At 33.5% G+C, this 57,671-nt stretch carries 54 protein-coding genes and 2 tRNA genes (2 of these 56 running past the window's edge); 30 read left to right on the forward strand and 26 right to left on the reverse strand.

Features of this window, described 5'->3' with window-relative positions; translation table 11 throughout:
• From DNU06_RS04800 to DNU06_RS04835, 8 genes are all read left to right on the forward strand, one after another.
• Positions 1-1,171, forward strand: the 3' portion of a protein-coding gene (locus DNU06_RS04800) for a POTRA domain-containing protein (RefSeq protein WP_111062092.1). Its footprint begins 86 nt before the window's first position; the window shows 1,171 of its 1,257 coding nt (coding positions 87-1,257); its start codon lies off the left edge, out of view; it ends in the stop codon at positions 1,169-1,171.
• 337 nt (positions 1,172-1,508) lie between these two features.
• Positions 1,509-1,895, forward strand: coding sequence for a Co2+/Mg2+ efflux protein ApaG (gene apaG / locus DNU06_RS04805; RefSeq protein ID WP_111062093.1), 387 nt, complete (start codon positions 1,509-1,511; stop codon positions 1,893-1,895).
• A gap of 88 nt (positions 1,896-1,983) precedes the next feature.
• Entirely contained in the window at positions 1,984-3,609 is a 1,626-nt protein-coding gene (gene pruA, locus DNU06_RS04810) for an L-glutamate gamma-semialdehyde dehydrogenase (protein ID WP_111062094.1), read from the forward strand.
• A gap of 106 nt (positions 3,610-3,715) precedes the next feature.
• The gene (locus DNU06_RS04815) at positions 3,716-4,531 is read left to right on the forward strand and encodes a 1-acyl-sn-glycerol-3-phosphate acyltransferase (protein WP_146239152.1); all 816 of its coding nucleotides are present in this window, start codon (positions 3,716-3,718) and stop codon (positions 4,529-4,531) included.
• A complete protein-coding gene (locus tag DNU06_RS04820) occupies positions 4,524-5,444 on the forward strand; it encodes a GNAT family N-acetyltransferase (RefSeq protein ID WP_111062096.1) in 921 nt (306 codons plus the stop codon). Before DNU06_RS04815 ends, DNU06_RS04820 begins: the two co-directional genes overlap by 8 nt.
• 84 nt (positions 5,445-5,528) lie before the next feature.
• Positions 5,529-6,587 (forward strand): hypothetical protein, encoded by a 1,059-nt coding sequence (locus DNU06_RS04825; RefSeq protein WP_111062097.1) that lies wholly within the window; start codon positions 5,529-5,531, stop codon positions 6,585-6,587.
• Between the two features lie 4 nt (positions 6,588-6,591).
• Positions 6,592-7,146: a sugar transferase gene (locus DNU06_RS04830; RefSeq protein WP_111062098.1), complete on the forward strand. Its 555-nt coding sequence runs from the start codon at positions 6,592-6,594 to the stop codon at positions 7,144-7,146.
• A 199-nt stretch (positions 7,147-7,345) separates the two neighbouring features.
• Complete coding sequence (locus DNU06_RS04835; RefSeq protein ID WP_111062099.1) at positions 7,346-7,651, forward strand: rhodanese-like domain-containing protein; 306 nt, start codon at positions 7,346-7,348, stop codon at positions 7,649-7,651.
• On the opposite strand, the gene DNU06_RS04840 is transcribed toward DNU06_RS04835, so the two are convergent.
• The gene (locus DNU06_RS04840) at positions 7,620-8,165 is read right to left on the reverse strand and encodes a shikimate kinase (protein WP_111062100.1); all 546 of its coding nucleotides are present in this window, start codon (positions 8,163-8,165) and stop codon (positions 7,620-7,622) included. The genes DNU06_RS04835 and DNU06_RS04840 overlap by 32 nt on opposite strands.
• A gap of 130 nt (positions 8,166-8,295) precedes the next feature.
• Here DNU06_RS04840 and DNU06_RS04845 point away from each other — a divergent pair.
• The 15 genes from DNU06_RS04845 to DNU06_RS04915 all read left to right on the forward strand — a co-directional run bounded on the left by DNU06_RS04845 (position 8,296) and on the right by DNU06_RS04915 (position 24,529).
• Positions 8,296-8,368 (forward strand) — tRNA-Lys (locus tag DNU06_RS04845).
• A 471-nt stretch (positions 8,369-8,839) separates the two neighbouring features.
• Positions 8,840-8,912, forward strand: a tRNA-Lys gene (locus DNU06_RS04850).
• Positions 8,913-9,220: 308 nt separating this feature from the next.
• Entirely contained in the window at positions 9,221-11,362 is a 2,142-nt protein-coding gene (locus DNU06_RS04855; RefSeq protein ID WP_158526818.1) for a transglycosylase domain-containing protein, read from the forward strand.
• A gap of 193 nt (positions 11,363-11,555) precedes the next feature.
• Positions 11,556-12,446: an alpha/beta hydrolase fold domain-containing protein gene (locus DNU06_RS04860; RefSeq protein ID WP_111062102.1), complete on the forward strand. Its 891-nt coding sequence runs from the start codon at positions 11,556-11,558 to the stop codon at positions 12,444-12,446.
• Between the two features lie 84 nt (positions 12,447-12,530).
• Entirely contained in the window at positions 12,531-13,586 is a 1,056-nt protein-coding gene (locus DNU06_RS04865) for an endonuclease/exonuclease/phosphatase family protein (RefSeq protein ID WP_146239153.1), read from the forward strand.
• A gap of 130 nt (positions 13,587-13,716) precedes the next feature.
• Positions 13,717-15,771 carry a PAS domain S-box protein gene (locus DNU06_RS04870; protein WP_111062104.1) on the forward strand — a complete coding sequence of 685 codons (2,055 nt, stop codon included), beginning with the start codon at positions 13,717-13,719 and terminating at the stop codon, positions 15,769-15,771.
• Positions 15,772-15,969: 198 nt separating this feature from the next.
• Positions 15,970-17,646, forward strand: a complete 1,677-nt coding sequence (locus tag DNU06_RS04875) for a SpoIIE family protein phosphatase (RefSeq protein ID WP_111062105.1) — start codon at positions 15,970-15,972, stop codon at positions 17,644-17,646.
• Positions 17,647-17,785: 139 nt separating this feature from the next.
• Entirely contained in the window at positions 17,786-18,283 is a 498-nt protein-coding gene (locus DNU06_RS04880) for a DUF2975 domain-containing protein (RefSeq protein ID WP_111062106.1), read from the forward strand.
• 3 nt (positions 18,284-18,286) lie between these two features.
• Positions 18,287-18,502, forward strand: a complete 216-nt coding sequence (locus DNU06_RS04885) for a helix-turn-helix domain-containing protein (RefSeq protein ID WP_111062107.1) — start codon at positions 18,287-18,289, stop codon at positions 18,500-18,502.
• Between the two features lie 208 nt (positions 18,503-18,710).
• Positions 18,711-19,565 carry an SPFH domain-containing protein gene (locus tag DNU06_RS04890; RefSeq protein WP_111062108.1) on the forward strand — a complete coding sequence of 285 codons (855 nt, stop codon included), beginning with the start codon at positions 18,711-18,713 and terminating at the stop codon, positions 19,563-19,565.
• A gap of 3 nt (positions 19,566-19,568) precedes the next feature.
• Entirely contained in the window at positions 19,569-19,757 is a 189-nt protein-coding gene (locus DNU06_RS04895) for an Arc family DNA binding domain-containing protein (RefSeq protein ID WP_111062109.1), read from the forward strand.
• A 78-nt stretch (positions 19,758-19,835) separates the two neighbouring features.
• The gene (locus tag DNU06_RS04900) at positions 19,836-20,999 is read left to right on the forward strand and encodes an endonuclease/exonuclease/phosphatase family protein (protein WP_111062110.1); all 1,164 of its coding nucleotides are present in this window, start codon (positions 19,836-19,838) and stop codon (positions 20,997-20,999) included.
• A 189-nt stretch (positions 21,000-21,188) separates the two neighbouring features.
• Entirely contained in the window at positions 21,189-22,154 is a 966-nt protein-coding gene (locus DNU06_RS04905; protein WP_111062111.1) for an alpha/beta hydrolase, read from the forward strand.
• A 537-nt stretch (positions 22,155-22,691) separates the two neighbouring features.
• Positions 22,692-23,789, forward strand: coding sequence for an Rv1355c family protein (locus DNU06_RS04910; protein ID WP_111062112.1), 1,098 nt, complete (start codon positions 22,692-22,694; stop codon positions 23,787-23,789).
• 26 nt (positions 23,790-23,815) lie between these two features.
• Complete coding sequence (locus DNU06_RS04915; protein ID WP_111062113.1) at positions 23,816-24,529, forward strand: hypothetical protein; 714 nt, start codon at positions 23,816-23,818, stop codon at positions 24,527-24,529.
• A gap of 88 nt (positions 24,530-24,617) precedes the next feature.
• Here the strand turns inward: DNU06_RS04915 and DNU06_RS04920 are convergent, their stop codons facing one another.
• The 7 genes from DNU06_RS04920 to DNU06_RS04950 all read right to left on the reverse strand — a co-directional run bounded on the left by DNU06_RS04920 (position 24,618) and on the right by DNU06_RS04950 (position 30,979).
• Positions 24,618-25,307 carry a response regulator transcription factor gene (locus tag DNU06_RS04920; RefSeq protein WP_111062114.1) on the reverse strand — a complete coding sequence of 230 codons (690 nt, stop codon included), beginning with the start codon at positions 25,305-25,307 and terminating at the stop codon, positions 24,618-24,620.
• A complete protein-coding gene (locus DNU06_RS04925; RefSeq protein WP_111062115.1) occupies positions 25,291-26,874 on the reverse strand; it encodes a sensor histidine kinase in 1,584 nt (527 codons plus the stop codon). Before DNU06_RS04925 ends, DNU06_RS04920 begins: the two co-directional genes overlap by 17 nt.
• Positions 26,875-26,981: 107 nt before the next feature.
• Positions 26,982-27,890 carry a hypothetical protein gene (locus DNU06_RS04930; protein ID WP_111062116.1) on the reverse strand — a complete coding sequence of 303 codons (909 nt, stop codon included), beginning with the start codon at positions 27,888-27,890 and terminating at the stop codon, positions 26,982-26,984.
• A 3-nt stretch (positions 27,891-27,893) separates the two neighbouring features.
• The gene (locus DNU06_RS04935; protein WP_111062117.1) at positions 27,894-28,787 is read right to left on the reverse strand and encodes an ABC transporter ATP-binding protein; all 894 of its coding nucleotides are present in this window, start codon (positions 28,785-28,787) and stop codon (positions 27,894-27,896) included.
• A 99-nt stretch (positions 28,788-28,886) separates the two neighbouring features.
• On the reverse strand, positions 28,887-29,087 hold the full coding sequence (locus DNU06_RS04940; protein ID WP_111062118.1) for a membrane or secreted protein: 201 nt from the start codon (positions 29,085-29,087) through the stop codon (positions 28,887-28,889).
• A gap of 45 nt (positions 29,088-29,132) precedes the next feature.
• Complete coding sequence (locus tag DNU06_RS04945) at positions 29,133-29,867, reverse strand: GIN domain-containing protein (protein ID WP_111062119.1); 735 nt, start codon at positions 29,865-29,867, stop codon at positions 29,133-29,135.
• Positions 29,861-30,979: an acyloxyacyl hydrolase gene (locus DNU06_RS04950; protein WP_158526819.1), complete on the reverse strand. Its 1,119-nt coding sequence runs from the start codon at positions 30,977-30,979 to the stop codon at positions 29,861-29,863. The genes DNU06_RS04945 and DNU06_RS04950 overlap by 7 nt, the downstream gene beginning before the upstream one ends.
• A 65-nt stretch (positions 30,980-31,044) precedes the next feature.
• Here DNU06_RS04950 and mazG point away from each other — a divergent pair, with 65 nt between their 5' ends.
• From mazG to DNU06_RS04965, 3 genes are all read left to right on the forward strand, one after another.
• Positions 31,045-31,824 (forward strand): nucleoside triphosphate pyrophosphohydrolase, encoded by a 780-nt coding sequence (mazG, locus tag DNU06_RS04955; protein WP_111062121.1) that lies wholly within the window; start codon positions 31,045-31,047, stop codon positions 31,822-31,824.
• A gap of 61 nt (positions 31,825-31,885) precedes the next feature.
• Positions 31,886-32,473 carry an RNA polymerase sigma factor gene (locus tag DNU06_RS04960; RefSeq protein WP_111062122.1) on the forward strand — a complete coding sequence of 196 codons (588 nt, stop codon included), beginning with the start codon at positions 31,886-31,888 and terminating at the stop codon, positions 32,471-32,473.
• The gene (locus DNU06_RS04965) at positions 32,457-33,542 is read left to right on the forward strand and encodes a tetratricopeptide repeat protein (protein WP_111062123.1); all 1,086 of its coding nucleotides are present in this window, start codon (positions 32,457-32,459) and stop codon (positions 33,540-33,542) included. The genes DNU06_RS04960 and DNU06_RS04965 overlap by 17 nt, the downstream gene beginning before the upstream one ends.
• A gap of 10 nt (positions 33,543-33,552) precedes the next feature.
• Here the strand turns inward: DNU06_RS04965 and DNU06_RS04970 are convergent, their stop codons facing one another.
• The 11 genes from DNU06_RS04970 to DNU06_RS05020 all read right to left on the reverse strand — a co-directional run bounded on the left by DNU06_RS04970 (position 33,553) and on the right by DNU06_RS05020 (position 47,160).
• A complete protein-coding gene (locus DNU06_RS04970) occupies positions 33,553-34,095 on the reverse strand; it encodes a redoxin domain-containing protein (RefSeq protein ID WP_111062124.1) in 543 nt (180 codons plus the stop codon).
• Positions 34,096-34,137: 42 nt separating this feature from the next.
• A complete protein-coding gene (locus tag DNU06_RS04975) occupies positions 34,138-34,596 on the reverse strand; it encodes a TlpA family protein disulfide reductase (protein ID WP_111062125.1) in 459 nt (152 codons plus the stop codon).
• Positions 34,597-34,941: 345 nt separating this feature from the next.
• Positions 34,942-36,711 (reverse strand): T9SS type A sorting domain-containing protein, encoded by a 1,770-nt coding sequence (locus DNU06_RS04980; RefSeq protein WP_111062126.1) that lies wholly within the window; start codon positions 36,709-36,711, stop codon positions 34,942-34,944.
• Between the two features lie 471 nt (positions 36,712-37,182).
• Positions 37,183-38,433: a sensor histidine kinase gene (locus DNU06_RS04985; RefSeq protein WP_111062127.1), complete on the reverse strand. Its 1,251-nt coding sequence runs from the start codon at positions 38,431-38,433 to the stop codon at positions 37,183-37,185.
• Entirely contained in the window at positions 38,430-39,125 is a 696-nt protein-coding gene (locus DNU06_RS04990) for a response regulator transcription factor (protein WP_111062128.1), read from the reverse strand. Before DNU06_RS04990 ends, DNU06_RS04985 begins: the two co-directional genes overlap by 4 nt.
• 116 nt (positions 39,126-39,241) lie before the next feature.
• On the reverse strand, positions 39,242-42,721 hold the full coding sequence (locus DNU06_RS04995) for an efflux RND transporter permease subunit (protein ID WP_111062129.1): 3,480 nt from the start codon (positions 42,719-42,721) through the stop codon (positions 39,242-39,244).
• 12 nt (positions 42,722-42,733) lie between these two features.
• The gene (locus DNU06_RS05000) at positions 42,734-43,873 is read right to left on the reverse strand and encodes an efflux RND transporter periplasmic adaptor subunit (protein WP_111062130.1); all 1,140 of its coding nucleotides are present in this window, start codon (positions 43,871-43,873) and stop codon (positions 42,734-42,736) included.
• A 26-nt stretch (positions 43,874-43,899) separates the two neighbouring features.
• Positions 43,900-45,240 (reverse strand): TolC family protein, encoded by a 1,341-nt coding sequence (locus tag DNU06_RS05005; RefSeq protein ID WP_111062131.1) that lies wholly within the window; start codon positions 45,238-45,240, stop codon positions 43,900-43,902.
• Between the two features lie 2 nt (positions 45,241-45,242).
• A complete protein-coding gene (locus DNU06_RS05010) occupies positions 45,243-45,863 on the reverse strand; it encodes a TetR/AcrR family transcriptional regulator (protein ID WP_111062132.1) in 621 nt (206 codons plus the stop codon).
• A gap of 120 nt (positions 45,864-45,983) precedes the next feature.
• Positions 45,984-46,478 (reverse strand): 6,7-dimethyl-8-ribityllumazine synthase, encoded by a 495-nt coding sequence (ribH, locus tag DNU06_RS05015; protein ID WP_111062133.1) that lies wholly within the window; start codon positions 46,476-46,478, stop codon positions 45,984-45,986.
• A 4-nt stretch (positions 46,479-46,482) separates the two neighbouring features.
• Positions 46,483-47,160, reverse strand: a complete 678-nt coding sequence (locus tag DNU06_RS05020) for a tetratricopeptide repeat protein (protein WP_111062134.1) — start codon at positions 47,158-47,160, stop codon at positions 46,483-46,485.
• An 87-nt stretch (positions 47,161-47,247) separates the two neighbouring features.
• On the opposite strand from DNU06_RS05020, the gene DNU06_RS05025 reads away from it, so the two are divergent.
• From DNU06_RS05025 to bioA, 3 genes are read left to right on the forward strand one after another with little or no spacing between them, the layout of a single operon-like run.
• Positions 47,248-48,618, forward strand: coding sequence for a glycosyltransferase family 87 protein (locus DNU06_RS05025; protein WP_111062135.1), 1,371 nt, complete (start codon positions 47,248-47,250; stop codon positions 48,616-48,618).
• Between the two features lie 53 nt (positions 48,619-48,671).
• Positions 48,672-49,388: a bacillithiol biosynthesis deacetylase BshB1 gene (bshB1, locus tag DNU06_RS05030; protein ID WP_111062136.1), complete on the forward strand. Its 717-nt coding sequence runs from the start codon at positions 48,672-48,674 to the stop codon at positions 49,386-49,388.
• A complete protein-coding gene (gene bioA, locus DNU06_RS05035; protein WP_111062137.1) occupies positions 49,388-50,665 on the forward strand; it encodes an adenosylmethionine--8-amino-7-oxononanoate transaminase in 1,278 nt (425 codons plus the stop codon). Before bshB1 ends, bioA begins: the two co-directional genes overlap by 1 nt.
• Here bioA and DNU06_RS05040 read toward each other — a convergent pair.
• The 3 genes from DNU06_RS05040 to DNU06_RS05050 are packed head-to-tail and all read right to left on the reverse strand — an operon-like array spanning position 50,662 to position 51,944.
• Positions 50,662-51,030, reverse strand: a complete 369-nt coding sequence (locus tag DNU06_RS05040; RefSeq protein ID WP_111062138.1) for a hypothetical protein — start codon at positions 51,028-51,030, stop codon at positions 50,662-50,664. The genes bioA and DNU06_RS05040 overlap by 4 nt on opposite strands.
• 3 nt (positions 51,031-51,033) lie before the next feature.
• Positions 51,034-51,597 carry an RNA polymerase sigma factor gene (locus DNU06_RS05045; protein ID WP_233502964.1) on the reverse strand — a complete coding sequence of 188 codons (564 nt, stop codon included), beginning with the start codon at positions 51,595-51,597 and terminating at the stop codon, positions 51,034-51,036.
• A 2-nt stretch (positions 51,598-51,599) separates the two neighbouring features.
• Positions 51,600-51,944, reverse strand: coding sequence for a DUF6249 domain-containing protein (locus tag DNU06_RS05050; RefSeq protein WP_111062140.1), 345 nt, complete (start codon positions 51,942-51,944; stop codon positions 51,600-51,602).
• Between the two features lie 219 nt (positions 51,945-52,163).
• Between DNU06_RS05050 and DNU06_RS05055 the strand changes: the two genes are divergently transcribed.
• Entirely contained in the window at positions 52,164-53,183 is a 1,020-nt protein-coding gene (locus tag DNU06_RS05055; protein ID WP_146239154.1) for a hypothetical protein, read from the forward strand.
• 53 nt (positions 53,184-53,236) lie between these two features.
• Here the strand turns inward: DNU06_RS05055 and DNU06_RS05060 are convergent, their stop codons facing one another.
• The 4 genes from DNU06_RS05060 to DNU06_RS17795 all read right to left on the reverse strand — a co-directional run.
• The gene (locus tag DNU06_RS05060) at positions 53,237-54,004 is read right to left on the reverse strand and encodes a hypothetical protein (protein WP_111062142.1); all 768 of its coding nucleotides are present in this window, start codon (positions 54,002-54,004) and stop codon (positions 53,237-53,239) included.
• An 82-nt stretch (positions 54,005-54,086) separates the two neighbouring features.
• On the reverse strand, positions 54,087-56,234 hold the full coding sequence (gene scpA / locus DNU06_RS05065; protein ID WP_394342425.1) for a methylmalonyl-CoA mutase: 2,148 nt from the start codon (positions 56,232-56,234) through the stop codon (positions 54,087-54,089).
• Positions 56,218-57,579: a methylmalonyl-CoA mutase family protein gene (locus DNU06_RS05070; protein WP_111062143.1), complete on the reverse strand. Its 1,362-nt coding sequence runs from the start codon at positions 57,577-57,579 to the stop codon at positions 56,218-56,220. The genes scpA and DNU06_RS05070 overlap by 17 nt, the downstream gene beginning before the upstream one ends.
• 20 nt (positions 57,580-57,599) lie before the next feature.
• Positions 57,600-57,671 carry the final stretch of a hypothetical protein gene (locus DNU06_RS17795; RefSeq protein ID WP_158526820.1) on the reverse strand. It continues 90 nt past the right edge of the window, so only the last 72 of its 162 coding nucleotides appear in the window; its start codon lies off the right edge, out of view; it ends in the stop codon at positions 57,600-57,602.

Raw genomic sequence — 57,671 nt, forward strand, 5'->3', positions numbered from 1 at the left:
AACAAAGACAAAACCTTTTTTTTTACACACACACATTCAATGCAAAGCGGGAATGCCAATAGACTCCGTAATCATTGAAAAGGATGTCCAGCAGTTACGTAATCTAAATTTATTTTTTAAGGTGGAAAGTAAGCTGACCTTGCTAGAAGATTCTAGTAAAAATTATCGCCTTACTTTTATCATTGAGGAAGCAAACTACATATTTCCAATACTCCTTATTGGCGGGTTTAAAGATATATTCAAACTAGAAGCTGGTTTAAATAATATCAATTATAAAGGAGAAGGAAAAACCATTGGTGCTTGGTACCAATATTACGACCGGCATTCCTTTTCTTTTTACCACAATACCCCCAAATATTTACATTCAAATTTTGGCCATAACATAGTCTTTAGTAAATATAGTACCATAGAGCCTTTGTATTTTAAAGCAAAAAAATCATTCTTTAATTATGACAATTATGCATTGTGGCTCAATGCAAAATATTGGCTTAATAAAAACTACCATGTCGACCTAGGTTTTACGCCTATGTATGAAAAGTACCGGCAATTAGATTCAGTGGAAATTCCACTTGTACAGCGTGATTTTACTTTTTTTAAATTCAGAATTAATAGCGGTATCCATTTCAAAAAAATTAATTACTTATATGAAAGAATTTCCGGCATCAAAAGCACCTTATATACCGAAACTATTCAAACAAAAAACGAGCCAATGGCATCCTTTTTTTTAGTCAAATTAAGTACCGTACAGCATTTTCTTATCCATAAAAAGGGTAATTTATCGTACCGACATGTGTTTGGCTTGTCTACCAATAAAGTAAGTCCTTTTACCCCTTTTGTATTAGATGGTTTTTTAAACATTAGAGGCATTGGAAACAGAATAGAACGTGGAACAGGTATCCATTTTATTAACCTTGAATATAAGCATACTATTTACCAAAATAAAATCTTAATTTTACAAAGTAATGTATTTCTAGATGCCGGTACCTTAAGAGCTGCTGGTGAAAAAATAGCCATGCTATTTTCATTAAAAGAAACAAAAGCACAAGTTGGTTTTGGCTTGCGATTACACACTAAAAAATACTATAAAACTATTTTTAGGTTGGATTACGGAATTGGCATTCACAAAATGGGATCTAATGGTTTTTCATTTGGAATGGGACAGTTTTTCTAACCTATCGCTTCGCCTTTTATGGGCTTTAAAAAATAATTTTATCGAAAAAAGAATGATTACTCACTTTAGGGCATTGTTTTTGCAACATAATTATTTTTAATTATTGCGTTAGCGTATAACGCCTGAAACAATAAAAAAAAGGCCAAAACAATACCATTGAAAAAAATAATAAAGAGGAATTAGCATACATTTAGCCCTGTAAATTCTTCATTTTCAATACTAATTTAGCCTTGTATAAAAAAAAATAAGCGAGGTAAACCCAACCAAACGTTGAGTTTAAGCGTTTTATAAAAAAAGATATTTTTTGTTTTAGAATAATTTTATATATTTGTTTAGCATGATCACTGGATTAACATATGGCGTAAAAATTAGTGTAGAGAGTATTTTCAGAAAAGACTTGTCTAACATTGAAAATAATATTTACTTTTTCAATTACAGAATTGTAATTGAAAACACCAACATGTTTGACATCCAATTAATCAAAAGACATTGGCATATATTTGACTCTTTGAATCCTGTAAAAATTATTGACGGAGATGGTGTGGTTGGTGAACAACCAATTATTAAACCAGGGCAAAAGCATGTGTATGTAAGTGGTTGTGATTTATTCAGTGAAATTGGTTACATGAAAGGAAATTATACTTTTTTAAGGGTAGATACCAATGAGACTTTTAAAGTAGCTATTCCAAGATTTGAATTAATTGCCAAGCCTAAGTTAAACTAACTTAATCCTTAAGTTTAGTACCCCAATATCATTTTATATTCCCATTATTTTTAGTTACTTTTGTGTACTTTAAAATTTAAGATACACTATGTCTAACGCAATTTATACACCGCCTACACCAGTTAACGAACCGGTAAAAGGCTATTCAAAAGACAGTTCAGAAAGAAAGGAACTTTTAGCAACTTATAACAACATGTTAAACCAAACCATTAATGTACCTATGTATATTGGTGATCAATTAGTTGAGACAAACAATAAAGTTAAAATGTCGCCCCCACACGATCACCAACATATTTTAGGTGAATTTAATATGGGGACAAAGCAACATGTAAATGATGCCATTGATGCAGCTTTAGCAGCAAGAGAAAAATGGGCAAGTTTGGCATGGGAACAAAGAGCAGCAATTTTTTTAAGAGCAGCTGATTTATTAGCAGGGCCTTTTAGAGCAAAGATGAACGCGGCTACCATGTTAGCACAATCTAAAAATGTAATGCAAGCCGAAATTGATGCAGCATGCGAATTAATTGACTTTTTTAGGTTCAATGTGGCTTATATGCACCAAATATATAAAGACCAACCAGGATCTAACCCTAGTATGTGGAACAGATTAGAATATAGACCTTTAGAAGGGTTTGTGTTTGCAATTAGTCCTTTTAACTTTACTTCTATTTGTGCAAATTTATGTGCAGCACCAGCAATGATGGGAAATGTTGTAGTATGGAAGCCGGCAGAATCTCAAGTATACTCTGCAAAAGTAATCATGGAATTATTTAAAGAAGCTGGCTTACCAGATGGTGTAATCAATATGGTTACTGTAGATGGACCTGATGCAGGAGATGTTGTTTTTAAACACCCTGATTTTGCAGCTTTACATTTTACAGGTTCTACAGGTGTATTCCAACATTTATGGAAAGAAATTGGGACTAATTTATCTACTTATAAAACATACCCAAGAATTGTAGGTGAAACTGGTGGTAAAGATTTTATCATTGCGCATAAATCTGCAAATGTAGCAGATGTAGCAACTGGCATTTCAAGAGGTGCTTTTGAATTCCAAGGACAAAAATGTTCTGCAGCTTCAAGAGCTTACATTCCTTCTAATAAGTCGGAAGCTATTTTAGCCTTGGTAAAAGAACAAGTATCTTCCTTTAAAATGGGATCTCCTGGTGACACTAGTAACTTTGTGAATGCTGTAATTGATGAGCGTGCTTTTGATAAAATTGCAGGATTTATTGATTACGTAAAAGAAAGTAAAGATGCTACTTTTTTAATTGGAGGTGGTTATGATAAATCTAAAGGTTACTTTATTGAACCTACGGTTATCGTAACAGAAGATCCAAAATTCAAAACCATGTGTGAAGAAATTTTTGGACCAGTAATGACCATTTATGTATATCCAGAAAATGACTACGAAAAAACATTGAAGTTATTAGATGAGACTTCAGAATACGCATTAACAGGAGCAATTTTTGCAGTAGAAAGATATGCTATTGATACCGCTTTTAAAATGTTAGAAAATGCAGCTGGAAACTTCTACATTAACGACAAACCGACAGGTGCAGTTGTGGGACAACAACCATTTGGAGGTGCTCGTAAATCAGGAACTAATGATAAAGCAGGATCATATATGAATCTATTAAGATTTGTTTCTGCAAGAACTATTAAGGAAACTTTTGTACCAGCAACGGACTATAAGTATGAATTTTTAGGATAATTAAACTTAATTTTAATCCCTGTAATTAAATTTACAGGGATTTTTTTTGTCTTTAATTTTTTATAAACCCATTCTTAATTACGAATATTTTTTAACTTTAATTCATATGTCAGATAAATTTATTGACCTAGATAAAATTATTAACGATCGTAATCCTCGTTTAAAAAAATGGCTCCCTAATTTTTTATTAAATTATCTCAAAAAAATTCTGCATCAAAAGGAAATCAACGAAATTATTAACGCGACCGAAAACTTAGATGGATTTGAGTTTTGCACCTACGTATTGCAGCAATTTAACATTAAAATAGATGTCCATGGATTGGAAAATATTCCCCGTAGTGGTGGTCAAATATTTGCCGCAAACCATCCTTTAGGCGGTATGGATGCATTAGCCATAGTACAAGAAATGCAGCCCATTAGGACCGATTTTAAATTTGTGGTAAATGATGTACTATTAAATTTAAAACCATTGCAAAATTTATTCATAGGCGTAAATAAATTGGGGTCAAACTCAAAAGAAAGTATTACAGCTTTTAATCAAGAATTTGAAAAAGAGCAAGGTATTTTTGTTTTCCCTGCCGGCTTAGTCAGTCGGAAAAAAAAGAACAAAGTCAAAGATTTAGTCTGGAAAAAAACATTTATTAGTCGCTCTAGAAAATTTAAAAAAGACGTAATTCCGGTATTTTTAGATGGTGAACTGTCTGACTTTTTCTACAATTTAGCTAACTTTAGGGAGAGAATAGGATTAAAAACCAATATAGAAATGTTGTATTTGGTAAACGAACTATTCAAACAAAAAAATAAAACATATCCATTATATTTTGGGAAATCCATTCCTTTTCATACATTCGATAAAAGTAAAACCGACCTAGAATGGGCTGCGTACGTTAAAAATAAAGTTTACACCTTAAAAAATGAATAAAGACCTCAGTTATATCATTCCGCCAATTGAAAAATCTTTGCTCAAAGCAGAATTGACAAGAGATAAATTTGTAAGAAACACAAATAAACTCGATAATGAAATTTATATCATTACCCATTTAAATGCACCTAATGTAATGCAAGAAATAGGCAGACTTAGGGAGCTTACTTTTGCAAGTGCAGGTGGAGGTACAGGAAAACCTGTAGATATTGACGATTACGACTTGGGGGAACTTCCTTACGAACAACTGATTGTATGGGCACCAGAAGAAGAAGAAATTGTAGGCGGGTACCGCTTTATGAATTGTGCAAAACTCGTTAAATCTGGTAACATTGATTTATCTACCCTACATTATTTTAATTTTTCACCGCAATTTATTGCGGATTACCTCCCATATACCGTCGAATTAGGTCGGTCTTGGATACAACCCAACTTTCAGCCTGCAAATTCAAGAAAAGGATTATTTTCCCTAGATAACTTATGGGATGGACTAGGCGCAATTGTAGTAGAAAACCCAAAGATTAGATACTATTTTGGAAAAGTAACCATGTATCAGTCTTATCCTGCATTGGCAAAATCCATGATTTTATCTTTTATGCACTATTATTTTCCGGACAATGACAAATTAGTATGGCCAAAGCAAACCTTAGATATCGATATAAAAAACCGAAGAATTTTAAGTCTAATCGAGGGGAAACCATTTAATGTTGGCTATAAATTACTCCAGGCAGAAATTAGAGCTTGTGATGCCAAAATACCACCTCTCATCAACAACTATATGGGACTATCTGCCACCATGAAAACTTTTGGAACAGCAGTCAATAATGATTTTGGTGCCGTGGATGAAACAGCAATTTTAGTAACGATTGATGATATTTTTGATAAAAAGAAGGAACGTCACCTCGATTATTAATAATATGACAAAAGGAGGGGATTACTTATTATATGGTTTATCATCTTCCAATTGAATGTTTATATTTGTACAAAACACGCATCAATGTTGAAAAACTTATTTATTATAGCCTTATTTATGGTCGCTGCTAGTAGTTGTGACAATAAATTAAGTTTAAATGCTGACTATACTACTACCCCTATTATTTTTGGATTATTAGATCCAAATGATACCATTCATTACATAAAAATTACCAAAACATTTTTAGGAGATGGCAATAATTACGACTTTGCTAAAGTGCCAGATTCAAGCTATTTTAAACAAGTGGACGCTAAAATAATTGAATTGAACAATGGTGTTAAAACTGGTAGAGAATGGAGTTTATACGATACAACTATTCTAAACAAAGAAGAAGGTGTCTTTTATTATCCAAGCCAAAAAGTATACATTTTTCATGAGGCGAACTTAGTGGAAGATTATGATTACAAATTGGAAGCAATTTTTAATGAAGGCGCGTATAGTGCGGACGCAACCACTTCGCTGGTAGATGGTTTTGAATACAATAGCAATTTTTTAAATCAAAGTAAAATTACCTTTGCGAATGGTAGTGGTAGTTATTCAAACTTATTTATTCGTTATAGTGAGGCATATAATGCAACTGGCTATCAGACGAGGTTATACATTAATTACAGAGAGTTCTATAGCGATAATACCTCTGCTGTAAAACAATTGGTTTGGTCGGCGACTTCCAATAATGGTAAATCAGAAAGTGACGTTAACCCTGCTTCTCCAGACGCCTCCGCACAAGTCTCCTTTTCGGGAGAAGGTTTTTATCAATTTATGGCGGCAAGTATTCAAGAAAATGAAAATGTTACCAGTCGCCAAATGATTGACATAGGAGTTGTGACAGAAGTAGGACATGTAGATTTAATGAAATACATTTCTGTCGGAGAACCAAATTCTAGCTTATCGCAAACGACCTCTTTATTTACTAACATTAACAATGGTTTAGGCCTTTTCTCAAGTAGGGTATTAGAAAGTAGAACAAATATGCCTTTATTACCAGGCTCTATCGAAGAACTTTGTACCGGAACCTATACAAATCAATTAAAATTTTGCTCCACAGATCCTAGTCATACTAGTAAATTTTTCTATTGTTATTAATTGAATGTTGAAGTGGTTTTTGAATAGTTTTTTTGCATTTACCATACTCATCCTACTTTCTCCATTTCTGGTTGTCATCACCTTGCTTTTATGGCTAAGTTTAAAAGAATCGCCCTTTTTTATACAAGAGCGAATTGGCATACATAAAACTTCTTTTAAGATATTCAAATTTAAAACCATGTTGAATCAACAAGTAGTTTTATTTGGTGGTGGATTGAGAAAAACTGGCATAGATGAAATCCCCCAACTCATCAACATCATAAAAGGAGATATGGTGTTTGTGGGGCCCCGACCTTTAACTTATTCAGACATCATGAGACTGAATTGGGATGGTAATTATTATCGCTTTAGATGGCAAGTAAAGCCAGGATTAACGGGTCTAGCACAACTCTCGCCTCTTTTTCATAAAAAAGCATCTTTGTTTTGGGACAAGTATTATATTAAGCATCAAAGTGTAAAATTAAATTTTAAAATAATTATTGCCAGTACATTCATTCCTTTCATTGGAAAGAAAAATAGCCAACAATTAATGCATAAAAATAGGAATCGTAGAAGCTAATACTGTGCTATACATAAAAAGATAAGACGACCTTGAATCATGTCGCATTAACTATTTTACTTTCATCTTAAAACCAAAACATCTTTGGTCAAACTGGGGTAAAGAAACGACAGCAAACCTAAGTTGAAAAAATGCAATGGTGAGAAATATTACATTTCAACTTACATTAAAGCCTTAACTTTACAAAAAAAAACAAACCATGGGATTATTATCAAGCCTTTTTGGCAACAAAGAAAAAAAACAAGATTTAATTATTGACATGATTCAAAGAGGTGGAATTATCATTGATGTAAGAACACCACAAGAATATAAATCTGGTCATGTAAAAGGATCTAAAAACATACCTGGTGACAGAATTGACAAAGAGATTAATGCAATTAAAAAAATGAACAAACCAGTAATTTTATGTTGTGCTTCAGGAGCAAGAAGTGGCATGGCGACAAGTAAATTAAAAAATGCTGGAATTGAAGCCGTTAATGGTGGATCTTGGCGTTCTTTAAATTAATTTGATCTTCAATCATTTTTACCAAAAGGTCTAATTTAACCGCTTTCATATTACTTGCTTCAAAAGTAATATCAGCACCTCTGTAAAAAGGAAGCCTTTGAGCCATACTTTTACTAATGAATGTAGCCAAGGCTTCTTTATTGTTTAGGTATGGCTTTAATAAGGGACGGGGTGTTTTAGCCTCCCATAATCTATTGGTAATATTCCCTATCGAGAGCACCAAATGAATAGAAATCCCCTTTTCTTGGATAAGGGCCATGTTATCCATAAAACAAGGTGTACCTCCTCCGAGTGCAATAACTGCATTTTGATCTTCTACTTTTTCTAACCAAACGTGTTCTAAGGTTCTAAACCCTGCTTCTCCTTGTTGACTAAATATTTCGGGTATAGATAATTGACTATCTAATTCTATGGCCTGATCGGAGTCTATAAAATGCATGTTTAATCGCTTGGCTAGCTTTTTCCCGAGACTAGATTTCCCGGTTCCCATAAAGCCAATTAAAAAAATATTCATGCCCAAATATAAGGATTAATCCAACTTTTATTTAGGTCCCCAAAAAAAACATAAATTAATTCAAATATAATTTTGCCTTTAACAAATAAGTATATATATTTGCACCCGCAAACGGAAACGATTGCTGGAAGATCTGGTAGCTCAGTTGGTAGAGCATCTCCCTTTTAAGGAGAGGGTCCTGGGTTCGAGCCCCAGCCAGGTCACAAAAACAAAACATCAATTTAACGATTGATGTTTTTTTTTGCAATAAACTATTTAAGGAATAGCTATCGGGAATGTCTTGCGCGAATTGCATTGAAACCAATAGCAATCGAAGGATTTTACAAATTACCTTTACCAACCTTCAGTAAGCAAGACTGGTAAGGAGAGAGTTTTATGTCCTAACTTTACTTCGGGAAAAGGAATAAATATTCAAAGCCATTTAACAATTACTTCACACAATATTTTACAAGCCTATTCTTCCTTTTTTTTATTGCCTAAAACATAAATTATTTCGACCGCATGAACGCCCCCATATGGAACTGCATTAGCCTGTTACCAACAAGTGAAAACATGCAGTATTTAGAATGACAACCTCCCCTCATGATTTTTTTTTGCATAAAGTTCAAGTCTGACTTTGTCATTAATAAAAAAGTATATATATTTGCACCCGCAAACGGAAACGATTGCTGGAAGATCTGGTAGCTCAGTTGGTAGAGCATCTCCCTTTTAAGGAGAGGGTCCTGGGTTCGAGCCCCAGCCAGGTCACAAATAAAAAACGAAACATCAATTTAACGATTGATGTTTTTTTTTGCCCTAAAATTTATAGGTGGCGAGCGCCAGATAGCTATAATAAATTTCCTGAAGGAGCTTTAAAAACCAAGACAACGTACATTCCCCTTTAACATTTCGCCTGCCCTAGCAATCCACCTCCTTTCAACAAATCACTTCCCATTTAAAATAATTGAACTATTTTAATGTTTAACTTTACCTGACTTTATAAAAAGGACATTCAATACATGTTAAAACTAAAAGCGAGATACCTCAAATTCAAGAAAAGAAAATTCCTATTTCGCATGTTCAAATATTTAACAATTCTAGTCGTTCTGGGAATCGGTATGCTCGTAGCATTATTTGCATTGGTCTACTTTAACTTTTTTGGTCCCCTACCCAACAAGGCACAATTATCGGGCATTATTAACGAAGAAGCGGCATTAGTTTATTCTGAAGATGATGTCATTATCGGAAAGATTTTCGCTGAAAATAGGACCAATGTCAAGTTATCGCAACTTCCACAACATTTAAAAGAGGCGCTAATTGCAACTGAGGACAAAAGGTTTTACGAGCACATTGGTTATGACAGTCGCAGTTATTTAAGGGTATTATTTAAGAGTATTTTACTAGGCGACAAATCAGGTGGTGGTGGTAGTACCATTACCCAGCAATTGATCAAAAATCTTTTTGGAAGAAATTATAATGGCGTTTTAAGTTTACCTATCCATAAAATCAAGGAAGTAATCACGGCAAAACGATTAGAAGAAATTTACGCAAAAGATGAGATTTTACTATTATACTTTAATTCGGTCCCTTTTGGTGAAAACATATATGGTATAGAGTCAGCCGCTAATCGTTTTTTTAATAAGTCGGTAAATGAATTAAAAATAGAAGAGGCAGCTGTATTAGTGGGCATGTTGAAAGCAAACACAAAATACAACCCTAGAATGCATCCAAAAAATGCATTGCAGCGAAGAAATACAGTACTTCAACTCATGAATAATCAAACTTACTTAAGTGACAAGGCCAATGACAGTCTACAAAAACTGCCATTAATATTAGATTATGAAAACTTAAATTTAAAAACTACAGCTGGATATTTTGTCTACCAGGTCAAGCAAAAAACAGCAGAGATTTTAGCGGAAATCAATGAAGAGTCTGACAAAAATTACAATCTGGAAACAGATGGATTAAAAATTCATACCACCTTAAATTATAAAATTCAAGTTATTGCAGAAAAAGCTGCGCAAGCCCAATTGATGATCAAACAAAAGCAACTAGAAAGAGAGCTTAGATCCAATAATTTAAAGGCCAAATGGTTAAAAAAACAAGAAAGCGCTTCTGTGCAGTTAGCAGCTGACCAAAAAAAGAGGCAGCTATCATTATTCGATTGGGATAGTACACAAACCATTCAGGGGAATAAATTTGACAGTTTATGGCACTATGCCAAAATGCTCAACGCATCTGTACTCATTACACATCCCAAAACTGGTGCCGTCATCACTTGGGTTGGCGGAAATAATTTCAGAGCACTCCCTTTTGATATGGTGCTATCTCACCGTCAAATCGCTTCAGCTTTTAAACCTATTTTATACGCAACGGCTTTGGAAAATGGATTTTCAGCTTGTGATTATCTCGAAAACGAAGAAAAAAATTATCCAGCATACGATAATTGGCGCCCAAGTAATGCAGACCATAGTTCCACACCCGACCAAAAAGTTGCTTTATGGAATGCCTTGATTCATTCCATGAATTTACCTACTATTGATTTATTTTTCAAACTGGAAGAGAAACAACTCCTCGATATTTGTAAAAAGTTAAAATTTCCTGCAATAGACAATAATTCACCGTCTATTGCACTGGGCACGCTTGACCTTTCTCTATTAGAAATAATTAGAGCTTATGGTGCTTTTGCCAATCAAGGAAACATGAATGAATTACATTTAATCAGTAAAATAACGGACAAAGCAGGTCACATCATTTATGAAAATAAGGTAGAAAAAGCAGAACGCATATTTAAAGCAGCTACCTGCCAAACTCTGACTGCAATATTACAAAAAGCAGTGGCCCAAGGTACAGGTTCAAAAATTAGAAATACTTACCACATTAAAAGTCAATTGGCGAGTAAAACAGGAACCGCACAAGATTATACCAATGCGTGGTTTATTGCGTATACGCCCAGTATTGTATTGGGTACGTGGGTCGGGAATTCAAAAAATGATATTCACTTTAAAAGTGGAAAAGGTGCTGGTTCCTCTTTGGCTTTACCTATTGTTGCTACTATTTTATTGGCCATTGAAAAAGATGTACAATTGAGAAAACAATACCTCACTGCATTTACTATTCCTGATGAAATATACGCCTCACTAGAATGCCCTGCTTATAAAGAAAAAGGTATAAAAGGATTATTTAATCGTCTATTTAAAAAGCCAAATCAAAAATAAAGTACTCCATAAACCATTAATCATTGGCATTAATATTTACAAAAAAGTAACATTTAAGGATATAAAAAAAACAAAATGGTAACACTTTAGCAGTAAATGCCTATATTTCATTAAACCAATTCAGCCCGTAGACCAAACTTTAACAAATTGCCTTGAAGTCCCCCTTTTAAAAACAGCACAAGCACAAAAGAAAATGAAGCAAAGTTTATCCTATTATCTTACACTTTTGGTATTACAACTAAAAGGACTTAAAAAAGAATTTAGTGAAGACCCTATCAACTATGAAAAACTAAGAAATGAGGATGTGCACCATCCAAAAGCTTCTTTTTTTAAAAAGGAGAAAATCAAGTCATTTAAGGTTCGTAACACGAGTATTACGGAGGTTAGCACCAACAAATCGAACGGTAAATTATTACTTTATATTCATGGAGGAGCATTTATTTCAGGTCCCTCACAAATCCATTGGGCAGTAATTAAAAAAATTTCTAAACAGACTAATTTTACCATTTGGATGTGCGATTATCCTAAGGCACCAGAAAATAAAATAATTGAAATATCCGCAAACATAGATGCTGTTTACCAAGCGTCACTCGAAAAATACCAAGCCCATGACATTACTTTAATCGGTGATTCTGTTGGTGGTACCTTAATCGCCTGTCTCTTACAACGACTCATTCTAAAACAAAACGCCATCCCTAATAAAATCATATTAATTTCACCAGTAATGGATGCTTCATTTTCTAATCCACAAATTGATAAAATAGACAAAACAGACCCTATGTTATCAAAAACTGGCGTACTAAGCGCTAAAAAAATGTGTGCCATGGAAGTCGATTTAAAAAATCCCATAATTTCTCCTTTGTACGGCAATTTTGAGCACTTTCCTAAGACAGTATTATATCTAGCGGAGCACGACATTACCTATCCCGATCAACAATTGGCTGTCCAAAAATTAAAAAATGCTAATGTGCCCATGAAAGTGATAGCAGGAAAAAATATGCCACATATTTGGCCATTATTACCCCTAATGAAGGAAGCAACACATACACTCCATGATTTAATTGACGAAATAAAAGCCCAATAATTACGCCAATAAAAGAGATAATTATTACCTTTTATCGCTTAATGATTTGTTTCAAAAATAAAACAAGTCTAAATCCATCAAAATTTGATTACAACATACATCATTATCGCCATTATTTTTTCGAGTTTTAGTTTTGCTCCTTCCTTGCCATCCAGCCATTGGTCCTTTAGAATTTTCGACTTCATTCGTCTTCAAATGGTATTTATTCAAGCCTTAATATTCATTATTGGTCTTTTTATCTTTAAAGATTTTAATACACTAAATACATTTGTTTTATCCCTACTTGCAATAGCAATTCTTACCCAAGTATATTTCATAGCACCTTATTTACCATTTAGAAAGTTTACAGATAAAAGTCCAAATAACGAAGCCGAAATTAAATTAATAAGTGTAAATGTTTTACAAAAAAACAAGAATTACAAGTCACTTATTCAGCTGGTTGAAAAAGTGAAACCAGCTATTCTACTCACCATGGAAACCAATGAAACCTGGGAGCAGGAAATGCATGAAATAGAAGAAAAGTATGCTTACAACTTTAAGATACCCAAGGAAAACCGGTATGGCATGCATTTTTATTCAAATTTAAAAATAATAGCCTGTAAGGTTCATTATTTTATTTCTGACGAAAGACCGGCCATTGAAGTGAAACTGGCCGACAAAAATCAAAATGAATTCATTTTTTATGGGGTTCACCCACCACCACCTAGTCCGACTGAAAAGCCTACAGCCAAACAGAAAGATGCGGAATTAATGCAAGTAGGTAAATTAATTGCTAAGCAAGAATTACCCTGTATCGTAACGGGCGACTTTAACAATGTCTGTTGGTCGAAAAGTGCTAAGGTATTTGCCAAAATATCTAAACTAAAAGACGCACGTTTAGGCAGAGGAATTCACGGAACCTTTCCTGTTAAACCTTGGATTTTCCGATTTCCCTTAGATTTACTTTTTGTTTCCAAAGCGATTAATGTAGATAAAATTGGCACACTACCTAGTATAGGATCAGATCACTTACCTTTTTATGCCGCATTTAATATTTCAAATCCAGACGCAGATAGTAAGCATACACCTTCAAAAAAGTTAAAAAAAGAAGCAGATCGAATTATTAAAGCAGGAAAAAAAGCACATAAAGCAGAAGATTAAGACCATTGTTAGAATAAAAATAAAATTCAAAGAGAGTTACCATAATAATATTCAATTCATTATATTTGTTAACCTTACTGAAATATTTTTGTTGGGCACTAGAAACAACGAATAAAAGCTGCAAAAAACAATGGACCCAGAAAAATTAATTTTCACCATTAGTATTCTATTTTTAATAACGTTAATCATCCTGTTATTAATACGTTTAAATGTAGTTAATAAAAGACTTAAAAATAAATCTTTCGCGTATCAACGAATTCAAGCTGAAAAAATTCAATTTGAAAAACTATTAGACAGTGTCAATGACATCATTTACATAGCAGACGATAAAGGTTTATTTACCTATTACAATCATTACGCAACGCTTTTACTAGGATATACAAAAGAGGAGAATATAGGACGTAGATTTCAAGAATTAATTCACAAAGACCATGTGGCACATGTTCAAAAATCTTATTACAATCATTTTGCACAGAATTTAAAACAATCTTATCTTGAATTTCAAATCAAAAAAAAAGATGGCAATATCATATGGGTAGGCCAACAAGTTACTTCTAAATTCAGTGCAGATGATCCGACTAAAATTATTGGTTTTTATGGTGTAGTAAGGGATATTAATGACCGAAAATTAGCTGAATTATTATTATCTGAAAGTGAAATAAAATACAGAGAATTGTTTGATAATTCATCTGAATTAATACATAGCATAGATACAGATGGAGAAGTATTATATGCCAATAACTCTTGGCTACAAAAACTAGGCTATACAGAAAGTGAATTAAAGGATTTAAATTATTTTTCGGTTATTCATCCAGATAGTCACGCGCATTGTACTGAATTTTTAGAAACAGTGATTGAAAAGGGTAAATTTGAAGGCATTACAGTTTATAACTTGCAAACAAAGGCAGGCCAAAAAATCACGGTAGAAGGATCCGTAACCATTACGCAACAAAATGGAAAAGTTTACAGTATTCAGTCTTTTTTAAGAGACATCACAAAACAAAAAGAAGCGGAAATAAGATTAACCAAACAAGAGAATACCTTAAGGCAAATAACAGAGACTATAAATGATGTTTTTTATCTCTATAATATGCAAGATAAAAAGTACGAATACATCAGTGCCAATTGTGAGAGTATTTTAGGTGCAAATAAAGATTTCTTTTACACCCATCAGCGTTACCCAAAATTATTCGTGCATGAGTTAGATGAAAAAAAGTTGTTAGCTGCTCATAAAATAGTAGAATCTGGAATACCATATAGTATTGATTACCGAATTACTGTTAATGAAGAGACTAAATGGATCAATGAAAAGTCATTTCCTATTTTAGATGATGCAGGAAAAGTAGTCGCCAATTCAGGCATTTGTCGAGATATTACAGATTTAAAACAAGCTCAAAATATTATTCATGATCAAAATATAGAAATTGGATTAAGTATTCAATATGCTAAAAGCATACAAGAAGCCGTTTTACCAAGCGAAAAAAGAGTCGCTAGTTTTATTGCGGATGCTTTTGTATTATTTAAACCCAAAGCCATAGTGAGTGGCGACTTTTTTGTAGTCGATAAAATAAATACCAATGAAGGAAACGAATTACTTACATTAATTGTAGGAGACTGCACCGGGCATGGTGTTCCAGGCGCAGTACTGAGTTTAATGTGCAATGTGTTGGTAAGAGAATCTTTTACAAGAGTTGAAGTAAACACACCTGCCGAAGCACTCGATTTTATAAGAAAGAGACTGATTGCTTTTTTAGGCTCTCAACAAGAAAAGATTATACAAGACGGCATGGATATTGCTTTCTCCGTATTAGACCAAGTAAACAGTAAACTGTACTTTGCTGGCGCAAATATTTCTTGTATAATCGTAAGGGGAAATGAAGCCATAGAACACAAAGGAAACAGACAACATATTGGATATATGGACAATCCTAAACCTTTTTCAAACCATGTAATTGACATTGAAAAAGGAGATTGCATTTTCTTATACACAGATGGATTTATGGACCAATTTGGTGGAGAAAAAAATAAAAAATATTCTAAGAAAAGACTACATCAATTCTTAATTAAAAAAAGCCATTTGTCCATGGCAGAAATAAATAAATTACTGGAAGAAGAATTTATGATCTGGAAAGGTGATTTTGAACAAATTGATGATGTGACCATCATGGGTTTTCGTTTTAATTAATGCGCTAATTACACTACCTCTATTTTCGAATTAGAAAAAAAATGGTATTAAAAAACGACACTAGCGCCATCTCTACATACTAATAATATTAAGAAACGACCTTTACTAATATATTACATTTTATTATATTTGTCAATCACCCCGCCTAATTCTATTTGGATTAGTGCATTAATTTTTAACCTTTGCATTAAAGTATAAATGGAACTAGCTAATTCAACCATAGAATTAATTTTAATAGTGCTAATACTGCTAGTTATAACACTTGCTTTTCGTTTAATTATTTCATTTAAAAAACAACAAAAATTAAGCACTAAAATTACTGTTTTACAAAGCGAAAAAAATCAATTTGAACACATGATTGAAACGGTGAGTGATATCATTTACAGTGCAAACATTCAAGGTGAATTTACCTATTTAAACGACACGGTTGAAAGTATAACTGGCTACCGAAAAGAGGAGATTTTAGGTACAAAATTTCAAGACATAATTGAAAAGTCACATGTTAAAAGGATTGAAAAAGCATTTTCTGACCATTTTGAAAAAGGCTTGAAACAATCCCAACACGAATTAATGATCAAAAGAAAAGATGGCAGTACGCTTTGGGTTGGTCAAAAAGTAACTTCAATTTTCAATAAAGATAATCCCAAACAAATTGATGGATTTTACGGGATTGTACGGGATATTAATGACAAAAAACAGCTTTCTTTGAAATTGAGCAAAGAGGAAAAAACTCTGCGTCAAATTACAGAAACTCTAAATGATGTTTTCTACCTTTTCAACATAGAAAAAAATAAATATGAATACATTAGCCCAAACTGTAACAATATATTAGGTGCGAGTAGAAATTCATTTTATGAGAACAATAACTTTATTGATACATTAATTCACCCTGAAGACTTAATCCTAACCACCAATGCTCAAAAAAACTTAAAAAATGGTATTGCATACGATATTGACTTCAGAATCATAAGCAATGATGAAATCAAATGGATTAACGAAAAATCGTTTCCCATTTTAAACAAACATGGTGAGTTGGTCTTAAATTCTGGTATTTGCAGGGACATTACAGGCTTTAAATTAGCACAAGAAGTGATAGACTTACAAAACGAAGAAATTAGTTCTAGTATTCAATATGCGAAAAATTTACAAGATGCTGTTCTACCAAGTAGCGAGCGTTTATTAAAAATAGTACCTGATTCATTTATCTTTTTCAACCCAAAAAACATTGTGAGTGGTGACTTTTATGTGGTGGATCAAATTAGGACAAATGAAGGATTATCACTGCCCACTTTAATCGTCGGTGACTGCACTGGACATGGTGTTCCTGGGGCAGTATTAAGTTTAATGTGTAATGTTTTAGTCCGAGAATCTTTTTCTAGAACTGAAGTCAATTCACCAGCCGAGGCGCTTGATTTTGTAAGAAATAGATTGATTGCATTTTTATGCGCTCATGAAGAACAAATCATCAATGATGGTATGGACATTGCTTTTTGCGTCTTAAACAAAGCCAAAAATCAACTTTATTTTGCAGGTGCTTACATCTCCTGTGTAATCATTAGAGACAACCGCATAATAGAATACAAAGGAGACAGACAGCATGTTGGTTATACCCGAAATCCAAAACCATTTATCAACCATATCATTGATATAGAAAAAGGAGACTGTGTTTTTCTATTTACGGATGGATATACCGACCAGTTTGGTGGTGAACGCAACAAGAAATACTCGAAAAAAAGGCTACATCAATTACTTTTAGATAACAAGCATCTTCCAATGAAACAAATCTCTAAGCGATTAGAGGAAGAGTTTAAGGCATGGAAAAATGACTATGAACAAATAGATGATGTGACTTTTTTAGGCATAAGAATAGATTAAAAATCAAACATTTATTGTCTTCAATTACTATTTTCAACAGCAAAAAATGTGCGATAAGTAATAATAAAAATATCTATTTACAGTATTTTATTATCGTTTAACAATAATTTTACTAGATTTGCTTGCTAAACCATATATCATGAAAAAAATCACCCTCCTTAAGTCATTAGTCGATATTTTATACTTTCTACATTTTTTAGGTTTAATCGCAATTTTATTTTTTATCACCATTGGAATCATTTCTCCAAATGAAACAGCAACAAGTTTACCACCACTAAATAGCTTCCACTGGACCATCATTTTGATTGGCCTATTTGCATACATTGTGTTTATGATGGGACTAAATTATTTGAGAAAAGTGTCACGCCTACTAGCTACAAATGACTTTTTCTCTATGGAGATTATAAAACAATTTAAAAATACTGGAAATCATTTTTTAGCGACAGGGATAATTACAACTGCTTTGCTTCTTGCAAATGGCGTAAACCACTTATTTAATGGAAAACTAATTTTTAGTTATGACCTTACTTTTATCATTCCTATGTTTTTAATGATAATTGGCTTGTTCTTTTTAATACAATCAAAATCTATAAGATTAGCAAAAAGCTACAAGGAGGAAAATGAATTAACCGTATAAATAATGGCTATAATAATTAACCTAGACGTGATGCTTGCTAAACGCAAAATGAGAAGTAAAGAATTGGCAAGCCTTATTGGTATCACTACTGCTAACCTGTCTGTATTAAAATCTGGCAAAGCAAAAGCCATACGCTTTTCTACTTTAGCCGCAATATGCGAAGCCCTAGAATGTCAACCAGGTGATTTACTCGAATTCGTATGTGATTCAACTGAATAAACTATACACCAGTAGGCATTGACCTATTTCATTGTACCTAATCCTAACGCTATACCACTACATTTTGATTTATACTGAAACCTAACTTTATCGGTAAAGTTTAGGGTATACCAGTATTTTATTGATACAATATAAAAATATCAATGCCTAAAAACTTTGCAAACATGACAATTTTTCATTATCATTGTGATATCAAAATAATATCATTATGAAATCAGAAAACAATATTAAAGCAAGTAGTGGTTATACTTATTTAGTACTCTTAGTTCTATTAATCATCACCCTTGTTGTCGGCATGGCTTTGACAAAAAATCCAATTTTTTTAATCCTTTTTGTTTTTATTGCGTTGATAGTTAAAGGTTTTTTCACCGTAAACCCCAACGGATCTAAAGTATTAGTGCTTTTTGGCGACTATAAAGGGACAGTAAGAGACAATGGGTTCTTTTGGGCAAATCCATTTTACAGCAGAGAAAGTTTTTCATTAAGGGCAAGAAATTTTGACAGTGAAAGAGTGAAAGTAAATGATAAAGTTGGTAACCCCATTATGATCAATGTTATTTTGGTATGGAAAGTACAGGACACTTTTAAATCTGCTTTTGATGTAGATAATTACCAAGAATTTGTTAGGGTTCAAACAGATGCTGCGGTTAGAAAATTAGCAGGCTCATATCCATACGATAATTTTGATGCAGCAGTAGCAGAACTAACTTTAAGGTCGGGAATGGATGAAGTAAACGAAGCATTAGAAAACGAGATAACAGAAAGACTTGCCATTGCTGGCATTGAGGTAATGGAGGCTAGAATTGGCTATTTGGCTTATGCTCCTGAAATTGCAAGTTCCATGTTAAAAAGGCAACAAGCTGTAGCCATAGTTGCTGCAAGAAAAAAAATTGTAGAAGGTGCTGTGGGAATGGTTCAAGATGCCTTGGACCAATTAAAAGAGGAAGATATTATTGAATTTGATGATGACAAAAAAGCATCTATGATTAGTAATTTAATGGTAGTTTTGTGCAGTGATAAAGAAGTAACTCCTGTAATTAACACAGGAAGCTTAAATGGATAAATTGTGGCTAAAAAGAAATCCTTTGTATTGAGAATAGACCCTGAAATCTTCAAGCTTGTTGAAAAATGGGCGGATGATGAATTTCGTAGTGTCAATGGACAATTGGAGTGGATGATTTCAAAAAGTTTAAAGGACAATAAAAGGCTTAAATCTAAAAGAAAAAGTACGGAAACGGGGACAGAAGAAGTTTAACTTCCTCTCCCCGCTTTAGCTCCTCATCTTATAAAAAGTGTAACTACCTCAAAAATTCATTGTATTTTTATAGTACAAATGAAGACATTTATACTTGCATTAATTGTGTTTCCTTATGTTATTTTAGGACAACAACAGCATTTAAATCAATTAAGTTTTGGGACAGACAGTACGTTAGATGTGATGACCTGGAATATGGAGTGGTTTCCTAAATACGGTCAAACTACTGCCGACTCAGTATTGGTTATTTTAAAAGCACTTGACATAGACATCATTGCTTGCCAAGAAATAGACGACAGTGTTACTTTCAAAAACATGGTCAATCAACTGTCCACTTATCAAACTTTTATACAGTCATCCTATTTTCCAGGCTTAGCGTTGATTTACAACACAAGCACGATCAGTATCAACAGTGCATACGAAATTTATTCAAGTTTCCCCTATTGGAGTGCATTTCCGCGAGCCCCACAAGTACTTGAATTTACTTATAAAAATCAAAATTTCGCAATCATCAACAACCACTTAAAATGCTGTGGAGATGGCTATTTAAACAACAATGATGACAGTGACGAAGAAAATAGAAGATTTCAAGCGAACACTTTATTAGAAAACTACATAGCGACTAATTTTACAAACACCAATGTTATTTTACTCGGCGACTTAAATGATGAAATTACAGATCTACCTGCGGACAACGTATTTCTGCCTTTTCTAAACCAGCCCACCCAATACCTATTTGCAGATGATTTTATCGCTAATTCTGTCCCTAGTAATTGGTCGTACCCAGCCTGGCCTTCCCATATCGATCATATTTTAATAACTAAACCATTATTTAATGACTTTTCGGCAAATGGTTCAAGCATTGAAACTATTCGAATTGACGATTACCTCAACAATGGATTTTCTAGTTATGATGCCATCCTATCGGATCACCGGCCAGTTGCTTTAAAATTAAATATACAAGCAACCTATTTAAATACAGTACAAGAAGAGAAAGCTATTCCTGCATATTCGATTTACCCCAACCCTGCTGATGCCTTATTAAATATTGAAGCAGCGTTTAAAAATAGCCAAGCAAGGGTAACCATAATGAATTTAACCGGAAAAATATGTGCGGTACAAAACATCAATGACTTTCATTCTATAATAAATACCAGTAATATAGTAAATGGCACTTACCTGCTTATTATTCAAAATGAATTAGAAATTAAAACCTTTAGCATTAACATTCAACATGAATAGTTAATAAAATAGCCATTTTAGAAACAGCAATCGTTATTCCTACAATCACATCAAAAAGTATTGCCATATTTCAGAAAACCATGCTGTAGCATACATGGTTCTTTACCATTAAAAATATTCTGTTGTTCTTAAATCAAGTATAAAACAATTAGATTATTTCAAAAAATTAGCGTATATTTCAAATAACCTATGATACCATTAACAGCCACATATTATTCTGCAGATATACTTGGTGATGGATTTGAATCGCTCATCATGCCACAAAAAAGTGACTACGAAGGCAGTGTAGTAAGTACTTTAATACGCAGAAAAGCTTTACCAAGTAATAAAGCAATTCTTTATATTCATGGTTTAAACGATTATTTTTTCCAAACAGAAATGGCCAAATCATTTAATGATAAAGGATACCATTTTTATGCCATAGACCTCAGAAAATATGGGCGTTCTTACTTACCCCATCAAAAACTAAATAACGTAAGAGAATTAAAAGAATATGATGCGGATTTGAATGCTGCTTTCGCACAAATGAAATCTGAAGGCATACAACAAGTTCTACTTACCGGGCACTCTACAGGTGGTTTAATTGTTATGGATTACCTATCGAGAAATAAAAATCACCCATTAGTAAAACAGGTATTTTTAAACAGCCCTTTTTTTGATTTTAACGAGTCTTATCTTATACGTAAAGTCGGCATTCCATTACTTTCAAAAATAGGCAAACACTTCCCTGACATAAAAATAAGTGGTGGTTTTTCAAAATTGTATGGACAAAGTTTACACCATAACGACCATGGAGAATGGCAATATAACAAGACTTGGAAACCAGATAGGGCTCCAAAAGTAAACCTTGGCTTTATCCATGCCATTCATCAAGCACAAGTACCTATTCAACAAGGCACAACGCTAAACATCCCCGCTTTAATCATGCATTCAAAACAATCTGTTCATTGCAAGAAATGGTCGGATAAAATGTTTGAAGGAGATGCGATATTAAATGTAAAACACATTCAAAAAAATGCGTTAAAAATTAAGGGGGAAATTCAAATTATTTCCGTAGAAAATGCGCTTCACGACCTGGTATTATCTCCCAAAAACGTCCGTAAAAATGTATATTTTCAATTATTCAACTGGCTAAAGCAGACTGTAAATAAATAAAAATTAGTTTTTCCCGACAAGCACAAAGCAACTACAGGTCTTAAATCGTCGTAACTACAGCTGCAGCTTGCCACTAATACATAATCTTTTTTGGATAAAAAAAAGACTTTAAATGGTAGCAAAGCTCCCCTCCTTCTTCTTCTTTACATTCTGCCTACAAAATAAAACATAGGCATACACCAAACTATCCCGCCCATTTTGTCCTTGTTAGAAACAAGAAAAAGCAATGTTTCATAATTAACATTGCCTCTTAAATCTGTTTTTAATTAAACGAGCTTAGCTACTGAATATCAAGTAAGCAACCCATATGTTTTCATAATTATTCTTAAATTAAACCCAATATGAGTTTTAGATGGTATTAATGTACCATTTAAACCAGGGAGAAAAACTAAACTTTTAGGCAAAGAGCACCAGTAAACGCTATGCTTCACCTAAAATCTTAAGATGCTAGTAACAAATTACTGTTATTAACATAATTCCTTACTCACATGAATATAAACCTAATAAATATATATTTATAACTAAAATTAACAAAATATGAATCCTCGACAAACTTTAGTTCAAAAGTCCTTGAACTGGAAACCCACCATTTTAAACCCAACCAGCAAAACGGATAAAGCAGAGCTTGATCTATTAATGAGTAATCCAAAAGTGCAAATTTTTGATTCTATACTTAGTCAAATTAGCGAGCTTATTGAAATCATTAACCCCATAGATCAATACGATCACAATGACACTACAAATGCTGTGAGTGATTATTTAGGCGAATTCTCCATTGACGACTATGGTGTTTGGGTATATTATCCTTGGTCAAATAGACTCGTACATATAGTGCCTGAGCAAGAATTTATTACACTTAGAACCAATAGGAATCAAAATAAAATAACCTTAGAAGAACGTGAAATATTAGCACAGAAAAAGATAGGCTTAATTGGTCTTTCCGTGGGTTCGGCAGTTGCTGTTACTATGGCAATGGAAAGAACATTTGGTGAACTAAGAATTGCTGATTTTGACAGCTTAGACTTGTCGAATTTAAATAGAATAAGAACTGGTGTACATAACATAGGTGTTTCAAAAGTAGTTGCTATCGCAAGAGAGATTATGGAGTTAGATCCTTTTTTAAACTTGAAATGCTTTACAGATGGTATCACAGATGACAACCTAAATGATTTTTTAACCAACGGTGGAAATTTGGATGTATTGGTAGATGAATGCGACAGTTTGGATATTAAAATTAAAGCTCGTTTTGCAGCTAGAGATTTAAAAATTCCAGTAGTGATGGAGACCAGTGATAGAGGATTATTAGACGTGGAAAGATTTGACCTGGAAAATGATAGACCAATATTACATGGTTTAGTAGAAGATTTGAGTTTAGAAAAATTAGCCAGTTTAAAAACAAATAAAGAGAAATTACCTTATGTAATGGCAATTGTCTCTCCAGATACTATTTCTCCCCGAGCAAAAAGCTCACTAAACGAAGTTGGTAAAACTTTACGTACATGGCCACAATTAGCTTCAGCAGTTGCTTTAGGCGGTGGTGTAGTTACCGATTCTGTTAGAAGAATGTGCCTTGGGTTCTTTACAGAATCTGGAAGATATTTTGTGGACATGGAAAGCATTGTAAAAAATAAATAAATATAAATAAATCAAACCCCGTAATTATGAACGTAGAGATTAAAACTTTTAAAGCAACAGAAAACAATGAATTGTGTTTAGAATATGATTTTTATCACAAAGAATCCTTGTCTAAAATAAGTTATTTGGATGCAGATAAGATAAAAAGTTCAGGTAATAAATGGATGCATGATGAAAAAATTTATTTAATCACGGCTAGAAATAAGGAAACAAATGAATTGTTAGGTGGTACAAGAATTCATATTTCGAATTCGGAAGATGTACTACCAGTAGAACGTGCTGTTGCCCATTTAGACAGCAACTTAAGTCACTTGGCAAATTATTATCGAGAGGAAGGATTAACAGCTGAAATTAGTGGTTTATGGAACAATCAACGTGGCCGTTTAAGTTTTGCAATAACCGAACAATTGGTTATTTCTGCAATTGCCATTTCGGCCCAACTAAACATTAATACATTGGTTTCATTTGTTGGAAAGCACACTTATAAAGTAGCTAGAAAAATGGGATTCACGACTGAGGAAACCGTTGGTAATGCAGGAGATTTTCCTTACCCAGAAGAAAAATTTCCATCTACCGTACTTTCAATGACACCAAATTACCCTGAAAATGCAGACATTAATGTACAAACTAAAGTATATAATTTAATTCACGATTTAGAAAACGACTTAAATTTTGATTTAAATCAAGCTATTCAAGTCTTTGAATACAACGAATCAATTAAAGAGTTAGTAAAAGCATAAGTTTATCTTTAAATTAAAAAACCAACTTTAAGATAACTTAAAGTTGGTTTTTTTATACCTCAAAAAAGGCTATTCGTTGCTTTTTAAATTACTTTTCTAGTAATTTAAACCCTTTACCATGCACGTTTAATATTTCAACATGCGCAGATGACTTAATGTGTTTTCTCAATTTTGTAATGTAAACATCCATACTTCTTCCATTGAAATAATTATCATCTCCCCATACATGTCTTAAAGCAGCATTACGATCTAATATCTCATCTTTATTTCTGATTAAAATATAGAATAATTCATTTTCCTTAGTTGTCAACTTTTGCACTTCGCCATTAATGGTAATAATTTGACGGGTATAATCAAATTTAATATCTCCTATTTCGTATTCGGTTTGTTTTTTATTACCGTCTTTATAAGTTCTTTTCAACACCGCATTGATTCTTGCCACCAGCTCTTCCATATTAAAAGGCTTTGTCATGTAATCGTCTGCTCCACTTGAAAAACCTTTTAATTTATCGTCTTGCATAGACTTAGCAGTCAAGAATAAAATAGGTGTTTCTTGGTCCGTTTCTCTAATTTCTTTTGCAACAGAAAAGCCATCCATTATTGGCATCATCACATCTAATATCACAAAATCATACACCTGACTTTTAAAGCGTTCTAATGCTATCTCACCATTAATACATAAGGTAACGTCAAAGTTTTTTGCTTTTAAAAAGGTAGACAATAAATTTCCTAAATTCGAATCATCTTCGGCCAGTAATATTTTAATTTTTTCGTTCATCTTTTAATTCAATTTTAAATGTTGATCCTTTACCAAATTCACTTTTTACACAAACTGTCCCGCCATGTAATGTTACAATTGACTTTACGTAATCGAGTCCTAAACCGAACCCCTTTACATCATGCACATCTCCGGTTGAAACACGGTAAAGCTTATCAAATATTCTTTTTTGTTCTTCTTTCTTAATGCCAATTCCTTTATCAGATATAGATAATTTCATCCCATCACTCGTTTTAATCAAATCAATTCTAGCATAGGGTGAAGAATTTGAATACTTTAAAGCATTATCCAGCAAGTTAATAATAACATTTGAAAAATGCACTTTATCTACCGCCATAAATACTTCATCTAAGCATCCCTCTTCAATAGTACCGCCTTGACGTTGGAATTGTATTTTGAATGCTTTAATGGCGTCTTGCACTATGGTATGGATAGGTTGTATTTCTTTTTGGATCTTTAAACTTCCCTTTTCAATCAATGAGGTTTGCAATACTTTTTCAACCAATTTACCTAATCGTTTATTTTCAGCACTAATCATTTGGATAAAGCCAGTTAATGATTCACTATTTTTAGCAACATCCGGATCTTCAATGGCTTCACAAGCTAAAGAAATTGTTGAGATTGGCGTCTTTAATTCATGGGTCATGTTACTGATAAAATCATTTTTAATTTCCGAAACTTTTTTCTGTCTAAAAATCGTAGAGACCGCAGAATAAAAAGCAATAACAACTATCAGAATGAGCAATATAGAGGCCATTAAACTCGGCCACATTTGTTTGGCTAAAAAGTGTTGTTTATTGGGGAAATTAATAATTAATTTATACCCTGAACTGACAAAATCACTCGGAAATAATTTATAGGTAAACAAAGATCCTTTTAATTGGTGGTTATAATTTTCAGATTCTCCAGAAAAATTCACTGACTTCCCTGCCTTATCTACAACATTAAAAACAAAATTCGTGTCAATCATATTCGACTTCAACCTTGAAGTAATTAGCGTATCTAGAATTTTCAAATTTAATCTAGTAGTAATATCATCAAACAAATTAGTGGTAAACATTTTCAGCATTACTTCGTTTAAGTAACGTGACTTTACCAATAAGTTTTGCTCATAGGCATTCCCGTATTTGACCGGAAAACAAAAAGTAGAATCATGGATTCCCAACAAATCTCCTTTTTTAGGAAACTCTAACAAATCATTTAGACTACGGGTTACAATTTTATGTTCGGCAATAATTCCTGTAGCACTATCGACTGCAGAACCTGTTACCACAATATAATCCGTTTTTTCATCCCCCGAATTTATTATTGTATCTCCTATACTTATAGTACTTTCATCACCAATTAAACTACTAAAGTCTAGCTTATTACTTTCCAAAAAAACAGAGTTTCCTTTACTCTTTTTTAACCCTGAGGTAAAAACCTTTTTTTCAATTTTATCTAAATCCTGTAAAACAGAACCAATTGCTTTTTGAACCGTAGACTCAAAATGATCTTTTCGGGTATGTAGTACATTTTTTATCCAAAAAAATTGGAGAAACAGTAACCCAATCAGTGAAACTGACATGAGTACAATAATTATTTTTAGTCTTGTTTTAATAGGGCTTGGCGTTAATTTTTCAAATATACTCAATGCATTCCCTCTTGGTGTTTACCTTAACGTTTTTTAACAGCCTAAGCCACATCACGCTTGAAAAATATAAATCGAGTAAGCAGTAAAAATAACAGCACATACACCAAACTTAACCACACATTTTTTGGATTCAAATTATCCACCGATTGCAAGCCCATGATTAAATCTGAAAAACTTGGATGTGGTAAGACTTGTGAAAATACACGCAAAGGTAAGTGCTCTCCAATCCACCCCAGGCCATTCCCATTTAATTGGACACCTATAATTCTTTCTACTACAAAAGCTGCAAAGTAAACAATAACGGCTATGGCTCCTTTTCTAAGTAAAAACCCCATAAATATAGCAAACACCAAATAAGCCAATACTTGAACAAAATAGGAAAGTACTGCGGTCATCCCTACTAATGGACTTCCAAAATCTAAACTAACGAATGTAGGATTGGTCATTTTATCCATTATATCCATAGGATTTGGCATGTCTCCTCCACCCATCAAATCCATGGGATTTAAATCCATTCCTTCCGCTACTTCGAACGATTGAAAATATAAACCTGCAGAAAATCCGACTATGGCCACATATAAAGTTGCAATAATTGCTATGGTCAATAGCATATACAATTTTGATTTAAAGAAATCCATTCGACTATACCCATCAATAATATTTTGTCGCACTGTTTTGTAAGTATACTCATTTGTGATGTGAAAAATCAGTATAAAAGATAGGATAAATAAACTAAACCAACTCGCGATATAAGCCGTAAAATACCATGTAGTTTCATAGTCTCTTGGTAAAAACGGATAGGTATTAATGCCTGTTAAACCATCTGTAATAATACTGGGAATAGTAAAAATAATGACGGGTAAAAAGACCAGGAAAAATATAGAAAAAACCCTAAAAGAGGTATTTCCTTTTAACTTCAAATATTCTGTTTTTAAAATTTGCTTAGTCATAATTTAATTATTTACAATATTTAAAAATTCTTCTTCTAATGAGATTTTAAACTTATTTAAATGCGACAAATAGACTTGTTTTGACGCCAGATATTCATTTAATTGACTTCCCGTAGTATTCGTTTCACAAACCACTAAAATATGATCCCCTCTTTCTTCATGACTAAGCACAAAAGGACAATTTTTCAAGCCTTCCAACAAGGCATCTCTACTTATTGCATTGATTTCAAAACTAGTAGGCGTTTTAATTAGTTCTCCTATTTCTCCAGCCTTTAGTAAAGTACCTTTTCGAAGAATAGCGACATGCGTGCAAGTTTTTTGTATTTCGTCTAATAAATGACTGGATATAATAATGGTTTTACCTTCACTTGCGATTCCTTTAATCAGTTCACGCATTTGATTAATACCTTGTGGGTCTAGTCCATTAGTTGGCTCGTCTAAAACCAAAACATCTGGATCGCCTAATAATGCAGAGGCCAATGCCAGACGTTGTTTCATTCCTAAAGAATAGGCGCTAAATTTTGAGTTTTTTCGATCTAACAAACCAACTCTTTCTAAAACTAAATCAATACGTTCGAGCGGCGCTTTTTTGATGGCACATGAAATTTCTAAATTCCGATAAGCACTTAAGTCGGGATAAAAAATGGGTTGCTCTAAAATAGCGCCAATATTGTTTCGGTGGTTTTCAAAAGGTTTAGTTTCAAACCAGGTATAAGAACCACTGGTAGGATTAATCACATCTAGAATCATTCCCAAAGTAGTAGTCTTTCCACTTCCATTTGGACCTAATATTCCATAGACTTGACCTTTTTCTATTGTTAAATTTAGTTGATTAACTGCCGTAAAGTTGCCGTACTTTTTTGTTAGACCGTTAATTTCAATCACTTTTTCCCCCATACCAATACTATTCTTAGTTAACTTTTAAATCTACTCATAAGATTTAAAACTAAGACGCAGGTACAGTCAAAAAGTTACAGCAGTTAAATTATTAAGGAATTAGACAGCCAATTCTTCACTTTGACATTTCTCCTCTGGACGAGCACCACAGAAGCTACACGGCTCATCTTTTTCATTAAAATTAGCATTATTACTTGCACAAGTACCAGCAAATTCTCCGCCTTTTTTTGCCCAAATTTTGATGGCAATTCCTGCAAATGCTAAGGCAATTAAGCCAATGGTAAGTAAAATTAATTTCATGACGATATTTTTTACAAAATTACAACAAAACCTTTAATACCCATGTTAAAATTGACTAAAATTACCAACGCCATTTTGAATAATTTCCACATTTTTTGGAATCCCTTTATACAGTACTGATCCTGCACCATCAATTAAAACATTGCCTTCTGTGTCCTGTAAATTAACTTTTAGATTGGCCACTGAATTTTGATAAATACTGATAAATTTCATGGACAACCCTGTCGCATCTCCAAAACCCTGACCCTGTACTTTTAAATTGGCATATTTGGCAAACCCTTTCACTACAAAACTACCCGGACCTGCAGAAACCAATAACTTTAAATCATTTAATTGCGTTGTTAAAACTGCTACCCCTCCAGCTTCACGCATTTCTAAATGCAGTGATTCGCCCTTCATGGTATCTAAAAAAATAATAGAATCAGAAATCTCTGCATAGATATTTTTAAACGCTGGGTAATGGATATGTACCTTGACTTTTTTATCTGCGTCTCTTAAAAAATTACAGTAGGATTTATTTTCAATAGTTAAAACCGCCGCTTCATTTCTTACCTCAACTAAATGCAACATATTTACACCGGCTTCAATCACTACTTTGTTGGAGTCATTTTGGTGCATGATATACGTGATATTTTTGTGCAAGACAAACCTTTCAACATCCGCAATAGAGAGGCTCCTTTTACCTGGCTCCCCTACTGATTTCCAACAACGCCTCTCCGTCGCTTTTTTACAAGCGATAAAACTAAATATGAACCATATATAAATAAAGTACTTCACCATTTTTTAAGTTGATAACCAATTCCGAATTCAAAAAAATCTGCTTTTCCAAGATTAGCACGTACATTAAACAAGCCATACCAATTTGAATTTAAATGATAACGGTAACCTATTTTATTATACACCTTTCCTAAAGGATTAATTTTGTCGCGCACATAATACCCCAAACCAAATACAATTTCACTTTTATAAAATGTATATGCTGCCCCTACATAAAGACCAATCTGCAAGGCATCCGCTTGGCTATAGTCGGCATAGGGATAAACATGGACATTAGCTTCATTTTGGATCACATCTACACTAAAATCAGCGAACCATAATTTACTGATTTTTTTTTGAAAAGTGCCACGTACCCCAAAAACGGGATACCTTTTTGGCAAGTAAGGATTGGCGCCTACTTGTTTGACTGAAAATATGGCGGAGACCAAAACTTTCATTTTAAAATATTTTTTGAACACATCCTCTTCGTAATGTCCGTCTTTTTGAAAAGCCTTTCTTCCGGCAGGTAAAAAACCAATTTGGACAAAAACAGCAGGTAAATTTAGCCCTAAATTTGGATAAGTAATGGCGCCATTAGAATAGTGAGATAATTCAAGTCCACCACCAAAATTAATGCGATTTATGTACTTAGTAAATAATAACTTTAAGGTTACTTTTGCATTAAAGTGAGAGCCTATGGCGTTGTTCGTTAAATTATTATCTAAATCAAACTTTTTTGTAATATACCCGATTCCAGTACCAAATTGAAAATCGATAAAAAAGTCTTTTTTTTGGTAGAAAGGCAAGTTATAAAAATGAGACATAGACAAAGCCTTGCCCAATACGGCATCATAACCAAAATTTCGGTACTCTAAATTTAGGCCAATTGCTGGAAAACGATACTGTGGGTCATTAATCGAACTTTGTAGGTGTTTAATTATTCCTATTTCAAAACCATAAGCATTTTCTTTTACCAAATGAGACATGGCAGATCGGTGAGCCATTAAAAAACTACCTTTTACTTGTGCATAGTAACCTATATTTTTATTGGCTTGACCAAGCCCCACGAGAGGTGTGAAAAGACCACATAGTCCAATAAAAATAAAATGGCGGAGAAGATTCTTTAACTTATACAAGTGAATAGATATATTAGACTTACAAATCTACTAAATTAGTGTAAATTTGAGGAAAAAGAATTAGAATGATGGAAGCCAAACTAAAAGCCTTCGAAAGGCTCTTGATTATCATGGATGAACTCCGTGAAAAATGTCCTTGGGATCAAAAACAAACCATGCAAACATTAAGACATTTAACCATTGAAGAATGTTATGAATTAACAGATGCCATTTTAGATGGGGACATGGATGAAATTAAAGGGGAATTGGGAGATATAATGTTGCATCTAGTTTTTTATTCAAAAATTGCTTCCGAACAAAGACAATTTGATGTCGCAGACGTATTGAATACCGTTTGTGAAAAATTAATTCACCGTCACCCGCATATTTATGGAGACGTAAAAGTAGCAGATGAAGAGGAAGTAAAAGCAAACTGGGAAAGGTTAAAATTAAAAGAAGGAAAAGAATCTATTTTAGAAGGTGTTCCAAAATCACTTCCAGCCCTAGTAAAAGCAACAAGAATTCAAGACAAAGTAAAAGGAATTGGTTTTGAATGGGACAACAAAGCACAAGTGTGGGATAAGGTAGAAGAGGAAATTGCAGAATTAAAGGTAGAAGAGCATGCCGGAGATCAAGACAAAATGGAAGCAGAGTTTGGGGATGTATTATTTTCTTTAATCAATTATGCACGTTGGATTGGCGTGGATCCGGAAATGGCGTTAGCTAGGACCAATAAAAAATTTATCAATCGATTTCAATGGATGGAAAAATCAGTTAAAAAAGATGGTTTAAATTTAGGGGAAATGGACTTAAAAGAAATGGATGTTTATTGGGAGGCTGCTAAAAAAGAAAAAAATGAATCTTAAATTTATGGAATTGTCTTTTTAATTGCATCTATTCCATAACCACGGATTATAAAAACGCACTATGTTATTAGGCTTGTTTTACAAAAAACGACTCAAAGCTTTATCAGATGAAGACTTAATAGAAGCGTATGCTCAAAATCCATCCTCAAAAATTATAGGTGAAATTTTTGAAAGGTATGGCAAGATGTTGTTTGGTGTAAATTTAAAATATTTAAAAAATAAAGAAAATGCCGAAGATATTTTAATGCAAACTTTTGAAAAACTACCTTTTAAATTAGCCAAATCAGAAGTCGCAAACCTAAGAAACTGGTTATACACCATGGCGAAAAATGATTGTTTACAATTCATTAGAAAAAAAAACCCTACCCAAGAAATAGCAAATACCTTAATGGTATTACCCAGTGAAGCGAAGGCTGAATTAGAGGCGGTTTATTTATTGGAAGCCAAATTAAGTCAGTTAGAAAAGGCCATAGGTTTTTTAAAAAGTGAGCAAAAAGTATGTATTGATTTATTTTATTTAAAAAAAATGAGTTATGATGAAGTGGCCATACAAACCGGTTTTGAGTTAAAGAAAGTAAAGAGTTTTATTCAAAATGGGAAGAGAAATTTAAAATTGATTTTAGCAGAAAAAGATGTCTTTAAACCATAAAAATACACGCATAGCATTGGACCGTTATTTTGGCGGAAAAATGAATACAGCCGAAATGCACGACTTGGAAAAACAGGCCTTATCGGACCCTTTTTTAAAGGATGCTATGGAGGGGTATGAAAACACGCCTGGTGCCTTGTCCTATTTTAATCGAAATATATTGTACAAGCATAAACTGCAATACCATTGGCTAGTCATTTCAATTTTAGCTATTGGTTTTATCATTATGACCACCTTGTATTTTACCAAATCAAGCCCTATTCAGCAACAAAGTACATTTAATGTCCCGAAAATAGAAAAAGAAGTAGAAATGGGCCAACCGGAAAACCAGCTTGAAATGCTGCCTATAGACATTGAAAATTTAGCTGAAATTCATCCCAACCAACAAATAAAAAGTAAAGAATTAGAAAAACAATTCAAAGACAATACCACTTACATTAAAAGGGATAAGTCAAGGCTTGGGGATGAAAAAATAGACATCAAAATTGACCCAGACTTGGTGCAAGAACCACAACCAAAGGTAGTGGCCAAAAAACTTTTTAAACAAAAAGTGTATCCTTATATATTCTTTTATCATTTAGCAGTATTAGATTATTCTACTTATGAAAACCGTGAGAAAATTGTACAAAAAACCACCTATAAACTAAGCGGAATTAGTGCTGCTTTTGAATCAGAAGCCGCCAAAAATAAACCGGAATTAATTGCCGAAACCAAGGGCGTTCCATATTTAGATTATTTAGAAGAAACCATGTATTACTTTTCAAAAAATAAGTATAAATATGCTTTAAAAAGACTAAATATCATTACTGAACAATACAAATTCGATCTGAATGCCATGTTTTACGGTGGACTCTGTTATTTTAACCTGGGAGATTACGAAAAAGCATTGGATGAATTCAATGCTGTTTTAGCATTGAATACCGGTCCATTTAAAGAGGAAGCACAATGGTATAAAGCAAAAACTTTGCTGCGCTTAAATAAAATGCAATCTGCCGAAAAAGTACTATTGGACATTGTTGCAGAAAATGGTTTCTATACAGATCAGGCTTTAGAGCAATTAAAAAAGTAAAGCTATTTGCTTAGGATTTAAAACGCAGTATTTTGTCTACAGCGATATGGTCGGCATAATGTTGGCCGTAATGTGCTATGACGATTTCACCAGAAGGGTTAACCAAAAATTCCGCAGGTAATAAATATCGATCTGCATCTATAATCTCATGCTTATAGCGTGTTCGCATTGCCTTCCAGACCATTTTTGGATAACGAATCAATCGAATCAATGAAAATTTGGAGGACTTGGTAACCCCATAATTTTCAAAAATCAACTTTTTAATATCCGCAACCATGGGAAACGGCGCTTTTTCACTCCCAATAAATTTAAGCATGTTTTCTTTACTGGACGGCCATAGACTAATTATATCTATATCATTAGCTTGAAATTCGTCTATTGCTTCTATCAAATCATGTGTTCTGACGACACAAAAAGGGCAGGATGCATACCGGTGAAAAGAAATAAGGGTCCATTTATCTTGTGCAATAAATGACACATCTTTATTATATATATCCTTGGCATCAAACTGCGGGGCAGTTTCTCCTGATTTTAATTGTTTTATCTTACGCATGAAAAGGTTGGTTGTTATTTACTATTGCTGTGTTTTTATTTATCAGGCTGCTCCTGCATCACCTTCTAATTGTTCTATTGCATACATTAACCTATTTTGAGCACTCCCTTGAGAACCAAAAATAGATCGGACTAATATTCCTTTCGCATCAATAAGTAACCATTGAGGAGTTCCTTCCGATTGAAATTTGTCATATACCTTATGCCCTTCATCTAATAAGATAGGAAAAGGAAGTTCTTTTATGGTAAAGATGCTTTTTATATCTTTTTCCGTCACTTCTTCTGCATTAAAACTACTGTGTATACCTATCACCTGTATATTCTTAAATTGCTTTTGAAATTCATAGGCTAAAGGAATAGCCCTTCCTGTACAACCCAAACATTGGTTATTATAAATAATAATTAATAAATTATGGTTAGCATACGCTTGCAATAAGTCAACTTCATTGCCTTCAAAATTTTTAACCAAAATGGAATCTACTTTTGTATTTTCTACTATCACTTTTATTGGTTTAAATAATTACATTAAAACTGTAATTTGCGGTAAAAATAAAGAAAATGATGCGATAAAACACTGGGAAATTGTTTAGACGTATGTAAAAATCACCTATTAAAAGCATAAGCTGCGAAAAATAAGTATTCGATTCTTTCCAAAAACCAATTTCTAGGTTAATCTTTACTTACGGTAAAGAGAAATTTTGTTTGAGATACAGATATGCCATAAAATATGATTTGAATTGCCTACCCCTCCAAACAAAGGATGCATTATTTTTAGACTCCTCATTTTTGAACAAAAAAAAGCGGGGTTCACTTTCGTAAACCCCGCCATAAAAAAATCAAACTTAAATTATTGAATCACTAAAGATTTAACTGTCGTTCCATTATCGTTTTTAATTTGGATAAAGTAGATTCCAGCTTTTACATTTTCTAAAGAGATGGTAGTTTTAGATTCGTTAATGTTTCTTGTAAACACCACTTGACCTGCAGCATTTGTAACATTTAAAACGGTATTCTCTGTCACTTCGTTCAATTCGATATTAAAAACACCAATCGAAGGATTTGGATAAATACTAAATGGTGTACTTTCGTTTTCAACACCTAAAGATCCAATTCTAACACATTTTGAAACTTTAGTACAGTTGTCTTTAGTTACTTCACAAGCATAGTCACCATTTACTGAGGCAACAAAAGTCTGTCCTGTTTCACCTGAAATTGCAGCGTTTCCATTGTTACAGTCAATCCATTGGTAGGATGCCCCTGTTTCGTTTGCTTCAATAGTCAAAGCACTTACCAACGTAACAGTTTCATTTACCGTGTTAATTGAAACCAAGTAAGTATTTACACTATCACAACCAGTAACATTTGTAAAAGACTCTATGTGGGTACCATTCGCAGTAAATAGGGTACCATCTGGTGCAGTCCATTCATCACAAGCCTCCACTACAATACTTTGATTTACACTTTCTGCAACCATAAGGTCTACATATAAAATACTATCACAACCATTTACTGAAGTGAAATTCTCTATATAAACACCTGTCGCAGTATATACATTACCTGCATTTGAAGTATAAGATCCACCACAACTAGAAACAAAAATAGTTACACTATTATTATAAAACATGGTTAAGGTAATGGTCATAATACTATCACAACCAACAGCGTTTGTTATCGTATCGTTAAATGTACCACTTTGTGTATGCTGAATACCACTTGGAGAAGTATACACATTACAAGCTGAAGTAGAAAATACATTAACAGAGTTGTTATTGGTTAAATTAATCGTAATCACACTATCACAACCAGCTGCATTTGGTATAGTATCTGAGTAAACACCACTAACGCCATAACTGTTATTCCCTGAAGGTGTCACATAAGTTCCACAAACAACTGGATTAATTGTACTGAAAGTGTTAGTTGTACTCAAGTTAATGGTGATTACACTATCACAACCTAAATGGTTTACAATGGTATCAGAATAAGTTCCTGCATCATGAAATACTGCTCCACTTGGTGCAGTATAATAACCACAGCTCATAGGTGAAATAGTACTATAAGAAGGTCCTGCAGAACAATCAATAATATTAATTGTAAAATCAACCGCTGAACCCCAAGTAAAAGTAACACATGGCAGAGTTGCTCCTACACTTCCACTTTCTTGTTGAATTACCCGCATTCTCGTTTGTCCAATAGTTGCTGTCAATGGTACTGTAAAAGAATAAGACGAAGACAATGGTATAGCAGCTGAAGAAACTGCGGTACTTCCTATTTCCTCTCCTGCGTCATCAAAATCCCCATCTTGATTAAAATCAATCCAAACTTTACCATAACCAGTATAGTTACCACCACAGGTTCCATAAATAATATCTGCTGAATAAGGATTCCCTCTTTCCAAATCGGTACTGTGTGTTGCTGTTAAATCTTCTAAACCAAGAAAACCAGGACACCCCGTGTAAGATATTGTGGAAGAATTTCCAATTAAAGTTACTGATTCAACATTTGAATCCCCCGTACTACTCGGACCCGCCGTGCAATATTGCGCAGAGGCATTTGTTAGTGAAAAAGTAAAACCTATCAAAGCGAAAGATTTTACGAATAAATTGTAAATTTTTTTCATATTTATTTAGTTATAGATTAAGGTTTGCCATTATTAATTCCCTTGTCCCTTTTTAGTTTATTCTTTTAGTTTAATGAAAAGAAAGTTAAAAATAGCTACCTACAAATATTCAAAACAAATCTGTGCTAATTCTGAATCAAATCTGTGTTAAATCTGTGTTATCGATCTATTATTTGTTAAATTCCCAACAAAGACTCTGTTTTATTGTATTTAATGCTAGATTAAAAAAATAAAAAAAAGCTGTTCATATCTACGAACAGCTTTTAAATCATCCTATATTATTATACGAAAACTCTTTAGCTAAATTATTAACCAAACTTTATTTTCTAACAATATGTAATAATAGCCATTCAATCTGTAGCAATTCTGTATCAATACTGTAGAAAATCTGTACTTTATAGCTTGTTTTGTTTAATTTCATACTTTTTTGAAGAATTGGAAGGATAATAATCTAATTATTCAAGCATTCATTTACACGATTTTTTTTTGGATATGAAATGTGATGGTATTACCTAATGATTCCACCTTTACGTGTAGTTTTGATATTTCTGCTATTCTTTCCACGATAGACAATCCAAGTCCTATTGAATTTTCAGTTTTACTACTTTTATAAAAACGCTTAAAAACATTTGTCACCTCTACATTTTCGAAGGTTGTATTTTTTATAGCGATAGATTCACGTTCAGAAACTATTTCAATTTTACCATTTTGAAAATTATGCTTAATAGCATTAGACAATAAATTATCCACTAAAATAGATAGTAAATAAAGGTCCATACTATGTTTAAAATCTTGTTTTACCAGCACAGAAATCGCAATATTTTTTTGTTTGATTAACAAATCAAGTTCTCCAATTTCTTTCAACATCAAATCTGTAACATTGACCACTTCTAATTTGTTAAATTCTAAATTATCAATTTTCGTCAACAGCAATAATTTTTCTGTCAACAAGGAAACCCTATTTGCTGCTTGGTACACCTTATATATCCTTTTACGCACCCTATTCGGCAGATCGTCTTGCATGATCTCCTCGATTTCAAGTCTAATAATGGCTAATGGCGTTTGGGTTTCGTGCGCTGCATTTTCAGCGTATTCTTTTAAACTTAAATAGTCCGACAATATTTTATTAGTCATAAAATTCAACTCCTTATTAAGCATATTAAATTCGTCCACATCTGATGGATCAAATTTTGGAAACGTTTCATCACCTAGGGATATTTTTTTTAATTTATCGATACTATTGAAAAAAGGTTGCCATATTTTGTTTTGCATTTTCCAGAAGAATATTTGAAAAATAATAGCCGAAAAAACAATAAATATTAGTATCACAGTTACCATCACATACACCATATGCTTTCTTTCAACAAGAGATTGTTTTACATAAATTAAATAATGGATGCCATTAATTTTTTTAATGGTTGTTAGTGTTCTAAACTCTCTATTTTTGTTCAAAAAGGGATCAAGTATCACTTCATTTTTCACACTTTGAGAAATTGCTATAGAATCTGACACGACCCTAAACCCGGCAAATGGACTTATTTTATAAGATAGGTAACCATTTTCTATTAAGTTGGCTATTTTACTTTCATCTAACATTAATTTTTTATCAATTTCTCTCTCCAAGAAAAAATTAAAGCTAAAATACATGATTAATAAAGCAAATGGCGCTGCAGTTAGTGTAATGATAAACTGAATATTAGTTACCTTTCTATTCAGTTTCATTCACTAATAAATTTATATCCCATGCCATACACACTTTTAATATAGTTTTTGCCACTTAACCCTTCTATTTTTTTGCGTAAATTTTTGATGTGGGTATATATGAGGTCAAAATTACCCATTAAATCTGATTGACTTTCCCACAGATGATTCGATATGGACTCCTTAGATAAAACTCTTCTTTGGTTATTGATAAAGTAAACCAGTAATTGAAATTCTTTTTGTGTAAGTGGTAATTCTATTTCATTTACAGTCACCGATTGTTCATCTAGGTTAATATAAATTTCTTTGAATTTTAAGCCGTTGCTTTCTCTACCTTGCCTTCTTCTATAAATGGCTTTAATTCTTGAATTAAGCTCTGCAATATGAAAGGGTTTGGTCATATAATCATCCGCTCCTAAATCTAATCCTAGTAATTTGTCATCCAAAGAGTTTTTAGCGGATAAAATAAGGATACCCAAATCTTTTTGATTTGTCTTCATGACTTTAATCAAATCGAGACCATTTCCATCAGGTAAACCACTGTCTAATATAACAAAGTCAAATTTATGATCAATCAATTTATCTTCTGCATCAAACTTATTTTTTGCCACTTGTACTTGGAAACCTTCTTCTGTAAAAAAAACGCGCATGGACTCCTGTAAATCCATTTCATCCTCTACAATTAAAATACTTCTATTTTCGTAGTCCACCATTAATTTACCGTTATATTTTTTCCTTTGTTATCTTTTTAAAGATAACAATATAACACCAAAAAGAGCGACCACCTATCAAGGAAATCGCTCTTTTATAAATCAATTTATTAAAAATCTTAAAGATTAGTTCGCATAGGCGTTTTAAAAATTTTATACAGCCAAATTTTAAATTGAAAGAATAATAAATACATGGCAGGAATAACTACTAAAGTTAAGAAGGTGGCAAATGTCAAACCAAAAATAATGGTAGTAGACATTGGACCAAAAAAGTTATTGTTATCACCACCAAAGTAGATATCTGGATCATAATTATGCAAAAAGCCTGCAAAATCAATATTAAATCCAGTAGCTAGAGGAACTAAGCCTAAAACTGTAGTAATAGCGGTTAACAAAACAGGTCTTAATCTCGTCTTTCCTGCTTCAATAATTGCTTTAGTTACATCAGCTTTTGAAAGGGATTCAAATTCACCTAACCCCAATTCCTCTCTTTTTTCTACCCTTAACAAGTTGGTATAATCAATTAATACAATGGCATTATTTACCACTACCCCTGCAAGGGATATGATACCAATCATGGTCATCATAATAACAAATTCTAATTGGAAAATTACCTCTCCTAACAATACCCCGATTAAACTAAACACTACTGCAAATAAAATAATTACTGGTGTTGAGAAAGAGTTAAACTGTCCAACAATTACAATTAAAATTAAGAAGACAGCAATTAACAATGCTTTTGATAAAAAGGCCATTTGTTCTGCTTGTTCTTCTTGTTGCCCTGTAAATTTATAGCTTACACCATCAGAGATCAATCCTTCTGTTTCAAAGTCAGCCAATAAACCTTTCAATTCATTCACCACTTCCGTATCATTAAAACCTGGATCAACATTTGAGGTAATGGTTACAATTGGCACTAAATCTTTATGAATAACCTGACTATAAGTATTAGTTGGTGTAGGATTTGCTACCAAAGAACGAATTGGTATTCTCAACATTTGCCCTTTATTATTTCTAAAAATCAATTTTTGATCTAAAAGCGCATCTATATTATCTCTTCCTTCTTCATCAAACCTCAAGTTAATATCATAAGTTTCATCTCCTTCTTTAAAAGTAGAAATGTCTTTACCAAAAAGGGAAGTTCGAATAGCCATTGCAATTTGACCAGTAGAAGTATTAAATAACCTTGCTTTATCCCGGTCTATTTTAATTTTCAATTCTGGCTTTCCTGTCTCTACATCCATAGAAAGTTTTTCAACCCCTGAAACATTCTTTCTTTCTAAGAAAGTTTGAATTTTCATTGCTTCGGCAATAATTTCATTGTATTTTTTTTCACCAGTAACTTCAATTGAAATAGCGGAACCAGAAGGTGGTCCATTTTCATTTTTAGCAACGGTTATTTTTACATCCGCAGGGAATTTATGTCTTAAACCTTCTGTTATTTTTTTCAATAAATCAGAGGTATTGTATTCACCACGATTTTTAAACTCTGCAAAATTCACAGAAACCCTAGCTTTATGAGGTGTATTCCCCATAGAAATACCACGGCTTGGATCACTTGCGCCATCCCCTACTTGGGCAATTACAGATTGAACGATATGTTGGAAATGAGGCATACCAACAGTATCTTTTATCTCATCCGGCAATATTTCATTCATGATTATTTTTTCTACCTCCGTCGTGATACGGTTTGTTTCTTTGATATCGGTCCCAATAGGCATTTCAATAAATACATTGGCATAATTAGGTTCACTTTCCGGAAAGAACAATACTTTGGGAGGGAAAATAGACAAAAGAATACCAGAAAATATAAGGAGGAAAAAAGTGCCAATGAACACCCATAAAGCCCTTCTCTTTTTAATTGCTGCTGTTAACATTCTTTCATAAGCACTTTCTAATATTGGTAAAAATTTATTTTGAAACCAAGTAGCTGCAGGACTTAGGAAAAAGTGATTGAACATCACAAACAAACCAGCAAAAATTAATACGTTCGCTAAAAATAAACTTACGGTAAAAAATAATATACCGAGTAAGATTAAAATACCACCTACAATTACAGTTCTTTTGTGCGACTTGCCTTCATTATCCGATTCAAGTTTCATCCAAACAGCAGTAAAAACAGGATTAATTACCAAGGCAACAAAAAGAGATGAACCTAAGACGATAATTAAAGTAATGGGTAAATATTTCATGAATTCCCCCATGATACCAGGCCAAAATGCCAAAGGAATAAACGCGGCTAAGGTAGTAGCTGTAGAAGCAATAATAGGCCAAGCAACTTCACCTACCCCATATTTTGCAGCTTTAAAAGAATCCATTCCATCATCCATCAAACGATAAATATTTTCCACCACTACAATTCCATTATCGACCAACATTCCTAAGGCCAATACCATAGCAAACAATACCATGGTGTTTAAGGTAATCCCCATTCCATTTAATATCATAAAAGACAATAACATAGACAATGGGATAGCTACGCCAACAAATAAGGCATTTCTAATTCCTAAAAAGAACAATAACACGCCTACTACCAATAGAATACCAAAGTATATTGAATTTTCCAAGTTGGAAACCATTTCTCTAGTTTTATCCGACTGGTCATTAGTTACTGAAATTTTAATATCCGAAGGAATTACTTTTTCAATTTTTAAATTTGCTAAAATCTCCATGATTTTATCAGAAGCATCTAATAAGTTCTCTCCACCTCTTTTCTTTACATCTAGCATTACAACGGTTCTACCGTATTCTCTCGCATAAGAAGATGTATCAGAATCTGCAAAAGAAACCTTGGCCACATCTTTTAAATAAATAGGCTTATAATCGTCTTGCTTAATGATGATATTTTCAATTTCTTGGGCAGACTTGAACTCCCCTTCAATTTGAATGGTTCTTTTGGTATTGCCGTCTTGCATTTCACCACCAGACATGGTAATATTTTCTCCGTTGATGGCATTTTCAACAGTCGTAAAAGATACATCAACAGCTTCGGCCTTATAACGGTCCAATTCAATTTTCATTTCTTTTTCCTGAACACCACGAATATCTACTTCAGAAATTTCGGTCAAATCTTCAATTTTTTCCTCAATAACTTCACCATAATCTTTTAATTGCTCCGTAGAATAATCCCCAGAAAGATTAATATTCATGATCGCCATTTGAGACATATCCAATTCAAAAATATTCGGCTCGACGGGTAAATCGGAAGGAAATTCTTTTTTAGCCCTAGCTTTATCTACTGCATCTTTTACATCTTGTAAGGCATCTTTTGCCGTAACATTAAAGTTGAACTTGGTAGATATAGTAACATAACCGTTGATAGAAGTTGAAGTAATCTCATCTACATCATCAATAGAATTTAGTTCCTTTTCAATTGGGTCGGCAATTTTATCTGCAATAATCTCAGGGGAGTTACCTGGATAGGCAATACCTACATATATTTCTGGGATTTGTAATTCAGGAAAGTTTTCTTTTGGCATGCTTGTATAAGCACCAATACCTGCTACAAAAATTATAAAGGATAATAAATAGACCGTTTTTCTATTATTTACAGCCCAAGTAGTTAATCCAAATTGTTTTTTATCTTTCTTTTCTTCCATTGTGGTGGTTGCTTACTGTAATTTAACTTTATCTTTTTCTGTAATACCTTTACCTCCAGCTAACACAATTCTTGAATTCTCTTCAATTGAATTTTTTTCTTTTGCTTCAATCGCTGCTTGGCCTTTATAAGAAGATAATATATGGATATATACCTTTTTTACGCTGTAGAAATCACCATCACTAGCAGTCAAAACGTATACATAATTATTATTTTCAGTATCTTGAAGAATGGCATTTTTAGAGACCACCAAAGCAGAATCTAATTTAAAATCTGTAATATTCAACTTCACCAATTGATTTGGTAATAACAGTTTTTCTCCAGTATTTTTCAACTTTACCTGAACCCTAAACGTCCTGTTTACTTCATCAATATAATTACCAATATAACTAATATTAGAATTTATACTGTAGTTTTTATAGTTTGGAAAACTAATACCGACAGGTGTCCCCACCTCTATGGTTCCCAAATAATTTTCAGAAACAGAAGCCGTAATTCTCATGTCCGTATTATTCACTAAACGAATAAGCGGTGAAGCAGGAGAGGCCATTTCTCCAGTATGTGTAAAAATCTGATCTACTATTCCAGAAAACGGTGCACGAACCACTGTTTTTCCTTTTTGTGCCTCCAAACTTCTTAATTTAGAGTTCAAGGAATTTTTTTGATTCTTTGCTTGCTCCAACTCTATTTCGGTACCCAAGCCTTTTTTACTTAATTCTACTTGTTTATTGTACATAAAATTGGCCAATTCCAAGCCTGTTTTCAATTCCGCAATAGAAGTCGAAATAATTTCAGAATCAATAATCACCAATGCTTGTCCTTTAGACACTTTTTGCCCTTCTTTTACATTCACTTTTTTGATCACACCATTTGCTTCTGCATTCAGCATCACATTTTGATCCGTTTCCACTTCTCCTTGAATTTCTACTTTATGGCTGAATTTTTCTTTTCGAACAGACTCCGTAGTCACCAATAAGATTACTTCTTTTTTAGTAGTATCTGCCGCTGCTATTTGTTCATTGACAATGGAAAGATTTGCTTTTAAGGAGTCCCGTTTTGATATTAAATCAGTCAGCACAGGATTTTCACTTGATGAAGTGCCGCAGGCAGCCATTACAATAATTAAGCCTGTTAAAATGATAATTTGTTTCATTGTTGTATAGTTAATGGTAATTGTATTTATTGATTATATAATTTATCCAATTGAATTTTATAATTTAACATCTCCATGATGGCAGCTATATAATTTCCTTCGGCTTGTAATAATTGATTTTGTTTTTGGGTAACATCTAAAGCAGAAACTGCCCCTACTTCTTTTCTTTCTAAAGATTTTTGGTAAATGTTTTGCGCTAAAGACACATTTTGCTCTTCTAAATGCATTTTTTCATAAGCATTAATAAACATGGCTTTTAGCTGCAATTCTTGAAATTCAAGGCCTCTTTTTAATTGTTCTATACTGTTTTGATCTTGTTGAATTTTTATTTCTGCTTGTTGCACTTTCATCACTTTTTGACCACTTGTAGTAATTGGTACGGTAACCCCAATCCCCCATACTGTGGTAGGATACCAAGCCTTGTCTTGGAAAAAATCAAATTCACTTCTATAGGCATTTTGCGCATGTGATAAAAACGCATATGCAGAAGGTAAGTATTTCGCTTTTTCATTTTTTAAACTATATTCATCTAATGTTTTTTGTTGGTTCACCATTTGAAAATCAAAATTATTTTCAATGTTAAAACTTTGAAGTGCCGGATTATTGGATTCAATTTCTTTTAAAACTTCTTCAAAATTTTGTGAAAGTGAAATCGTTTCTTTCATGCTTATACCTAGTTGTAATTTCAACATGTTTTTAGCAATTAGCAATTGATTTTTAGCATTCTTGAGGTTCAATTCCATTCTATTAAAAGTAATTTCAAATTGATCTAAATCTTCTTTTAATAAAAAGCCTGCTTCATAATAACCTTGCGATTGGTCCCAAAGTTTTTTTGTAGTTAAAGCAATAGAATCTAAAAGGTCGACATTCTGTTGCGCAATTAAAATATTGTAATATGCTTCACGGACTAATGCTTTAGTATCTTGCTGTGATTTTAAAAAAGCAGTCTCCGATATTTTTTTATAGAACTTCGTAAATTGTAAGCCTACAATATAGGACCCATCAAACAACAATTGATTCACGCTTAACGTAGCACTGGTTGAAAATTCTTGTCCCATTTTGAATTCCATTACAGAACCTGCAGGTGCAGCGGGATTGAACAAACTTGCATCTACAACCGTTACAGGAATATCAATTAATTGCTGGAATTGACCTTCCAATTGTGCTTGGGGTAATCCAATGGCAATGGTTTCCCAAATCTTTTTTTCCGCAGCCAATACATCTAAATCAGCATTTTTAATATTTTCATTGTGTTCCAAAGCATACGCTTCAGCTTCCACAAGGCTAAATGATTTTTCTCCTTCTTGGCCAATCACCTGAAAACAGCTCATGGAAAAAACTAGAAATATTTTAATTGCATTTTTCATAATTATAAATCGTACTTTTTTGTTTTTATTAAATCTTGTAGATATATCAATCCTTTTTTACTTGAAATCCCACGAATATGATAGCGGAAAAATTCGGAATGCACCGTTGAATAGCTAAATTCATTAGCAGGGAACACTTCTCCATTAAAAAGATAAAACACATGAGAAACGTACATCCTTGCCATTATCTCATTATCAATATTTTGTCGGTACAATCCTTGCTCTTTACCCATGGTAAGATTTTCAATCACCGACTTCATAATGAATTCATTGGTACTTTTATTAAACTCAGTAAAAACCTTTGTGTGGTACTTTTGTAAATCAAAAAATATGGAAGGATGAATTGTTTTTAATCTATTACTCACCACGCGACTCATTTCTAAAAATTCATCTATTGCGTTTTCTGCGTTGTCACGAATACTGCAAATGTCTTTTACTTCAGCTTCATGTCCTAATCGAATACAAGAAGTAACCAGGTCATTTTTATCTTTTACAAAAGTATAAATTGTTTTTTTTGACATACCCAATTGCCTAGCCATTTCATCCATGGTTACACTTTTGATGCCGTACTTCATAAATACATTGGAAGCAGCCAATAAAAAATCTGCTTTTTTATCATTCATGGCGCAAAGGTAACTACATTTTTCATATTGGAAACATTTTTTGTGTAAATTGTTTCCGGTGAGAGCAAAAAATAAGCTACTAACTAATAATCAGTAGCTTATTTTTAAATAAAAATAATTTTATTGGTTTAGAGACTCTTGTAGTTCAATCATTTTAAGACAAGCTACAGCAGCTTCTACCCCTTTATTACCATGTTTACCGCCAGAACGATCAATAGCTTGCTGTAAGTTATTGTCGGTTAATACACAAAAAATAACCGGTAAGTTATGCTTAAGTGCTACATCTTTCACACCTTGTGCTGCTGCTTCACAGACAAAGTCAAAATGCTTAGTTTCTCCTTGAATTACAGACCCTATAGTAATGATACCATCTACCTCGGTATAATTAGCCATAAACTGTGCTGCGGTTGGTAATTCAAAAGTCCCTGGTATATATTTTACTAAAATATTATTAGCCAAAACACCATTTTCAAGTAAAGCTTCTTCTGCTCCTTTCAATAGGTTACCAGTAATGTTATGGTTCCATTCAGAAACAACAATGCCGATTTTATAATCGGCACCATCAGGAATATTATCCTTATCGTATTCTGATAAATTTTTTAAGGCTGTTGCCATTATTTTAAGAGTTAGTTCTACCGATATACTTATCTATGTCGCTTGCCACTTCAGAATTTGCATATTCAGTTTTTATTTTGGTATACAATTTATTTGCTTTTGAAGTTTCGCCTAATTCTTCTAAAGCTAAACCAGCTTTTTTCAAAAACATAGGAGAAGTAAATTCATTAGCCTCACGGTTAGCTGCGTTTTGAAAATACTTGGCTGCTTTTTTATATTCCCCAAGTTCTACATAACAATCGCCTTGTAAACCAATACATAGGTTACCGATCATTACATCCTCAAAACTACAGTTATCTAAATAATCAAGTGCTGTTTCAAACTCACCATTTTCCATGCTCATAATTCCCATGGCATAATTAGAAATATCTCCACCTGAAGTACCTTTATACTTATCTGCAATGTATTCCATTCCAGAAAAGTTTTCAGTACCGTCAATAGCTATTTGTGTAGAATCATTTTCAAAAGCATAAAAAGCATTCCAAATTTCTTCTTGAGAAGCAACCTCTGCAGGTTCTTTAATAAATTTTAAATAACCAATATACCCTACCAACACAGCTAAGATAGCTCCGCTCAATAAAATAATTGTCTTTCTATTTCTATCTAAAAAGTTTTCCGTTGTTGTCAAATCTTCTGACACTTCTTTAACTTTTGCTCTTGTATTATTTTTTTTCTTTGCCATTTCAATTTTTTAAACGCTCGCAAAAATAATTTTTTTTATTGTTATATCATAGTAATTCTCCAATTTTAGCTATTATTTTTGCCAACTATGATTAAAATTGTAAAAGATAAAGTAATTTATTATGTGCTTACCCTCATTTTTATTGCTATTTTATTCAGTATTGCAGCATATACTAAAAGAACTAATTTCATTTTATTTATCACCCAATATGCTGTACTTTTTGGTATATTCTGGATGGTACTCGCCAAAAATTCAAGTATCAAGCAAATTTTAATTGTCGGTTTACTCGCTAGAGTCACCCTTTTATTTATATCCCCGGAATTATCCAATGACTTTTATCGGTTTATATGGGATGGTGAATTACTGCTCCAAGGGACCAACCCTTATCAATACACCCCAAATGAATTAATTTCATACGGTGCTTTTTTAAGTAATGACTATTATCTATCCCTTTATCACGGGATGGGGGAATTATCGCAAGCTAACTATTCTTGTTATCCGGTATTAAATCAATTCTTTTTTGCAATTGCGGCTTTATTTTCAGATAATTTGAGCATAAATTTAGTGGTCTTAAAGCTTATTATTATCCTCGGTGACCTAGGCGTTTTCTTTTTTGGTATCAAAATATTAAAAATATTAGGACAAGCACAAAACAAAATAGCATGGTATTTTGTAAATCCATTTATCCTTTTAGAATTTTCGGGGAACCTTCATTTTGAAGGAGTAATGCTATGTTTCATTCTTGGTTTTATTTATTATATATTAAAAAATAACTGGATTATTGCCGGCTTATTTTTAGGCTTGGCCATTCATATCAAATTGATTCCTTTACTATTTATCCCATTTGTCTATAAAAAATTAAAGTGGCGCAACAGTGTTGGCTTTACGGCTGTCGTGATACTCGTTGTTTTGCTTTTTGCTGGCATTTTATTAGATGCACAAAACATTGGGCACTTTTTGTCTAGTTTACAACTATATTTTAAAAGTTTTCAATTTAACGCAAGTGTTTTTGCTTGGGTAAACCTTGCCTATTCTGAATATATTGGATGGGATACCACACAAATAGTTGGACCACTTTTAAGTAAGATAGCAATAGGCGGGATTTTACTCCTAGGCCTATTAAAAGCCGATAAAAAGCCCAATGATTTTATCATTGCTATTTTATTCGCGCTAACCATTTACTATGTATTTGCAACCACTGTTCACCCATGGTACATTAGTTTAGTCCTTACTTTTTCTATGTTTACCAATTATAAATTTGGGGTACTTTGGAGTGCTTTGGTGATGTTTTCGTACTTGGCCTATGCCCATGCCGACTTTTCAGAAAACATACTATTAAATAGTCTCCTGTACTTGGCCCTTTTTATTTACATAGGAATAGAAATAAAAAATAACAGCAGTAAAAAAGACATTAAAATTCAATGGAAAGATTTTATGGGAATTTCTACTAAAGATTAACCAAGGTTATTTTTGTTCTTTACTGATTCTTGTATCTTTGTAAAAAAAATAGCATGCAAGTAGATATTTTAGCATTTGGCGCTCACCCGGACGACGTTGAAATTTCAGCCTCCGGTACCATTATCAAACACATTGAAATGGGAAAGACAGTCGCAATTGTAGATTTAACCCAAGGGGAGTTAGGTTCTCGAGGAACCATTGAAACTAGGTATGCAGAAGCTGCGGCTGCCATCAAAATATTAGGAGTACACGCCAGAGAAAATTTAAAAATGGCAGATGGTTTTTTTACAATATCGGAAGAAAACAAGTTAAAAATAGTAGAACAAATTAGAAGATTCCAACCGAAAATTGTGCTAGCCAATGCAATTTCTGATCGTCACCCTGACCATGGAAGAGCTTCTCAACTGGTTAGAGAAGCCTGTTTTTTAGCGGGACTAAAGCAAATAAAAACGAGTTGGGAAGGAAAAGAACAAAAGCAATGGCGTCCGAAATCCGTCTACTTTTATATACAAGACCGCTACATTAAACCTGATTTCATTGTTGATATTTCGGAGCAAGTAGAAAAAAAAATAGCCAGTATTCGTGCTTATAAAACCCAATTTTTTAATCCAGATTCTACTGCACCACTTACGCCTATATCGGGAGAAGATTTCTTCGATTTTTTAAGAGGAAGATGGAAAGAGTTTGGAAGAACTATAGGTACAAGCTACGGAGAAGGTTTTACTGTTGAAAGAACCCCTGGTGTAAACGATATAACAGAATTAGTATAGTGAGTGAATTAATAAATAAAGACCAAGCATACGTTTGGCACCCTTTTACGCAAGTCCAAACTTCTCGTCCACCCCTTCCTATTGTCAGCGCGAAAGACGCCTTATTGTTTGCCGAAGATGGTAAGCAATATATAGACTGTAATTCGGCTTGGTGGACTATTTTGCATGGACATGGCAACGCGCACATAGGCCAAGCGATTAGTGCGCAATATCAAACCTTAGATCACACTGTTTTCGCAGGAGTAACGCATCCAAAAGCTGCAGAAGTAGCAGAAAGAATTGTACAGCTACTACCCCGTAATTTTGAAAAAGTTTTCTATTCCGATAATGGCTCCACGGCGACGGAAGTTGCGATAAAAATGTCATTGCAATATTGGTACAATAAGGGCAACGCAAAAAGTAAGTTTCTAGCCATAGAAGGTGCTTATCACGGCGATACATTTGGCGCAATGAGTGTAGGAGAACGTGATTTGTTTAACGCGCCATTCGAACACTTGTTTTTTGATGTCGATTACTTGCCTTTTCCGACTGCGGAAAATTGGGAAGTCGTTAAGGCACAAGCAGCAGCACTACTCGCTACCAATGAATATGCTGGTTTTATTTTTGAACCACTTGTTCAAGGCGCTTCAGGTATGAAAATGTACGATAAAAATTGGTTAAATGAACTCATTGGAATTGCAAAGCAAAATGCTGTATTGACTATTGCTGATGAAGTGATGACAGGTTTTTATAGACTGGGCACTCTTTTCGCTATTGATCAAGTTGAAAATAAACCAGACATCATTTGTTTCTCAAAAGGAATCACAGGTGGGGTATTACCGGTAGGATTAACCGTGACCTCCAATGAAATCCATGATGTATTTTTATCCGATAAATTTGCCCGCGGATTTTTACACGGCCATTCCTTTACCGGAAATCCAATTATCTGTGCCGCTATTGCTGCCTCTCTAGATCTATTAGCGCTTCCAGAAACCAAAGACAAAATAGCTAGTATTTGTAATTGGCAAAAAGGATATGCCGAAAAGTTTAAAAACCACCCCAAACTTAAAGATGTCAGACTGGCTGGCACCATTTTAGCGTTTGAAATTAAAGTAAAAGATAAAGGATCCTATTTTTCTGATATCCGAAATATAGCCTATCATTATTTTATTGATCACGGCATGTTGATTCGTCCATTAGGCAATGTATTTTTCATCAACGCGCCTTATTGCACAACAAAAGAGCAGTTCGACGAAATCTATACCGTGGTTGAATCATTCTTAGATCAACTGCCTTAAGCATTTCTTCTGAACCTGCGATAAAACACATCTGCCAAGGTAAGTAACGTGAGCATACAAGATATAATCGCAAACAACCTTATCGATAGTTTAAAGTCCGTAAAACTTAATTCTGGCAGACTAAAACCAATAGGTGTTGCTGCAGCGGTTTGTATGTCAACCCAAAAACCAATGACAAAAACCAGCGCTGCAATCCCAATAACCCAGTACCAAGCCTTTTTAGCGATCAAAGGTTTAACTACCTTTTTTTGTGCAGCTAGCACTTCTATATTACGCATCACACGTTCAGAAAAATCTTTCGGAACCTCTATGGAAAAGAAATCTTCTTGCACGGTATTTTTTATGGGGTCTTTCTCTACATCCATCTCCTAATTCTTTATTAAATTAATTGCCTCATCTTTTAACAAAGCATTTAAAATTCCCAACATTTTTTTTCTAATTCTTAATATACTCACCTTAATATTCGACAAGGACATTCCGGTAATCTCTGCTACTTCTTTATTGCTTAACTCCTCTAAATAGTACAAAGTGATTAACTCACGCTCAATAGGTTTTAAATACTTCATGGCTGACTTAATATAATACTTTTGGTCATCCGCATTCAAGGTGTGCAAAGTCGATTCGTCTACATCAGCAATCCATGCTTCGTGGATGGGCACTTGGAGCATTTTCTTTTTTCTTAAATGATTGATTGCAGTAAAGTAGGCAATCTTATAAATCCATGTCGAAAATTTTGATTTGCCTTCAAATAACTTAATCGATTTAAACGCTTTTACAAATACATCTTGAGCAAGTTCTTCGGTATCTTCTAAAGAATCAACCATTCGATAAATGACCGCAAAAACCATTTTTTGATGTAATTTAATCAATTGGCTAAAGGCAGCTACATCTCCGGATTTTATATTTGATATCAGTTCACTTTCCGCTATCACCCTCAATCTTCCTCTTGGTTAATCCCTAATTTCCTTTCAATAAAATAAGCACTCACCAAAGCGATTCCGCCAAAGAGAAAACCGAATACCAATCCCATGGTTTGCGATTTCATAATATCTATGTAAATTGCAAGTAAATTACCTACAAAAATTCCGAGTGGCACCAATAAAAAAAGTAAACCCGTTCGAATTTTAGAGTGAGACCATTCCTTTTTTTTATCGGGATTCATTCCTGCCTCTATCATGGCCATTTCTTTTCTGTGATGTGAAGTAACCCCTAAATAAACAATTCCAAAAATCATGGCAAAGGCCGCTAATGGAATAATAATTTCTACTGCTTGATACATGTCATAAATTTTATTAGTTATACTACATTAGTCACACTAAAAGTAGATCAGGTTACAATTTAAGCTAAAAAAAATAAAAATAATATATTTGAGCGTACCATCTTATAGCTTGGCAAGCATTTAAAACTTTTGCGGGATCTAATCGATACTTAAATACTATGGCTAATAGACTTACATCATGTCTATTTTATGTAAATTTGTAAGACTAAAATATTGCTTATGGTGTTATCTAAACGAATTTTTAATCGCAACATTTCCATCATAGGAATTCCATTAATTTTATTTGCCAGCTTAATTTTTATAGCCAAATTCATATCCCAGTCCAATCAAACCCTTCTAAGCTCAGCTATCACCATTGATTTATTGCTGACTGTACCTATCGTCTACTTTTTACTCATCCGCAAATCCAACATACCCAAAACCACAGTTGTCCCCGTACTTATCATTGGATTAGTGATTGGTTCACAAATTATTCCGATTGAAGAACAATCACTACTCCATACATTTAAAACATGGGGTCTACCACTGGTTGAATTATTTGTTTTCTCTTATATTTTCATTAAAATAAGAAAGGCAACACGAGCATACAAAGTTCAACAAGAAAGGCAAACTGATTTTTACGAAATATTAAAAGAAACATGTGCTGAAATAGTCCCCACCAAACTGGTTCCTTTTTTAGCCACTGAAATCGCGGTATTTTATTACGGATTTTACAAGTGGAAGAAAACGCCTTTACAAGCAAATGAATTTTCAGTACACAAAAACACGAGTACAGTTATTGTGATGTGTGTGGTATTATTTCTGGTTGGCATTGAAACTTTTGCATTACACCTCCTGCTCAACAGTTGGCATCCAATTTTTGCTTGGATACTCACGGGGCTTAGTATTTACAGTGCTTTTCAAATAATTGGCTTCATGAAATCTATCCTTCACCGATCAATTGTAATCGATCAACGGCATTTAAAGTTGAGATTTGGTATGATGAGTGAAATGAAAATAGACTTTCAGGACATTGCGCGTGTGGAGCTATCAAATAAACAACTTGAAAAAAGTGCTACAGACAGGATGCTTTCTCCTATGGGAGACTTGGAAGGTCAAAACATGTTGATTACTTTTAAAAAACACCAAGAACTTAAACAGCTCTACGGCTTTCACAAGTCGATAATCACTGTTGGCTTACATGTAGACAACCCGATAGCATTACACCAAGCCCTGATGATCAAAATGGCGGAAAAATAGGCATAAAAAAACCCTGACCGAAGTCAAGGTTTATCTATATATTTTTTATGAAATTAGTTTACAATCTTATTGTATTCTTTCATGAAGTTTTTATCTTCTTCATACAATTGTTTCACTTTACCTAAAATTGCTTTAGCCTCTGAAGTTTCTTCCATCACTACTAATGTTTTAGCATATTGGATGATACCGAATTTAAATACTTCTCTATCAATTTTCTTTTTAGCAGCCTCTTCAATACTATCGTCATCACTCAATACTAAAGAACCAGTATCAAAATTATCCAATAAAGCTAACGCTTCTTTTTGTTCGATTCTAAAACCACTTTTATCTCCTCTTTGGTATTTTGCAACTGCTTTTAAGAAAGCCGTTCCAATTTCTCCTTTTTCAATTTTTTCCATCAATGGTAAAACCCCCATTAATCTTCCATAATCATTTGACTCTACTAAATTTCTAATTTGCTCAAAAACTTCCTTTTTCACTGCTGTAAAATGCGGTAAATTTGCATTATACATAGTTCTATCATCATCATCTTTTTGAATGGCTTTACCAGCATATTTCACGGCATCTTTAAATGCTCTTGGAAATTCTTCTGCTAAATCTCCACCTTTAGATATTTCTAAATTAGCTTTGGATAAATAAAGGTATGGAATGGCATCTTTTCTAGAGTCATCAGCTGTAGTATATTTCTCCGCTTGCTTTAACAATTTTTCCAGATTACCATCTGCAAAGTAAACTATCAAATCATTATACTCAGGTCGTTGTGCGAATGAGAACGTTGTTAGTAAACCAGTTAAATATAATAATAATGTAAATTTTTTCATAATAAATTCGTTTGCTTAGCTTATTTCAAATATAATGCCTAAAAGTAGCAAAATAAAGAAATTAACAGTTTATTAACAAGTATTATTCGTAAAATTTTAACAGTATATTCAAGATATCTATTGCAGCCTTTGAAATTTTTGTTCCAGGTCCAAATATCCCCATTACTCCTTTTTCATATAAAAAATCATAATCTTGCGCAGGAATAACGCCACCAGCAATAACAAGTATATCTTCCCGACCATACTTTTTCAAGGCCTCCAATACTTGCGGCACTAGCGTCTTATGTCCAGCAGCAAGGGAGGATACACCTAAAACATGTACATCATTTTCTATGGCTTGTTTAGCAGCCTCTTCTGGCGTTTGAAATAAAGGACCAATATCGACATCAAATCCAATATCAGCAAAGGAAGTTGCAATAACTTTCGCTCCTCTATCGTGTCCATCTTGGCCCATTTTCGCGACCATAATTCTTGGTCTTCTTCCATCCAACGCTGCAAATTTATCCGCTAACTGTTGGGCTTTAATAAATGCTTTATCATGCATGGCTTCCGTTGAATAAACGCCTGAAATTGATTTAATAGTCGCTTGGTACCTTCCAAATTGTTTTTCCATGGCATCTGAAATTTCTCCCAACGACGCTCGTTCTCGAGCACAATCTATGGCTAATTCGAGTAAATTACCTTCTCCTCGCGATCCTTCTTCTAGTCTTTTTAAAGCCGCCTGAACAGCTTCTTCATCCCTATCCGACTTCATTTTATTCAGCCTTTCAATTTGACCTAAACGAACTTTAGTATTGTCAATTTCTAATATATCTAAAGGGTCTTCTTTTTCGAGTTGGTAACGATTTACACCTACAATAATATCTTTTTCGGCATCAATACGCGCTTGTTTTCTCGCCGCAGCTTCTTCTATTCTCATTTTAGGAACGCCAGACTCGATTGCTTTTGCCATCCCTCCTAATGCTTCTACCTCTTGAATTCTTTCCCAGGCTTTATCCGCAATCTCTTGGGTTAATTTTTCAACATAAAATGAACCTGCCCAAGGGTCAATAAATTTAGTGATTCCAGTTTCTTCTTGAATATAGATCTGTGTATTTCTAGCTATTCTAGCAGAAAAGTCTGTTGGTAAAGCAATGGCTTCATCTAGCGCATTGGTATGTAAAGATTGTGTTCCACCTAATGCGGCAGCCATTGCCTCAATGCAAGTTCTTGCAATATTATTATAAGGGTCTTGTGCTGTTAAACTCCAGCCCGAAGTTTGGCAATGTGTTCTCAGCGACAAGGACTTTTTATTGGCTGGATTAAATTGTTTTACCAACTTGGCCCACAACATTCTTCCTGCTCTCATTTTTGCAATTTCCATAAAGTGGTTCATACCTATGGCCCAGAAAAAAGATAAACGTGGTGCAAATTCATCTACATTCATCCCCGCTTGTATTCCTGCTCGGATATATTCTAACCCATCCGCTAAGGTATAAGCTAATTCTAAATCCGCCGTAGCCCCTGCCTCTTGCATGTGATAGCCAGAAATTGAAATAGAGTTGAACTTCGGCATTTTTTTTGCCGTGAATTCAAAAATATCAGAAATGATGCGCATGGAATGTTTAGGAGGATAGATATACGTATTTCTAACCATAAACTCCTTTAAAATATCATTTTGAATGGTCCCTGCTAATAAGTCAGGGGTAACCCCTTGCTCTTCGGCAGCTATGATATAAAAAGCCAATATTGGAATTACTGCGCCATTCATGGTCATGGAGACTGACATTTTATCTAGTGGAATTTGATCGAACAATATTTTCATGTCCTCTACCGAGTCAATCGCTACACCAGCCTTACCTACATCTCCAACTACCCTTGGGTGATCAGAATCGTACCCTCTATGCGTGGCCAAATCAAAAGCGACAGAAAGACCTTTTTGTCCTGCTGCTAAATTCCTTCTATAAAAAGCATTGGAATCTTCAGCAGTAGAAAATCCAGCATATTGTCGAATCGTCCACGGTCGAATGGCATACATAGTAGAATATGGACCACGCGTATTTGGTGCGATACCAGAAACAAATTCTAAATGCGTAACTTTATCTAAATCAGATGGAATGTATTCTTTTTTTAAAGCAATACCTTCAGCTGTATCAAATATAGCAGTTGCTGGTTGCTGTGCCCCATTTGAAACGCGCTTCTTACTTAATGGCTTAATTTCTTTTCTTTTCATCTTACTTTTCGAATTCATTTTCTAAATTGAATAAATTAAAAGCATTAAAATCCCCTTTCTTGCTCGGTATTTCTTTTTCTGTACGCAACCAATCGACTTCGGTATTTGGGTACTTATTCACCCCCAATAATGTTTGGGTTTTTTCGTTGATAGCTTTGGTATATTTCTCCTTACTTTCCGTTAATAAATCTTGCAAGTAATTTGATCGAATCGCCGCTATAATCCCACCTTTTTGTTCAATTTCCATAAACAATTCCCAGGCATTTTCAATTAATTGATCTGTAATATATTCTACCGCATAAGCTCCTGCAGCTGGATCTACTACTTGATTAGCATAGGATTCTTCTTTTAAAATCAATTGCAGATTTCTTGCCATCCTAGGCGCAAGTATTTCATCATTGTTAGTAACCTTACTATAGGGCGATATTACCAAACTATTTACGCCTCCAAAAACGGCCGACATGGCTTCGGTGGTTTGGCGTAATAAATTATTATGTCGATCATTTTTCGCCATATTTCTATGTGTAGTAACACCCTGTATCCAAGGAGATTTATTAGCATCTAAATCCCACTGCGTTAACAAATGGGCTTGCAACTCTTTTAAGGCTCTAATTTTTGCGATACCTACTACATAATTAGATGCCGTTCCAACCTGTATGGCTATTTTATTTTCAATCCCACTAATAGCTATCCCTTCGTTTGTTAAAGTTTGAAAGTATTCATTTAAACTTGCCATGATAATGGCTAACTCCTGGGTAGCTGTTGCACCAAAATCTGCGAATGCAGCCCCATTCACACAGAGTGTGTGGGCATTTAAAGCTAATAAAGACTGATAAACCAATCCTAAATCCTTGTGGTTATGTTGAAAAATTCCAGTAGACAAACCTTCGGTCAAGAAAGGAACATCTATACTTAATTTCCCCATTTTTTTTCCTGCTATAAAATCAGAAAATGTTTTAACTTGCTGTATATCATGAAAAATAAGATGCAAATAAATATATTCCATCATTACTTGCTGAAAAAGTAGCTCAAAGTCTGTATTTTCACCAAGTTCAATACGCAGCCCATTGCTGCCGACATTCAATGCTTTTAAAATAATCTGATTGGTTACTTTTGAATCCTTGTCTACAAATTCCTCTGTAATAAACCAATCATTATTGTTCTTATCCAGTAAATCTGACTTTGTGTACAACTGTTCTTTAAATTCCTCGGGATGATAATAGCTTTTAGCGTTCAAATCAATTTCCGGCTTAAAATTTAAAGAAGACAGCGGTTTTCCTTTTAAATCTTTTAAAATTTGAGCTTCCCACTCCGACAAAGTAACCGGTTCAAATTCATTAAAAACTACATGGTTAATTTTCATTAGGTTTGTTTTATACTAATTTAAAAATATTCTTTGACAAGTTTTACAATTGTGGATAAAATAGCAACAGAAGCAATAAATCCGGTAATAAA

It is taken from the genome of Putridiphycobacter roseus (assembly GCF_003234935.1).
Classification (GTDB): Bacteria; Bacteroidota; Bacteroidia; order Flavobacteriales_D; family Crocinitomicaceae; genus Putridiphycobacter; species Putridiphycobacter roseus.

Bases quoted from the DNA above. Each gene is read 5' to 3' on its own strand.
- apaG (WP_111062093.1), top strand. From the start codon at position 1,509: ATGATCACTGGATTAACATATGGCGTAAAAATTAGTGTAGAGAGTATT.
- pruA (WP_111062094.1), top strand. From the start codon at position 1,984: ATGTCTAACGCAATTTATACACCGCCTACACCAGTTAACGAACCGGTA.
- DNU06_RS04815 (WP_146239152.1), top strand. From the start codon at position 3,716: ATGTCAGATAAATTTATTGACCTAGATAAAATTATTAACGATCGTAAT.
- DNU06_RS04820 (WP_111062096.1), top strand. From the start codon at position 4,524: ATGAATAAAGACCTCAGTTATATCATTCCGCCAATTGAAAAATCTTTG.
- DNU06_RS04825 (WP_111062097.1), top strand. From the start codon at position 5,529: ATGTTGAAAAACTTATTTATTATAGCCTTATTTATGGTCGCTGCTAGT.
- DNU06_RS04830 (WP_111062098.1), top strand. From the start codon at position 6,592: ATGTTGAAGTGGTTTTTGAATAGTTTTTTTGCATTTACCATACTCATC.
- DNU06_RS04835 (WP_111062099.1), top strand. From the start codon at position 7,346: ATGGGATTATTATCAAGCCTTTTTGGCAACAAAGAAAAAAAACAAGAT.
- DNU06_RS04840 (WP_111062100.1), bottom strand. From the start codon at position 8,165: ATGAATATTTTTTTAATTGGCTTTATGGGAACCGGGAAATCTAGTCTC.
- DNU06_RS04855 (WP_158526818.1), top strand. From the start codon at position 9,221: ATGTTCAAATATTTAACAATTCTAGTCGTTCTGGGAATCGGTATGCTC.
- DNU06_RS04860 (WP_111062102.1), top strand. From the start codon at position 11,556: ATGAAGCAAAGTTTATCCTATTATCTTACACTTTTGGTATTACAACTA.
- DNU06_RS04870 (WP_111062104.1), top strand. From the start codon at position 13,717: ATGGACCCAGAAAAATTAATTTTCACCATTAGTATTCTATTTTTAATA.
- DNU06_RS04875 (WP_111062105.1), top strand. From the start codon at position 15,970: ATGGAACTAGCTAATTCAACCATAGAATTAATTTTAATAGTGCTAATA.
- DNU06_RS04880 (WP_111062106.1), top strand. From the start codon at position 17,786: ATGAAAAAAATCACCCTCCTTAAGTCATTAGTCGATATTTTATACTTT.
- DNU06_RS04885 (WP_111062107.1), top strand. From the start codon at position 18,287: ATGGCTATAATAATTAACCTAGACGTGATGCTTGCTAAACGCAAAATG.
- DNU06_RS04890 (WP_111062108.1), top strand. From the start codon at position 18,711: ATGAAATCAGAAAACAATATTAAAGCAAGTAGTGGTTATACTTATTTA.
- DNU06_RS04900 (WP_111062110.1), top strand. From the start codon at position 19,836: ATGAAGACATTTATACTTGCATTAATTGTGTTTCCTTATGTTATTTTA.
- DNU06_RS04905 (WP_111062111.1), top strand. From the start codon at position 21,189: ATGATACCATTAACAGCCACATATTATTCTGCAGATATACTTGGTGAT.
- DNU06_RS04910 (WP_111062112.1), top strand. From the start codon at position 22,692: ATGAATCCTCGACAAACTTTAGTTCAAAAGTCCTTGAACTGGAAACCC.
- DNU06_RS04915 (WP_111062113.1), top strand. From the start codon at position 23,816: ATGAACGTAGAGATTAAAACTTTTAAAGCAACAGAAAACAATGAATTG.
- DNU06_RS04920 (WP_111062114.1), bottom strand. From the start codon at position 25,307: ATGAACGAAAAAATTAAAATATTACTGGCCGAAGATGATTCGAATTTA.
- DNU06_RS04925 (WP_111062115.1), bottom strand. From the start codon at position 26,874: ATGTCAGTTTCACTGATTGGGTTACTGTTTCTCCAATTTTTTTGGATA.
- DNU06_RS04930 (WP_111062116.1), bottom strand. From the start codon at position 27,890: ATGACTAAGCAAATTTTAAAAACAGAATATTTGAAGTTAAAAGGAAAT.
- DNU06_RS04935 (WP_111062117.1), bottom strand. From the start codon at position 28,787: ATGGGGGAAAAAGTGATTGAAATTAACGGTCTAACAAAAAAGTACGGC.
- DNU06_RS04940 (WP_111062118.1), bottom strand. From the start codon at position 29,087: ATGAAATTAATTTTACTTACCATTGGCTTAATTGCCTTAGCATTTGCA.
- DNU06_RS04945 (WP_111062119.1), bottom strand. From the start codon at position 29,867: ATGGTGAAGTACTTTATTTATATATGGTTCATATTTAGTTTTATCGCT.
- mazG (WP_111062121.1), top strand. From the start codon at position 31,045: ATGATGGAAGCCAAACTAAAAGCCTTCGAAAGGCTCTTGATTATCATG.
- DNU06_RS04960 (WP_111062122.1), top strand. From the start codon at position 31,886: ATGTTATTAGGCTTGTTTTACAAAAAACGACTCAAAGCTTTATCAGAT.
- DNU06_RS04965 (WP_111062123.1), top strand. From the start codon at position 32,457: ATGTCTTTAAACCATAAAAATACACGCATAGCATTGGACCGTTATTTT.
- DNU06_RS04970 (WP_111062124.1), bottom strand. From the start codon at position 34,095: ATGCGTAAGATAAAACAATTAAAATCAGGAGAAACTGCCCCGCAGTTT.
- DNU06_RS04980 (WP_111062126.1), bottom strand. From the start codon at position 36,711: ATGAAAAAAATTTACAATTTATTCGTAAAATCTTTCGCTTTGATAGGT.
- DNU06_RS04985 (WP_111062127.1), bottom strand. From the start codon at position 38,433: ATGAAACTGAATAGAAAGGTAACTAATATTCAGTTTATCATTACACTA.
- DNU06_RS04990 (WP_111062128.1), bottom strand. From the start codon at position 39,125: ATGGTGGACTACGAAAATAGAAGTATTTTAATTGTAGAGGATGAAATG.
- DNU06_RS04995 (WP_111062129.1), bottom strand. From the start codon at position 42,721: ATGGAAGAAAAGAAAGATAAAAAACAATTTGGATTAACTACTTGGGCT.
- DNU06_RS05000 (WP_111062130.1), bottom strand. From the start codon at position 43,873: ATGAAACAAATTATCATTTTAACAGGCTTAATTATTGTAATGGCTGCC.
- DNU06_RS05005 (WP_111062131.1), bottom strand. From the start codon at position 45,240: ATGAAAAATGCAATTAAAATATTTCTAGTTTTTTCCATGAGCTGTTTT.
- DNU06_RS05010 (WP_111062132.1), bottom strand. From the start codon at position 45,863: ATGAATGATAAAAAAGCAGATTTTTTATTGGCTGCTTCCAATGTATTT.
- ribH (WP_111062133.1), bottom strand. From the start codon at position 46,478: ATGGCAACAGCCTTAAAAAATTTATCAGAATACGATAAGGATAATATT.
- DNU06_RS05020 (WP_111062134.1), bottom strand. From the start codon at position 47,160: ATGGCAAAGAAAAAAAATAATACAAGAGCAAAAGTTAAAGAAGTGTCA.
- DNU06_RS05025 (WP_111062135.1), top strand. From the start codon at position 47,248: ATGATTAAAATTGTAAAAGATAAAGTAATTTATTATGTGCTTACCCTC.
- bshB1 (WP_111062136.1), top strand. From the start codon at position 48,672: ATGCAAGTAGATATTTTAGCATTTGGCGCTCACCCGGACGACGTTGAA.
- DNU06_RS05040 (WP_111062138.1), bottom strand. From the start codon at position 51,030: ATGGATGTAGAGAAAGACCCCATAAAAAATACCGTGCAAGAAGATTTC.
- DNU06_RS05050 (WP_111062140.1), bottom strand. From the start codon at position 51,944: ATGTATCAAGCAGTAGAAATTATTATTCCATTAGCGGCCTTTGCCATG.
- DNU06_RS05055 (WP_146239154.1), top strand. From the start codon at position 52,164: ATGGTGTTATCTAAACGAATTTTTAATCGCAACATTTCCATCATAGGA.
- DNU06_RS05060 (WP_111062142.1), bottom strand. From the start codon at position 54,004: ATGAAAAAATTTACATTATTATTATATTTAACTGGTTTACTAACAACG.
- scpA (WP_394342425.1), bottom strand. From the start codon at position 56,234: ATGAATTCGAAAAGTAAGATGAAAAGAAAAGAAATTAAGCCATTAAGT.
- DNU06_RS05070 (WP_111062143.1), bottom strand. From the start codon at position 57,579: ATGAAAATTAACCATGTAGTTTTTAATGAATTTGAACCGGTTACTTTG.